Annotated in this window: 61 protein-coding genes and 8 pseudogenes; 39 read left to right on the top strand and 30 right to left on the bottom strand. The window is 40.3% G+C overall.

The features are described 5' to 3' along the window. Positions 1-281 precede the first annotated feature (281 nt). From NLX67_RS18880 to NLX67_RS18845, 8 genes and pseudogenes are all read left to right on the top strand, one after another. On the top strand, positions 282-845 hold the full coding sequence (locus tag NLX67_RS18880) for a site-specific integrase (RefSeq protein WP_254312985.1): 564 nt from the start codon (positions 282-284) through the stop codon (positions 843-845). 465 nt (positions 846-1,310) lie between these two features. Beyond that, positions 1,311-2,294 carry an S-layer homology domain-containing protein gene (locus NLX67_RS18875; protein ID WP_254312983.1) on the top strand — a complete coding sequence of 328 codons (984 nt, stop codon included), beginning with the start codon at positions 1,311-1,313 and terminating at the stop codon, positions 2,292-2,294. Between the two features lie 812 nt (positions 2,295-3,106). Then, on the top strand, positions 3,107-3,913 hold the full coding sequence (locus tag NLX67_RS18870; protein ID WP_254312981.1) for an Lrp/AsnC family transcriptional regulator: 807 nt from the start codon (positions 3,107-3,109) through the stop codon (positions 3,911-3,913). A 92-nt stretch (positions 3,914-4,005) separates the two neighbouring features. Then, a complete protein-coding gene (locus tag NLX67_RS18865) occupies positions 4,006-4,458 on the top strand; it encodes a hypothetical protein (RefSeq protein WP_254312980.1) in 453 nt (150 codons plus the stop codon). Positions 4,459-4,785: 327 nt separating this feature from the next. Next, on the top strand, positions 4,786-5,142 hold the full coding sequence (locus NLX67_RS18860) for a hypothetical protein (RefSeq protein ID WP_254312979.1): 357 nt from the start codon (positions 4,786-4,788) through the stop codon (positions 5,140-5,142). Positions 5,143-5,302: 160 nt separating this feature from the next. After that, positions 5,303-5,488: a transposase gene (locus tag NLX67_RS18855; protein WP_254312977.1), complete on the top strand. Its 186-nt coding sequence runs from the start codon at positions 5,303-5,305 to the stop codon at positions 5,486-5,488. Between the two features lie 135 nt (positions 5,489-5,623). Next, positions 5,624-5,857, top strand: coding sequence for a hypothetical protein (locus tag NLX67_RS18850; RefSeq protein WP_254312975.1), 234 nt, complete (start codon positions 5,624-5,626; stop codon positions 5,855-5,857). 247 nt (positions 5,858-6,104) lie between these two features. Further along, positions 6,105-6,326: pseudogene (locus tag NLX67_RS18845) on the top strand (hypothetical protein); the annotation flags it as partial. A gap of 216 nt (positions 6,327-6,542) precedes the next feature. Here the strand turns inward: NLX67_RS18845 and NLX67_RS18840 are convergent. From NLX67_RS18840 to NLX67_RS18830, 5 genes and pseudogenes are all read right to left on the bottom strand, one after another. Continuing rightward, the gene (locus tag NLX67_RS18840) at positions 6,543-7,154 is read right to left on the bottom strand and encodes a DMT family transporter (protein ID WP_256519997.1); all 612 of its coding nucleotides are present in this window, start codon (positions 7,152-7,154) and stop codon (positions 6,543-6,545) included. Between the two features lie 9 nt (positions 7,155-7,163). Next, positions 7,164-7,370 (bottom strand): annotated as a pseudogene (locus NLX67_RS22915) (EamA family transporter); the annotation flags it as partial. Further along, on the bottom strand, positions 7,324-7,542 hold the full coding sequence (locus NLX67_RS23320; protein ID WP_375143420.1) for an EamA family transporter: 219 nt from the start codon (positions 7,540-7,542) through the stop codon (positions 7,324-7,326). The pseudogene NLX67_RS22915 and the gene NLX67_RS23320, both read right to left, overlap by 47 nt. Before the next feature lie 437 nt (positions 7,543-7,979). Further along, on the bottom strand, positions 7,980-8,870 hold the full coding sequence (locus NLX67_RS18835) for a PhzF family phenazine biosynthesis isomerase (RefSeq protein WP_254312971.1): 891 nt from the start codon (positions 8,868-8,870) through the stop codon (positions 7,980-7,982). Positions 8,871-9,117: 247 nt separating this feature from the next. Further along, positions 9,118-9,300, bottom strand: a complete 183-nt coding sequence (locus tag NLX67_RS18830) for a LexA family protein (RefSeq protein ID WP_254312970.1) — start codon at positions 9,298-9,300, stop codon at positions 9,118-9,120. 165 nt (positions 9,301-9,465) lie between these two features. Here NLX67_RS18830 and NLX67_RS18825 point away from each other — a divergent pair, with 165 nt between their 5' ends. Next, positions 9,466-10,554 (top strand): 5-methyltetrahydropteroyltriglutamate--homocysteine S-methyltransferase, encoded by a 1,089-nt coding sequence (locus NLX67_RS18825; RefSeq protein WP_254312968.1) that lies wholly within the window; start codon positions 9,466-9,468, stop codon positions 10,552-10,554. A 306-nt stretch (positions 10,555-10,860) separates the two neighbouring features. Here NLX67_RS18825 and NLX67_RS18820 read toward each other — a convergent pair. Both NLX67_RS18820 and NLX67_RS18815 read right to left on the bottom strand, forming a co-directional pair. Further along, positions 10,861-11,454 (bottom strand): annotated as a pseudogene (locus NLX67_RS18820) (RNA-guided endonuclease TnpB family protein); the annotation flags it as partial. Next, positions 11,418-11,555, bottom strand: a complete 138-nt coding sequence (locus tag NLX67_RS18815; protein WP_254312967.1) for a hypothetical protein — start codon at positions 11,553-11,555, stop codon at positions 11,418-11,420. The pseudogene NLX67_RS18820 and the gene NLX67_RS18815, both read right to left, overlap by 37 nt. 316 nt (positions 11,556-11,871) lie before the next feature. On the opposite strand from NLX67_RS18815, the gene NLX67_RS18810 reads away from it, so the two are divergent. Further along, positions 11,872-12,702 carry a methyl-accepting chemotaxis protein gene (locus NLX67_RS18810; protein WP_254312966.1) on the top strand — a complete coding sequence of 277 codons (831 nt, stop codon included), beginning with the start codon at positions 11,872-11,874 and terminating at the stop codon, positions 12,700-12,702. Positions 12,703-12,931: 229 nt separating this feature from the next. After that, positions 12,932-14,392, top strand: coding sequence for an aldehyde dehydrogenase family protein (locus NLX67_RS18805; RefSeq protein WP_254312964.1), 1,461 nt, complete (start codon positions 12,932-12,934; stop codon positions 14,390-14,392). A 332-nt stretch (positions 14,393-14,724) separates the two neighbouring features. Here the strand turns inward: NLX67_RS18805 and NLX67_RS18800 are convergent, their stop codons facing one another. Further along, positions 14,725-15,285, bottom strand: a complete 561-nt coding sequence (locus NLX67_RS18800; RefSeq protein ID WP_254312963.1) for a GNAT family N-acetyltransferase — start codon at positions 15,283-15,285, stop codon at positions 14,725-14,727. A gap of 118 nt (positions 15,286-15,403) precedes the next feature. Here NLX67_RS18800 and NLX67_RS18795 point away from each other — a divergent pair, with 118 nt between their 5' ends. Continuing rightward, the gene (locus tag NLX67_RS18795; RefSeq protein WP_254312961.1) at positions 15,404-15,952 is read left to right on the top strand and encodes a tyrosine-type recombinase/integrase; all 549 of its coding nucleotides are present in this window, start codon (positions 15,404-15,406) and stop codon (positions 15,950-15,952) included. On the opposite strand, the pseudogene NLX67_RS18790 reads toward NLX67_RS18795, so the two are convergent. Further along, positions 15,844-16,071: pseudogene (locus NLX67_RS18790) on the bottom strand (transposase); the annotation flags it as partial. The gene NLX67_RS18795 and the pseudogene NLX67_RS18790 overlap by 109 nt on opposite strands. 372 nt (positions 16,072-16,443) lie before the next feature. Here NLX67_RS18790 and NLX67_RS18785 point away from each other — a divergent pair. From NLX67_RS18785 to NLX67_RS18755, 7 genes are all read left to right on the top strand, one after another. After that, positions 16,444-18,432 carry a TRAP transporter permease gene (locus NLX67_RS18785; RefSeq protein ID WP_254312960.1) on the top strand — a complete coding sequence of 663 codons (1,989 nt, stop codon included), beginning with the start codon at positions 16,444-16,446 and terminating at the stop codon, positions 18,430-18,432. A gap of 213 nt (positions 18,433-18,645) precedes the next feature. Continuing rightward, a complete protein-coding gene (locus tag NLX67_RS18780; RefSeq protein ID WP_254312959.1) occupies positions 18,646-19,647 on the top strand; it encodes a TAXI family TRAP transporter solute-binding subunit in 1,002 nt (333 codons plus the stop codon). A gap of 91 nt (positions 19,648-19,738) precedes the next feature. Continuing rightward, positions 19,739-20,254, top strand: a complete 516-nt coding sequence (locus tag NLX67_RS18775; protein WP_254312957.1) for a DUF1850 domain-containing protein — start codon at positions 19,739-19,741, stop codon at positions 20,252-20,254. A gap of 105 nt (positions 20,255-20,359) precedes the next feature. Further along, entirely contained in the window at positions 20,360-21,121 is a 762-nt protein-coding gene (locus NLX67_RS18770) for an SDR family NAD(P)-dependent oxidoreductase (protein WP_254312955.1), read from the top strand. A gap of 163 nt (positions 21,122-21,284) precedes the next feature. After that, positions 21,285-21,815, top strand: coding sequence for a DUF6444 domain-containing protein (locus tag NLX67_RS18765; RefSeq protein WP_254312953.1), 531 nt, complete (start codon positions 21,285-21,287; stop codon positions 21,813-21,815). Next, entirely contained in the window at positions 21,709-22,233 is a 525-nt protein-coding gene (locus NLX67_RS18760) for an IS66 family transposase (protein ID WP_309143154.1), read from the top strand. Before NLX67_RS18765 ends, NLX67_RS18760 begins: the two co-directional genes overlap by 107 nt. A gap of 22 nt (positions 22,234-22,255) precedes the next feature. Then, on the top strand, positions 22,256-22,696 hold the full coding sequence (locus tag NLX67_RS18755; RefSeq protein ID WP_254312952.1) for an IS66 family transposase: 441 nt from the start codon (positions 22,256-22,258) through the stop codon (positions 22,694-22,696). A gap of 45 nt (positions 22,697-22,741) precedes the next feature. Here the strand turns inward: NLX67_RS18755 and NLX67_RS18750 are convergent, their stop codons facing one another. Continuing rightward, positions 22,742-23,056: a MerR family transcriptional regulator gene (locus NLX67_RS18750; RefSeq protein ID WP_254312950.1), complete on the bottom strand. Its 315-nt coding sequence runs from the start codon at positions 23,054-23,056 to the stop codon at positions 22,742-22,744. 457 nt (positions 23,057-23,513) lie between these two features. Between NLX67_RS18750 and NLX67_RS18745 the strand changes: the two genes are divergently transcribed. From NLX67_RS18745 to NLX67_RS18700, 10 genes are all read left to right on the top strand, one after another. After that, positions 23,514-24,329 (top strand): nicotianamine synthase family protein, encoded by an 816-nt coding sequence (locus tag NLX67_RS18745; RefSeq protein ID WP_254312948.1) that lies wholly within the window; start codon positions 23,514-23,516, stop codon positions 24,327-24,329. A gap of 2 nt (positions 24,330-24,331) precedes the next feature. Beyond that, complete coding sequence (locus NLX67_RS18740) at positions 24,332-25,645, top strand: opine metallophore biosynthesis dehydrogenase (RefSeq protein WP_254312947.1); 1,314 nt, start codon at positions 24,332-24,334, stop codon at positions 25,643-25,645. After that, positions 25,642-26,523 carry a DMT family transporter gene (locus NLX67_RS18735; protein ID WP_254312945.1) on the top strand — a complete coding sequence of 294 codons (882 nt, stop codon included), beginning with the start codon at positions 25,642-25,644 and terminating at the stop codon, positions 26,521-26,523. Before NLX67_RS18740 ends, NLX67_RS18735 begins: the two co-directional genes overlap by 4 nt. 135 nt (positions 26,524-26,658) lie before the next feature. Beyond that, entirely contained in the window at positions 26,659-28,230 is a 1,572-nt protein-coding gene (gene nikA, locus NLX67_RS18730) for a nickel ABC transporter substrate-binding protein (RefSeq protein WP_254312943.1), read from the top strand. Between the two features lie 3 nt (positions 28,231-28,233). Beyond that, positions 28,234-29,175: a nickel ABC transporter permease gene (gene nikB, locus NLX67_RS18725; protein WP_254312990.1), complete on the top strand. Its 942-nt coding sequence runs from the start codon at positions 28,234-28,236 to the stop codon at positions 29,173-29,175. Positions 29,176-29,240: 65 nt separating this feature from the next. After that, positions 29,241-30,032, top strand: a complete 792-nt coding sequence (gene nikC, locus NLX67_RS18720; protein ID WP_254312989.1) for a nickel transporter permease — start codon at positions 29,241-29,243, stop codon at positions 30,030-30,032. A gap of 21 nt (positions 30,033-30,053) precedes the next feature. Then, positions 30,054-31,109, top strand: a complete 1,056-nt coding sequence (locus NLX67_RS18715) for an ABC transporter ATP-binding protein (RefSeq protein WP_254312942.1) — start codon at positions 30,054-30,056, stop codon at positions 31,107-31,109. Beyond that, complete coding sequence (locus tag NLX67_RS18710; protein ID WP_254312941.1) at positions 31,102-31,863, top strand: ABC transporter ATP-binding protein; 762 nt, start codon at positions 31,102-31,104, stop codon at positions 31,861-31,863. Before NLX67_RS18715 ends, NLX67_RS18710 begins: the two co-directional genes overlap by 8 nt. Before the next feature lie 125 nt (positions 31,864-31,988). Continuing rightward, a complete protein-coding gene (locus tag NLX67_RS18705) occupies positions 31,989-33,326 on the top strand; it encodes an MATE family efflux transporter (RefSeq protein WP_254312940.1) in 1,338 nt (445 codons plus the stop codon). Positions 33,327-33,954: 628 nt separating this feature from the next. Further along, positions 33,955-34,455: a substrate-binding domain-containing protein gene (locus NLX67_RS18700; protein ID WP_254312939.1), complete on the top strand. Its 501-nt coding sequence runs from the start codon at positions 33,955-33,957 to the stop codon at positions 34,453-34,455. Between the two features lie 412 nt (positions 34,456-34,867). On the opposite strand, the gene NLX67_RS18695 is transcribed toward NLX67_RS18700, so the two are convergent. From NLX67_RS18695 to NLX67_RS18675, 6 genes are all read right to left on the bottom strand, one after another. Then, positions 34,868-35,098: a transposase gene (locus NLX67_RS18695; RefSeq protein WP_254312937.1), complete on the bottom strand. Its 231-nt coding sequence runs from the start codon at positions 35,096-35,098 to the stop codon at positions 34,868-34,870. 351 nt (positions 35,099-35,449) lie between these two features. Continuing rightward, on the bottom strand, positions 35,450-35,530 hold the full coding sequence (locus NLX67_RS23310; RefSeq protein WP_375143419.1) for a putative holin-like toxin: 81 nt from the start codon (positions 35,528-35,530) through the stop codon (positions 35,450-35,452). Positions 35,531-36,192: 662 nt separating this feature from the next. Then, complete coding sequence (locus NLX67_RS18690) at positions 36,193-36,828, bottom strand: pyroglutamyl-peptidase I (RefSeq protein WP_254312936.1); 636 nt, start codon at positions 36,826-36,828, stop codon at positions 36,193-36,195. A gap of 10 nt (positions 36,829-36,838) precedes the next feature. Continuing rightward, positions 36,839-37,033, bottom strand: coding sequence for a hypothetical protein (locus NLX67_RS18685; RefSeq protein ID WP_254312934.1), 195 nt, complete (start codon positions 37,031-37,033; stop codon positions 36,839-36,841). After that, a complete protein-coding gene (locus NLX67_RS18680; RefSeq protein WP_254312933.1) occupies positions 37,026-38,441 on the bottom strand; it encodes a sodium:solute symporter family protein in 1,416 nt (471 codons plus the stop codon). The genes NLX67_RS18685 and NLX67_RS18680 overlap by 8 nt, the downstream gene beginning before the upstream one ends. After that, positions 38,438-39,229 carry an IclR family transcriptional regulator gene (locus NLX67_RS18675; RefSeq protein ID WP_254312932.1) on the bottom strand — a complete coding sequence of 264 codons (792 nt, stop codon included), beginning with the start codon at positions 39,227-39,229 and terminating at the stop codon, positions 38,438-38,440. Before NLX67_RS18675 ends, NLX67_RS18680 begins: the two co-directional genes overlap by 4 nt. A 990-nt stretch (positions 39,230-40,219) precedes the next feature. Between NLX67_RS18675 and NLX67_RS18670 the strand changes: the two genes are divergently transcribed. The 3 genes from NLX67_RS18670 to NLX67_RS18660 all read left to right on the top strand — a co-directional run bounded on the left by NLX67_RS18670 (position 40,220) and on the right by NLX67_RS18660 (position 41,329). After that, the gene (locus NLX67_RS18670) at positions 40,220-40,456 is read left to right on the top strand and encodes a hypothetical protein (protein WP_254312930.1); all 237 of its coding nucleotides are present in this window, start codon (positions 40,220-40,222) and stop codon (positions 40,454-40,456) included. A 203-nt stretch (positions 40,457-40,659) separates the two neighbouring features. After that, on the top strand, positions 40,660-40,956 hold the full coding sequence (locus tag NLX67_RS18665) for a transposase (RefSeq protein WP_375143416.1): 297 nt from the start codon (positions 40,660-40,662) through the stop codon (positions 40,954-40,956). A 22-nt stretch (positions 40,957-40,978) separates the two neighbouring features. Further along, a complete protein-coding gene (locus NLX67_RS18660) occupies positions 40,979-41,329 on the top strand; it encodes a transposase (RefSeq protein ID WP_254312926.1) in 351 nt (116 codons plus the stop codon). Between the two features lie 89 nt (positions 41,330-41,418). Here the strand turns inward: NLX67_RS18660 and NLX67_RS18655 are convergent, their stop codons facing one another. From NLX67_RS18655 to garR, 5 genes and pseudogenes are all read right to left on the bottom strand, one after another. Beyond that, positions 41,419-42,762: a GntP family permease gene (locus NLX67_RS18655; RefSeq protein ID WP_254312925.1), complete on the bottom strand. Its 1,344-nt coding sequence runs from the start codon at positions 42,760-42,762 to the stop codon at positions 41,419-41,421. A 20-nt stretch (positions 42,763-42,782) separates the two neighbouring features. Beyond that, on the bottom strand, positions 42,783-43,079 hold the full coding sequence (locus NLX67_RS18650; protein ID WP_309143153.1) for a GntT/GntP/DsdX family permease: 297 nt from the start codon (positions 43,077-43,079) through the stop codon (positions 42,783-42,785). A gap of 280 nt (positions 43,080-43,359) precedes the next feature. Next, positions 43,360-43,901 (bottom strand): annotated as a pseudogene (locus NLX67_RS18645) (class II fructose-bisphosphate aldolase). Between the two features lie 62 nt (positions 43,902-43,963). Then, on the bottom strand, positions 43,964-45,403 hold the full coding sequence (locus NLX67_RS18640; protein ID WP_254312987.1) for a four-carbon acid sugar kinase family protein: 1,440 nt from the start codon (positions 45,401-45,403) through the stop codon (positions 43,964-43,966). A gap of 7 nt (positions 45,404-45,410) precedes the next feature. Next, positions 45,411-46,301 carry a 2-hydroxy-3-oxopropionate reductase gene (garR, locus tag NLX67_RS18635; protein ID WP_254312922.1) on the bottom strand — a complete coding sequence of 297 codons (891 nt, stop codon included), beginning with the start codon at positions 46,299-46,301 and terminating at the stop codon, positions 45,411-45,413. A 197-nt stretch (positions 46,302-46,498) separates the two neighbouring features. On the opposite strand from garR, the gene NLX67_RS18630 reads away from it, so the two are divergent. Then, entirely contained in the window at positions 46,499-47,116 is a 618-nt protein-coding gene (locus NLX67_RS18630) for a GntR family transcriptional regulator (protein WP_254312921.1), read from the top strand. 213 nt (positions 47,117-47,329) lie between these two features. Here the strand turns inward: NLX67_RS18630 and NLX67_RS18625 are convergent. The 7 genes and pseudogenes from NLX67_RS18625 to NLX67_RS18595 form a co-directional block, all read right to left on the bottom strand. Continuing rightward, a pseudogene (locus NLX67_RS18625) lies at positions 47,330-47,887 on the bottom strand (RsfA family transcriptional regulator). Positions 47,888-48,169: 282 nt separating this feature from the next. Beyond that, positions 48,170-48,304 carry a YjcZ family sporulation protein gene (locus NLX67_RS18620; RefSeq protein WP_254312919.1) on the bottom strand — a complete coding sequence of 45 codons (135 nt, stop codon included), beginning with the start codon at positions 48,302-48,304 and terminating at the stop codon, positions 48,170-48,172. 512 nt (positions 48,305-48,816) lie between these two features. Next, positions 48,817-48,954: pseudogene (locus NLX67_RS18615) on the bottom strand (nucleotidyltransferase family protein); the annotation flags it as partial. Positions 48,955-49,133: 179 nt separating this feature from the next. Next, the gene (locus NLX67_RS18610; RefSeq protein ID WP_254312918.1) at positions 49,134-49,694 is read right to left on the bottom strand and encodes a WapI family immunity protein; all 561 of its coding nucleotides are present in this window, start codon (positions 49,692-49,694) and stop codon (positions 49,134-49,136) included. A 124-nt stretch (positions 49,695-49,818) separates the two neighbouring features. Beyond that, positions 49,819-50,160, bottom strand: coding sequence for a hypothetical protein (locus NLX67_RS18605; RefSeq protein ID WP_254312916.1), 342 nt, complete (start codon positions 50,158-50,160; stop codon positions 49,819-49,821). Positions 50,161-50,382: 222 nt separating this feature from the next. After that, on the bottom strand, positions 50,383-50,754 hold the full coding sequence (locus NLX67_RS18600; RefSeq protein WP_254312915.1) for a GNAT family N-acetyltransferase: 372 nt from the start codon (positions 50,752-50,754) through the stop codon (positions 50,383-50,385). Positions 50,755-51,005: 251 nt separating this feature from the next. Beyond that, positions 51,006-51,287, bottom strand: coding sequence for a hypothetical protein (locus tag NLX67_RS18595; protein ID WP_254312913.1), 282 nt, complete (start codon positions 51,285-51,287; stop codon positions 51,006-51,008). 569 nt (positions 51,288-51,856) lie between these two features. On the opposite strand from NLX67_RS18595, the gene NLX67_RS18590 reads away from it, so the two are divergent. Genes NLX67_RS18590 through NLX67_RS23105 form a run of 4 tightly spaced genes read left to right on the top strand, consistent with a single transcriptional unit; the run spans position 51,857 to position 53,958 of the window. Beyond that, on the top strand, positions 51,857-52,285 hold the full coding sequence (locus tag NLX67_RS18590) for an MFS transporter (protein ID WP_254312912.1): 429 nt from the start codon (positions 51,857-51,859) through the stop codon (positions 52,283-52,285). Then, on the top strand, positions 52,282-53,508 hold the full coding sequence (locus NLX67_RS18585; RefSeq protein WP_254312911.1) for a sugar efflux transporter: 1,227 nt from the start codon (positions 52,282-52,284) through the stop codon (positions 53,506-53,508). Before NLX67_RS18590 ends, NLX67_RS18585 begins: the two co-directional genes overlap by 4 nt. Before the next feature lie 2 nt (positions 53,509-53,510). Then, positions 53,511-53,723: a hypothetical protein gene (locus NLX67_RS23110; RefSeq protein ID WP_309143151.1), complete on the top strand. Its 213-nt coding sequence runs from the start codon at positions 53,511-53,513 to the stop codon at positions 53,721-53,723. Positions 53,724-53,730: 7 nt separating this feature from the next. Beyond that, entirely contained in the window at positions 53,731-53,958 is a 228-nt protein-coding gene (locus NLX67_RS23105; protein WP_309143150.1) for a GNAT family N-acetyltransferase, read from the top strand. Positions 53,959-54,064: 106 nt separating this feature from the next. On the opposite strand, the gene NLX67_RS18575 is transcribed toward NLX67_RS23105, so the two are convergent. Further along, positions 54,065-54,499 (bottom strand): SMI1/KNR4 family protein, encoded by a 435-nt coding sequence (locus NLX67_RS18575; protein WP_254312910.1) that lies wholly within the window; start codon positions 54,497-54,499, stop codon positions 54,065-54,067. A gap of 285 nt (positions 54,500-54,784) precedes the next feature. On the opposite strand from NLX67_RS18575, the pseudogene NLX67_RS18570 reads away from it, so the two are divergent. Together NLX67_RS18570 and NLX67_RS18565 are read left to right on the top strand one after the other, a co-directional pair. Further along, positions 54,785-55,370: pseudogene (locus tag NLX67_RS18570) on the top strand (IS1595 family transposase); the annotation flags it as partial. After that, positions 55,363-55,902 carry a GNAT family N-acetyltransferase gene (locus NLX67_RS18565; protein WP_254312909.1) on the top strand — a complete coding sequence of 180 codons (540 nt, stop codon included), beginning with the start codon at positions 55,363-55,365 and terminating at the stop codon, positions 55,900-55,902. The pseudogene NLX67_RS18570 and the gene NLX67_RS18565, both read left to right, overlap by 8 nt. Before the next feature lie 161 nt (positions 55,903-56,063). Here NLX67_RS18565 and NLX67_RS18560 read toward each other — a convergent pair whose 3' ends face one another. After that, on the bottom strand, positions 56,064-56,594 hold the full coding sequence (locus tag NLX67_RS18560) for a GrpB family protein (protein WP_254312908.1): 531 nt from the start codon (positions 56,592-56,594) through the stop codon (positions 56,064-56,066). Between the last annotated feature and the right edge of the window lie 277 nt (positions 56,595-56,871).

The following is a 56,871-nucleotide window of genomic DNA, read 5'->3' as shown; positions in this document are numbered from 1 at the left end:
TCTTTCAAGTTTTTCTATATCAATAGCAGTTGGCTTTGTAATTACGAATTTTTTCTACTCAAAAAGATACCGACAAAACTAACTGAAAAGAAAGCAGCACAGTTGAATGCAACATAATAGTTATTATGTTGCATTCGAAAAAACCTGAGAAAACAGGCGCCACCCCTTCATTATCAAGGGATGGCACCTGTTTTTTTTTGGCTGCCGATCTACAAATGCAACAAATTGAATATATATGTTATATTTAATATAACAAAATGAATAAAAAATGAGGGGTTTTCATGGCTGAAAAACAAGGTCAAAACACGGTCGATCCGATCCGTGATCCGGAACAGATCCGGGCAATGAAAGAGTATCTGCTTCACCAGTCGTACCGGGATTATTTTTTGTTTACCTTCGGTATCAACTCCGGGTTACGTATCAGCGATATCGTCGGGCTTCGTGTGATGGACGTTCGAAATACCGATCATTTGCGCGTGAAGGAGAAAAAAACGGGCAAAATCAGGAAAATTCGCATGACCGGCGCTTTAAAACAGGAAATTGAGAAATACACGCGCCATATGGCCGACTCTGACCTGTTGTTTCCTTCCCGGAAGGGCAAAGGTCCAATCGGGCGCGAAAACGCCTGGAGGATCGTTAACAGGGCTGCACGGGCATGTGGAATTACAGGGGCCATCGGGACGCATACCATGCGGAAAACGTTTGGATACCACTTTTACCAGCAGACGAAGGATGTCGCGATGCTGCAGCAGATATTTGGCCACTCTGCACCCTCTGTAACCCTTCGCTATATTGGGATTAATGATGAAATGGTGGATCGGGTGCTAGAAGATTTCTCTTTATAAATAAATTGTAAAATAGAGTTTGGAGAACCAGAGTACCACACAGGCTAAAACAACATTTTACCGGTTAATTCAAACCAAAGATTTTCTAGTAATGCGATAAATAAAAAAGCTAACAAAAAAGATGATATAGATAACAAAACGTTTTTTCTTATTGAAAAATGATGCTTTTTATACAATTTTATGATCAAATCCAGAACGAGAAAGTGAATTGGTAGAGACAGAAGAGCCGCTATTACATCAACATAATTAAAGGGCGTGCTTATGTATTCATTGGCAAAAATATTGACTATAAATGAAATGCTAAATAATAAAATCTGATAACTAATAAACGTAAGGTAGATCATGGTGAATGGCTCCTTTTAGATGAATAGGGGATTTAGTTTAAAGTATACTATTATACTATTTACGGGTATTTTGGGAGATGATAGAATCTCTTTAACACATCTAAGAATAGGAGATAACCCTTTGAACAAATTCTCTTTATTTACTGCTGCCACAGCCACTACAGTAGCCATTTCTAGTTTAGCAGTTCCAGCGAGCGCAGAGTCCAGCCATCCTTTTACAGACGTAGGAAGCCGGTACGATGAAGCAGTCAGCTTTTTATATGAAATTGAGGTAGTCAATGGTATTTCAGCTACAAAATTCGGTACGAGCCAAACGTTAACACGGGGCGACGCGGCCGTTATTTTAGCTAATATGCTCACGCTTGATACAGAAAATGCACCAGATGCTGGTTTTAAGGATTTAAATAACCGTGTAAGAGGATCTGTTAACGCACTTGCGGAAATTGGTGTGATTTCTGGTGTGACAAAAACAGAATTCAAGCCGGGATTGACTCTTAGTCGCGGTGCAATGGCCAAATTCCTTGTGACAGCATTTGAATTGGAAGAATACAAGGAGCAAACGCCATTTTCGGACGTTGGAGGCGTATTTAAGCCTTATATAGAAGCTCTTTATGGAACAGGTATTACATCCGGCAAGACGAGCACATCATACGGTACGAACTTAAATATCACACGCGGTGAATTTGCCAATTTGTTATATGGAACGTATCTCTTTGTCGTTGAAAACTCCTATTTCCCGTTAGTGGCAAATGTGCAGGTGACTTCTGCCACTCAAACGAAAATCACTTTGACGGAAGCAGTTCCAGCAGAATATACAGCAGATGATGTAGCAGCTTCTCTGTATTTTAGCGTTCAATACAGCGGTGGAAGCACAGTGGAATTCGAACCAGCTTCTTATTCCCTCTCAGCTGACCGTAAAACTTTCGTGATCAACCATACGAATCTATCATTAGCCGGCAAAAAAGGCACGATGATCATTGAAGACTTTGAAGCTGAAGTAAAAGCAGCGTTTGATTTCACGGCTGTGAAAGCGACTTCGAGTGCAAATGTCGATTCTACATTTGAACAGACAGCTGGCCTTCCTGCAACACAGGCAGCAGAATAAGTAAACAACAAAAAAGCCCGCAGAGTGCGGGCTTTTTTGTTGTAATGAAATATTCTTTAAAAAGGAGCGGAATAACTTGAGAGAAGACATACTGCCTATCATATTCATAATTCTTTTTTTGCTGTTTATTCTTTATTTCTCTCTCTTCTGGTTCACAAAGCATCGAGTTTTACACACAGAAGAATTTCACGTATTTAGAGATTTCACACCTTTACCCCGTGTTATTAACTATTGGTTAGTGAAAATTTTTCTTATTCTTTCTTCTTTGTTTATTCTAGCGTTTGTTATCTTAGGACTCTTCTTTTAAGCATCATTGAACGATAAAAACAGGATTCCTACTTCCATGTCTTGTATAATTTCTGAAAGTTTGCTATAAATAGAATCAATTAAATCGAGCGGAAAAAGCAAAAAGGCAAAAGCGTGTTATAGTGTGGCGCCAACCACCTATAACCGTCCACCGTGTCCTAACCACGGTAAACACTTGCTTTCACCTTTTCTACATTTATGCCTGTATTTTACGGCATTTAAACGTAAGTTTCAAGGGGAAAGTCTCTCTTTTACAGTCATGCAAAAGACGTGTTTACCGTTTTTATACGGTAAATGCGTCTTTTTGTTTTCCCGAAGGGAGACAGGAAAATGACGGTAAGCAGAATTGTGAACACAGATGAATTTAAACAAATGATGAGCTACAAAATACACGCAGAGAATCATAACCAGCAGCAATCCCTAAAACCACAGCTTTTAAAAGGCGTAGAAGCAGCGTACGGCGAACGCTACTGGAGCTTGAAGGAAGGCCCCGCAAAGCGATTGATATGCTGTGCTGGTTTGCCTCAGAGCGTGGGTTTGTCTTTGCGAAAGATGAATACCTGGCCAACCGGTACGACGTTTCAGCAAAAACGATCCGGAATATCCTAAAAAAATTGCGGGAAGACGGTGTGATCTTTACGGTGTATCGCCGGCCGAGTAATCAAAACTGCCGGACGGCTCCCGTCCATTTATTTACGGCGCATCCGTATTTTAAGTATTGGGAAAACATGCTGGATTTACGTGATTTCCAGAATGATTTCCAAAATGAAACTGCTGAAAAGCCTTGTGAGAGTAAGGAGGAACAGCCAAAAAACGTTCCTACCACGTATTTATCTTTTAATAAAAATCTTTTAAAGATCTTACGTAAGAAGGATCGTCTGAATTCGTCTTTTACACCGAAAGTGGTTCCAGATGAATTTGTGAAAACAGCGAAGCCTTTCTTTGATGATGCAGAAGACATTTATGACCTTTGGAAAAAAGCTGCCCTTGTCTATCGCCAGTTTGATTTGCTGCACGAATTGGACCAGTACACGGAATTAGTCATTGATGCCCTGAAACAGTCTGTTTATGCCCTGAAACACCGGAAGATCCGGAAGGATTTTAAAGGCTATTTCTACGGAACGCTGCTCAAAATGTTTACCTGCCAGAAGCGCCAGGAGTCTTTTTCTAGCCACCCGTCTATCTTTAACTGGCTGGAAGATCCGGAAGAAGAATCAGCAGGCAGCATGAAAAATTGGCGCACAGAAATTCAAGAATTAATCGCAAAGGAAGAACGGAAGCTGGATTATTTGTTGGAGGAACTTCCCTACTGAACAAGCAAAAATCGTTGCTAGAAAAAAGAGAAACTAGCCTGCAATATTGATTTTATGAGGCTGTTTTTGAAAGGTGGTTTGACATTACTGTTATGAAGAAAAAGTGGAAAATTATACTTTCAGCATTTGTTGTAGCTATTCTTTTCTTGATTGGTACTTTTATCTTTTATCCAGAATGGTTTTTCCCAGGTACATCTTCAACATATGCAGAAACGATTGAAACAAACTGGGGATTAGTAATACCTGATCCAGCTGAAGAAACGCTGATCAAGAATGAGAGAGAATTTCATGGGGATGGAGAAACAATTACAGAATTACATTATGAGAAATCAAATGATATTCAATCTATAAGAAACCTTTCTAATTCTTGGATTAGTGGTGGAAAATTTGAAGTAACAAAAAAAGAACTTCCAAATTGGATTAATGATTTGATAAAAAAAGTAGAAAAAGAGGCAAATTATTTTTACCTGAAAAAAGACCGTAATGATTATATAATTTTTGAACTAAAAGGCAATAAAGTAACGGTTTATGAGTCGTACATATAGCCATTTAATTAGGGTGTAACTAATTTTTAAAATTAGATAATCCTATGATCTATACACAAAAGAATGCTGTTCTTTGTCGTTCTTTTTTGAACTGTAAGGCATTATTTTAGGTGTCAAAAAATTTGCCATTTGGCTGAATTTGCTGTCAAAAAATTTTGACAGTAACCCCATTTTAAGTGTCAAATTATTTGCCAAAACGGAAATTGCGTGTACCCACGATAACACTAGGCTCTGCCTAGTACCACACAGGAAGTGGGGTCACGTTTTCCTTATGCTCTTCTGACTTTTTACAGCAAATTCAATAAAAACTTAGTGAGGGGAAACTAAATGGACAAGTACAACGAAATGCAACTTGAAACCAACATTCAAGAGGATGGACAATATAACGTCCAGGTTAAAATTAAAAGTAAAGAAACCGAAGAAATAGATATTTTGTTATCTGGAATAAAGGCGTTGATTGATTATATTGGCGTTGAAAGTTTATGTGAAGGTGATGAAAAAAAATATCACGAGACTTTAAAAAAAGTTATATATACCGTAGCTGATAATATTGGGTTTACTACGGGAGCATACATTGAGAAGTTGGAAGCAACGATCCAGTACGATAAAAGAACTGGTGAGCCATCAGTAGATGAAGCAAGCAGAAAGGCCATTATTATAGATTATTTGAACGGAGATATTTGACTGACTAAAGGCAGCTCAAATATTAGCGCCTGAATGATTTCAGGTGTTTTTTATTTGATGAATTTGATAAATCACAGCAGCCGTTTTTCTGAAATATGAAGAGCAGGCTTAAAGATTTTGATGTTCCTATGTAGAATGGCAGTAAGAGGTGAGTGAACGCATGGAAAACGCAACAGAATACGGCACATTAGCAAAGGAGGTCGCGCAGCACTTAGGTGTAAACCCCAATACACTAAGGCGCTGGTCGCTCGAACTTGAAAAACAACATTACCTTTTCGAACGGAATGCTAAGGGGCAGCGCATTTATTATGAACGCATATTCAAGCGTTATCCGAATGTAAAATGATTTTAAATAACGGTGGCTCAATGGAAAATGCGGTCACGACTGTAGCATCAAAGTTTATCGAGCAAAAAAAACGCTCAAAAAACGCTAGGCGATATTCTCGATGAACGCGAAAAAGGTGAGAATGTAACGTTATCCATGCGTGATTTAGAAGCAATGATTGATTCGGCCGTTCAAAAGGCAGTAGAACAAGAACGTGAAGCAATGTTCCAGGCATTAGAGCTGAAAATGAATGAAGCAATTGAGCAGCGCGATCGGATGCTGATGCAGAGTCTTAATCAAAAGATTGAAGATAAAAAGGCAGAACGGGCTGCATTGCCCGAAAAAGAAGAAAAAAGATCCTTCCTTAACTGGTTTAGAATAAAAAAATAACATGAAACACTTTTTAAATTTTTTATTAATGAAATCAGAACTGTAATCAAGGTTAGTTATTAAAGACTATAAAGGAGGAATTAAAATGCTCCCTTTAAACAGATATGTCAGTTGGGATTTTAAATATGTTGTGATGTAAAGATACTATAACAATTTTTTAGGCAGCCGTGCATCCTTTAAAAAGCTTTTAATATCTTTTTCTAATTTGGATGGTATTCCAAGAGATTATGAGTGATGTCATTTCTCTCAAAAAAACCCTGAAGGGAACAGCGAGTATTTTGGAGAAGGCGTCCGTTTTTCTATGGGTATGGATGATTGGGCAGCAGAAGTGATCGTTGATTTTGAAACATTTTTGCAAAAGTTGAGAGAAGTAGTGGATGTGTATTTGGAAGTGTACCAAATAGAAAAAGAAGAAAAAGAGGAAATAGAAGACCTGTATCAATTCATCCAAAAACGAGTGCTTGCTTAAATATAAGCAGCCTATAAATAAAGGGTCTCAAGATAAAAAAAGTGAGGAAGAGCATAAGGAAAACGTGCTATCACTTCCCGTGTTAGACTAGGCTCTGCCTAGTGTTTTCGTGATATCACGAAATTTTGATTTTGTCACATCGTGTGCCACTTAAAAAAGGCTGTTTGGCATACGGTGTGACATCTGAAAAAGCTGGTTTGTCACATGGAATGACAGTTAAATGCTTGCTGCATTTAACAAAAAGTAAAGCAACATAAATGCAATTACGTTGTGTTGGAAAAGCCCCGGCTGCCTAAGGCAGCCGGGGCTTTTAATATATAGTATGGACGAACTGTTGACTACCTTTAGCAGTTTTTTACTTTTTATCTGAATGGATGTAAAGAGGATGCCCAGGCAGATAAAGACAGCGCCGATTAATATATTACTAGTTATTTGTTCACCTAATTGAAGCCAGCCGAAAAACAATCCAAGTAAAGGTACCGACATTAAAGAAATAGAAGCAATAGTTGCCTGTATTTTGCCTAGAACCCAATTCCAGACGACAAATGCTACAGCTGATCCCAGGATACCATTATAGAGCAAAGCTAATACAGATGGTGTTGATAATGATATTCTCGCTATAGCCTCATGCTCACTTCCTAAGGATACAATGAGTATGAATAAGCCCCCCATCAACAGCTGCCACATTGTCATTTTAACTTTATCGTGTGCATGACCAATTTTTTTCGTATATACACTAGAACATGCCCAAAAAAAGGCGGAAAGTAAAATAATTAGCTGCCCTACTAAAGAGAGATTCCAAGATAAATGGAGTAAGTGTGGCCCCATTATGAATAAAAGACCAATTACTCCGGCAACGAGGCCAATGACTTTATTCAACGTTAAATGTTCGTCCAAAAAGAAATGCGCGAATAAGGTAATCATGATAGGCATTGTATAAACAAGAACAGATGCTAGACCTGAATCTACGAATTTCATACCAAAGATCGATATGGCATTAAAACCGATGCACATTAATAAACTTAAATAGAAAAATGGAGCCCACTCGTTTTTTTTGGGGTAATATTTTCTGTCTTTTTACTAATAAAAAAATAAATAATACAAAACCGCCTATTAGAAGTCTTAGCGATGCGAAGAAAAAAGGCGGCATAGCTTCTAAACCAATTTTCACGGTAACCCATAAGTAACCCCAAATTAAACTAATCAACGCTATCATACTAACAACTTTTAACTGATTCATTATAATGATGCTCTTATACAAGTTAATTTCAAGATAAGTGATTGCGTAAACTTACAAAATGTTAATTTGGCGCAAAGCTTATTTTATTAATATTAAACATACTAGGTTGAAACTAAAAAAGTGTCTGGCGCAGCGGCACCTGCGCCGCTACCAGTCCCTGGCTTATGGAGGAAAGCCGCCCGCATACGAAAAAGAAAGGGGCATATTCACCGGCGAATCTCGCGCGAAAAACGTGTTTAGAGATAATAAAGTCGTTTAATTTTATCGGAAATGTTAGAGCCTTCCTACAATTTGTGTGTGGTAAGGCTCTTTAAAATTGTTTACATTTCAATAAATCAAATCATGACTATTTCAAAAATGAATAATAAAGTTGTTTCATTCATTAATCAAACGTTCAGCTGCTATATGTACACTTATTCAATTTCAACCACAATATTCTTAACGTAAACAGCCGTACCTGAGATAGAGATATCTAATGGCTCTTGTTCTCCTTTTACATGCACATATACCCGTCCATCTTTATTGATTTCATGTCCTTGTTCCACGATGAGTGTCTTTGGTAATCGGGTGTCTTTGTTTACAAAGGTTTTATAATACGCTCCCATCACACCTGAAGCCGTTCCGGTAACGGCATCTTCAATTGTACCCGAATAAGGGGATGAAAAGTGACGGGCATGTATATCATTTTCATCATCCCGAACTTCAAAACAGACCGGATGCAAAGAAGCTTTTGGCATTTCTTTTAAAACACTCGGAAAGTTTTCTGCCACTGGATTCATTTTATCGAAGCTGGCTAACTCTTTAATTGGTATAATTAACGTCCAAATTCCTGTGCTTCCATAAACAATTGGGTATTTTGAATGTAAATCTTCTTCCCGTAATCCGATTGATGCTGCTAAATCGGATCTTGAACCACTAAATGATTGAAACTCAGGTTTGGCATGTTGCATCGTGATAAGCAATTGATTATTTTCTTCACGAATATGCATAGGCAGTACACCTGCATTTGTTTCAATTGTAAAATCTGATTGTTCTAGTAAGCTATTCATTCTTAAAGCATAAACCGTCCCCATTGTCGCATGACCACATAAATTTATTTCATGTCCAGGTGTAAAATAACGGATGCGAAAATCAGCAACCTCCGAAGAAACAACAAAAGCTGTTTCATTGAAGCCTACTGCCGTTGCAATGGTTAACATCTGTTCTTCTGTATAATCCTCGCCATTTAATACAACACCAGCTGGATTCCCTTTATTAGGAATGGAACTAAACGCATCAATATGCTTTACATTCACTTCTGTCAAGATAAGTTCCCCCTTTAGTCATATAACCTGCCTGTTTGACAAGTGAAACCACTAACAATTATTGTACCGTAAATGGTTAAAATTTACACTAATTATGAGGTATTGGCACTTTTGGAATCTAGAAAGTTTAAAAAAGAAGGGGCAATAACAGTTTTCATGCTGTTATCGCTCCTTTTGTATATTAAGCATTTAATTTCATTGAGATTATGGCGCTTCGTTTCACCACATTCAATGTCCGCAGTTTTCCCTATTCCCAGGTCACATATCCAGACGCCTTTAAATGATCAAGAGGGCCTCTTACTGTGGAAGAAGACTTTAACTCAACCGCGTCACCTATTTCACGAATAGACGGGGGATAGTTTTTTGCACTTACATAATCATCTATAAACTGGAGCATTTTTTCCTGGCGTGCAGACAGTTGTTTAAGCATAAGCCTTTCTCCTTTGCTACGCTTTACCTGCTGCTAAAATGTTGGACCGCTTAAATTTCCGCATTTGTTGCCTCTTCAAGCAGTAAGCGTGGATTTGAATGTCATCTATCATTTCTTTTTTTCTTTCTAAATGATAATCTATGGAATGAAAGGAGTTTGATAAAAATGAAAGCACCATTTTACGCCGATCACGTCGGCAGTTTCCTGCGCCCCGAGCGTATAAAGGAAGCGCGTTTACAGAAGGACAATGGAGAGATCTCAGCGGCACAGCTGCGTTCTATTGAGGACGAAGAAATTATTCGTCTCGTTGAAAAACAAAAAGAAGCAGGCTTGCAAGCCGTAACAGACGGTGAAATGCGCCGTGCATGGTGGCACTTTGATTTTCTGGCAGGCCTCGACGGCGTGGAACTGTACGAAACAGAAGCGGGCATTCAGTTTGCCGGTGTGCAGACGAAAGCACATGGCATCAAAGTAACCGGTAAAGTCGATTTCACGAATCATCCAATGATCGAAGACTATAAATTCTTGCATAGCATCAAGGGAGATCATGCCGCAAAATTCACGATTCCAAGCCCGAATATGCTTTTTTTCCGTGGGACGATTGATGAAAAAGTATACCCGGATCATGAAGCGCTTTTACAGGATCTTGTTGCAGCATATCAAAAGGCGATTCAAGCGTTTTATGATGCAGGCTGTCGTTATTTGCAGCTTGATGATACAGCGTGGGCTGTCTTTTTCTCGGAAAAAGGAAAAGAGCAAATTGCCGCGCGCGGCCAAAATCCGGATGAGCTTCTGCACACATTCCAGCGTGCGGTTAACGAATCGATTGCGAAAAAACCGGAAGACATGGTTATTACGATGCACATTTGCCGAGGCAACTTTAAATCAACTTATACAGCAAGCGGCGGTTATGATGCAGCAGCAGAAGTTATTTTTGGCGGTCTGGATGTGGATGGTTTATTCCTCGAATTTGACGATGAGCGTTCAGGTGGATTCGAACCATTGAAATTCGTCAATCGTCCAAGCTTAAAAATCGTGCTCGGATTGATTACGTCAAAACATGGTGATCTTGAAGATCCTGAAGCCGTAAAAGCACGCATTAAAGAAGCAGCGAAGTGGGCGCCGCTTGAGCAGTTATGCTTAAGCCCGCAATGCGGATTTGCATCTACGGAAGAAGGCAATTTGCTTACTGAAGAAGCGCAATGGGCAAAAGTGCGCCACGTTGTAAGCATTGCGAATGATGTTTGGAAATAAGAAGTGGGCTGCCTCAAAAGTCGGTGAAAACTGATTTTTGAGCAGCCCTGTTTTTATGAGCAGCACAAAGGCTGTTTTGATTGATGATAACTCGGAATATTGGCATCACGATGTATTCTATATCAAGAAGCTAAAGTTTGAATTACCCCCAGTTACTCACTACGTTCGTTGAACATGGGGGATTCCTAAGTAAAGAAACCTATCGGTCCCTAATTCATTAGGTCATTAGGCTACGCCCGTCATTCCGACGGTTGGCAGTACAAATGACTTTGTAGCAAGTCTCCTGCGAAAAAACAAATTGTGTTACTAAACAATGGCTAAATCATGGATATTCCGGGAAGCATTGATGTCCGCGTTTTCGAAATGACCGCAGGAAACACAAATAAATGCCGCTTGTGTTTGACGATTTTCTTTTGCTGTGTGACCACACGAATGGCACTTTTGGGAAGTATAACGAGGATCGACAGCGACCACCTGCTTGCCGTACCATTTTGCTTTGTATTCCAGCATCGTGCGGAATTCCGACCAGGAAACTTCGCTGATTGCTTTGGATAATGTACGGTTCTTCAGCATATTTGACACTTTCAGGTCCTCAATTCCGATGACATCGTGGTTTTTGATGATCTCGGTCGTGATTTTCTGCAAGTAATCAGTCCGTGCATTCGCAATCTGGTCATGAATACGCGCCACTTTCATACGCTGTTTTTGTACATTTTTCGCTTCTGATAAAGGTCTTTTTTGCTGAATGGCCAGGCGTTGGCGGCGGGAAAGAATGCGTTGTGCTTTGGCCAGCTTCTCTTCTAATGTTCTAAAAAATTTTGGTTTTTTGTACACTTTCCCATTTGAGAGAACGGCAAAGTCTTTTAAGCCAACATCAATACCAACAGTTTTATTGCTTTTTCTTTCCAGTATACCGGAATAAAAGGGTGCGTGTCCCTTTTTATTTGAGCGAGGAATATGGCTGATTCCTGCATCTTTGCCATGGTATTGATTGCTTTCATCTCATTCCCTCCCTAAATATGATTGCTTTTTTCTTCTCCCATTCATTTCTTTTATATCCGCTTAAAAAACCCTATTAAATAGTAGCGATTTCCATTATGATAATATTATTGCCAGTGTAATTATATCCGCATTGTGCAGGATAAAAGCCTGATTAACTTATTTAATATATATCTTAATACGACAAATCATTTTATTTTTGGCATGGCAATTATAATAAAATAGATAAAGGTATACATAATAAAAGATTAAAAAAATAAAAAAAGAAACCGATAGATAAGTATGATAGGGCTATAACATGTCGAAGGAGACTACTAAATGAATCATCATATCCATCCTATACTGGAGAAAATTTTATTTACAATCCCTATTATAAAAAACACTTTACCGATCGATTCGAATATCACAGTGATTGACCAAGAAAGTGTATGTTTGGGAGCGTTCCCTGGAGAAAATTTTGATCTAGGAATTAAAGCAGGGGAAACCGTTAATCCTCAAACCCCTTTGTCAGCGGCGGTGAGAGAAAATAAAAAGCTTGTGGTTAAAATTCCGGAGCATTTATATAATCTATCATTGACTGCCGGAGTTATGCCCATCCGTGATGAAAATAACAAGGTAATTGGAGGGCTCGGCATTGCGCTGGAGACAAAATATGAAAAAATACTAAAAGAATTTCAAGAAAATGTCGAGAAGTCATTTTCTTCAGTTTCTTCAAATATGGATCAAATCAGTGCAGGAGCGAGTTCTTTGGTAGCCATAAGCAATACTCTGGCAGAGGAACAAAAACAATCAGAAGTGAAGCTGGGGAAAATTTTTGAAGTGATTGAGACGATTAATTATGTCGCAAAACAAGTACAATTACTTGGAATTAATGCAAGAATAGAAGCAGCGAGAGCAGGGGAAGCCGGAAAGGGCTTTGATGTCGTAGCCAGTGAAATTCAGAAATTATCAACAAATATTTTTGAATTTACATCCGTCATTGATACGTCATTGAATGAAATTCAACAAGTGGTTGAATCAATCTCCAATTCCGTTCATGAAGTCGTCCAGGTCGGGGACAATCAAAGAAACGGTGTAGAAGAGATCAATCAATCTCTACAGGACGCGATTGATATGTCCAAAAAATATTTGATTGAAGAACAAAAATAGATGCGCACATAAGGCAAAGTTTTTTATATTCTTAATAAACACCGATTTACCCCACTTTTATGGATCAGGGTATTCGAAAAAAAGAAATCTAAATTTTCCATATTAGTTGCCTAAGTATAAAAGAGGTTATTGACAACCAGGAGTTTCTTCCTATAATATCTAACCAGTTCATTCAGTTATCTATTTGGATTATTATAGTGAATAGGCTTACATAAAGGGAGGATCTAGAATGCAACAATTTGAGACATGGACAAAAAGTTATATAAATGGAGAATGGGTCGAAGGAGAAAGTACACGTATTTACAAAGATCTTAATCCGTATGACAATTCTGTCATTGCAGAGGTAAAGCTTGCTACAAAGGCACAAATGGAAGAAGCGTTTCAAACAGCCGCACAAGCCCAGAAAGCATGGGCACAGTCTTCCGTGGAGAAGCGGAAAAACGTCATTGAAAAAGCAGCCCAATATTTAAAGGAAAACCGTGAAGAAATTGTTCAGCTTGTGAGCCGTGAAACAGGCGGCACCATTTTAAAAGGGAATGTGGAGCTTCACCTTACCCTTGAAATACTTGAAGAAGCGCTTAACTATACAGGTGAAGTGGGCAGCGTAAGAGAAGTACCTGCAAGTGTGGACGGTAAAGTAAACCGAATTTACCGCTTACCGCTCGGCGTCATTGCATCGATTTCGCCCTTTAATTTCCCAATGAATCTATCTATGCGGACGATTGCGCCGGCTATTGCTCTCGGCAATGCGGTGGTTCATAAGCCCGATATCCAGGTTGGACTTGTTGGCGGTGTGATACTGGCAAAGGCATTTGAATATGCTGGCCTTCCTGCCGGCGTTTTCAATATGCTTTTAACCGACATTGAAGAAATTGGAGAAAGCATGCTGGAGCACCCTGTTCCACGCTTGATTAGTTTCACAGGCTCAACGGGCGTTGGCCGCCGCATTGGTGAAATTGCCGGACGCCATTTAAAACGTGTCGCACTGGAGCTTGGCGGGAACAGCCCGTTTATTGTTCTGTCGGATGCCGATGTTGAACAAGCTGTCAATGCCGCTATTTTCGGCAAGTTTATTCACCAGGGGCAAATCTGCATGATTATTAACCGAATCATTGTGCACCAGGACAAGTATGATGCTTTCGTAGAAGCATTCGTCGAACGGGCCAAGGGGCTTCCTGCCGGCAATCCGCAGGACCCGAATACCGTTATTGGCCCGCTTGTGAATGAGCGGCAAGTGGAAAAAGCGCTTGGCTTTGTGGAAGCTGCCAAACAAGAAGGCGCGACAGTGGCTCTCGAAGGAAAACGTGACGGAAACGTTCTGACTCCGTATGTGTTTACAGATGTAAAAAACAACGGACCGCTCGCCCAGTCAGAATTATTTGGTCCAATTGCGGTGATTATTAAGGCAGAAAGCGATGACGAAGCCATTGCCATGGCAAATGATACTGACCACGGCCTAAGTTCCGCCATCTTCACGAGCGATCTTGAAAAAGGGGAGCAGTTTGCCCTGCAGCTTGATACAGGCATGACGCACATTAATGACCAGACCGTGAACGACGCTCCGAATATTCCGTTTGGCGGCAATAAAGCAAGCGGTCTTGGCCGGTTTGGAAACCCATGGGTGGTCGATGAATTCACCGTAATGAAGTGGGTATCTGTTCAAACGAAAACAAGACAGTTTCCTTTTTAAAAACAGAGATATTCAGCTTTATCCTAATGAGAGTAATAACAAAACCCGCAGAGTGATGCAAATTCTCTGCGGGGTTTTTGTTTAAGGTTTTTAAATCTCAACCATCTGCTTGCTGTGAGGCTACCGACTTTGACCCTTGGAAGGGGCATAAATGTTGAGTAAGAATAAAGCATCTAAAAATAGGATAACAGTTTAAAGCAATTAAGCTGCAGTTGTTGGAAAGATGGACTTTTTCAATAGTATTCCTAATTTCTTAATGAAGCAGCCTACACCGGTTGCTCTTTTTATGTTCAATTAGTTAAAACGATTTAGCCAGCCAGGAGAAGAAACCCCTAACCTTCCTCCTGCCCGCCTCCACGAAACGACAGCCGGTGAAAGGTATTCATAAACCCAAACAATTCTTCTCCCGTCACCTTCCTAGAATCAGCAATGAGGGGAAGGTACATAGCCTGGTAGGTTTCCGGCACCCAGATGTAGTGATGGACATACTCTGTGAGAAGAAAGCCGCATGATTGCCAAAAGTGGATACGCCTTCTATTATCTGGTGTTTCCTCTGACTCAGCCTCAATAATTAATTTTTGATATCCCTCATCACCTGCTTTCTGTCGCAGGTAATCAACAAAGTGTTTGCCAAGTCCATGGCCTCGCTCTTTTTCAGATACAGCCAAATAGTCGATAATCATCACCCGGTCAGATACGAGCTTCCCTGTGAGAGCCATAACAACCGCTGCCGACTCGTTGTACGCCACATGAAGCTCGGCCATTCCTTGTGCAAACATATTTTTGATGATCTTAACCGGCTTGGCTCCCTTATCTCCAAATGCCTCCATATAAAGGGGGCTCACGTCCTGCCAAATTTCATCGTCCCAAGTGCCAACGGTTTTAATTTTCATAAAGATTTCTCCCGCCTAATTTGTTATTCCTATTTTACCATCAAATCCAAGTTCTACACTTTTCAAGATCGCAATCCGATACTATTCAGGCCTCATTCATGTAGTGGTGGGAACCGAAATGCAGAATGACAAACTGTGCCGTCTGAAAGTATCAAGCGTTCGTTATGATCCCATCCTTGGCGGCTATTACCTGTATGTGATCGGGAAGGGAAATAAGCAGCGGGATATACCGCTTCGTGATAAAGTGATGGATAGCATTGTGCTATGCCGGAAAATGCGGCTTCTTGCGGCAGACTTTCCAAGGGACAGCGATGAACCACTGTTGCCAAACAGCTGGTGGACAGCATTTCGCCCGTCTTACTTTGCGACGATGCTGGGAGACGAGAACGCACAGGTGCCAATTTTGTCTATCCAGGCACGCAAAAAACGAATTACGCCACATTATTTTTGGTATAGTGTTGCAATTATCAGCTATATGAATAACAGTGATGTGTATACCATCATGCGTGCACTTGGTCATGAAAAAATTGAGACAACGATGATCTATTTGCAGAAGATTATGGAGCGGATGCCAAACACATACTGGATAAAGGTCATCTTAAACAGGACAACCGGGTCTATACTTGGACGCCCAAGCTTCGAATACAAATCTTCCACCAATGGATAAATGAAGGAGAAATCAATTGCCGTCTTAAGCTTCCGTACAAGGTGGTCCTGCGGCACCAGCTGGTCCAGTGCAATTACTTCTAGTTGGTCTCGTTCTGTCTGGTTGTTTCTCGTCATCATTTTCCATCACCTCAGCCAAAATATCTTATTACTATTGTAAAAAACAAAAAGACTACAGGCAATCTCGAATTCATTCGAGTTTATCTACAGTCTGAAATGCCTAGAGGAAATTTTTCTTCTAGGCATTTTTATTTTTAACTTCATTAAAATAAAATTATCTTTTCTGGAAAACAGCGGTCAAACAAACATATACTAGTGAAAAACTATGTAAGAAAATCTCACAAAACAGTGTTCTGAATAGTTCTGTTAACCTATAGTTAAAACTGTAAAAAATGTTCAATCCTTCAAAGTAATAAAAATGAAGGGATGTAAAAAGAACAAAGGAAATTGAAGGCGTTTCATGGTGAAACGGTTGAAAGGAGTGAGAATGAGTTGACTGCTGATAAAGAAGCAAAGTATTTAACAGAGGAAGAACAACAGAAGCTATTAGAAAAATACGATCCCGAAGCGGGAACAAGAAAATTAACAGGTATATTAGGTTATATTGTCTTTTTTGGTCTTTTAGCTTTTTCATTATTTCAGCTCTATACAGCTGTTTTTGGTGTTTTTACCGCTCAAATTCAGCGGACAGTACATTTAGGGTTTGCTCTTTCCTTAATTTTTTTGCTCTTTCCTGCAAAGCGAAAAAAGCGTCGAAAAGAAAGGCTTCAAGTTGCGTGGTATGACATAATTTTAGCGATTCTTAGTATTGGTATAGGCGCCTATTGGCCATTATTTTTTGAGGACCTGGTCATGAGTATCGGCCGTTTAAACACGCTGGATTTTGCAGTTGGTTTGACAGCTATTCTGCTCGTGCTGGAGGCGACTAGACGTACTGTAGGAATGCCAATTATGGTTATTGCTTTGCTTTTCATTCTCTACGGGCTTTTTGGATCGTATATGCCAGGATTCTTGTCCCATCGCGGTCTAACATTAGAACGCATGGTTCAAACAATGTTTTTTACAACAGAGGGAATTTTAGGAACTCCATTAGCTGTTTCATCTACATTTATCTTCCTATTCTTGTTATTTGGTTCCTTCCTTATTCGAACAGGCGTGGGTCAATACTTTAACGACCTTTCGATAGCCATTGCCGGCAGGAGCATCGGGGGTCCGGCAAAGGTTGCGATTTTTTCAAGTGCCCTTCAAGGAACGATCAGCGGAAGCTCTGTTGCGAATGTTGTCACATCAGGAGCATTTACCATTCCAATGATGAAAAATCTTGGATATAAGAAGGAATTTGCTGGAGCCGTAGAAGCATCAGCTTCAACAGGCGGCCAATTAATGCCGCCAATAATGGGGGCGGCGGCCTTTTTAATGGTTGAGTTTATTGGAAACGGAATTACCTATTGGGATATAGCGAAAGCAGCCATTATCCCAGCTATTCTTTACTTTTCCGGCATTTGGATCATGACCCATTTTGAAGCAAAGAGACTTGGCTTGCGCGGATTAACAAAAGAAGAAATGCCAAGCAGAAAAGAAGTGTTTGGCAAGATTTATTTGCTTATTCCAATTATTGCAATCGTTGTTTTGCTTATGTCAAATATAACGGTTACACATGCAGCTTTATATTCCATTCTTATCTCGATCATTGTGGGTTTTATTAATAAGGATGCAGGCATGAAAGTAATGGATATCGTTTATGCATTAGTAGACGGAGCTCGCACAGCACTTGCGGTTGCTGCTGCCACTGCAGCAGCCGGCATCATTGTGGGAATTGTCACGAAAACAGGGTTGGGCCTCAAGCTGGCAAATGGATTAATTGATTTGGCTGGCGGCTACTTGATTCCTACACTTATGCTGACAATGGTTGCGGCGCTTGTTCTTGGTATGGGCTCACCAACAACCGCAAACTATGTCATAACGTCTACAATAGCAGCGCCAGCAATGATTTTGCTTGGTGTACCTGATCTATCAGCACATTTATTTGTTTTCTATTTTGGTATTATTGCAGATATTACGCCACCGGTTGCGCTGGCTGCATTTGCAGCAGCGGGTGTTTCAGGCGGAGAACCGATAAAAACAGGAGTGGAATCTGCAAAACTGGCCATAGCTGCATTTATTATCCCTTACATTTTTGTTCTCTCCCCGGAAATGTTGATGATTAACACAACCGGGATAGAAACAGTGTGGGTTGTTTTTACAGCTATGACAGGGATGATCGCCATCGGGGCAGGGGTTATTGGGTACTGGGTCAGAAGTATGCACTGGGTGGAAAGAATTCTTGCCGCCATTGTAGGGCTGCTCTTAATCTATCCTGAAACGATCTCAGATATTGTAGGGCTCGTTACGTTTGCTGTGCTGCTTGTTTTGCAATATGTACAAAAAAAAGACAAGGGTGGCAAAGATACAAGTAACCGAAACCTAGAAAGAACTAATTAGCTCAATGTGAAATTGTAATACACGCGTATATGAAATTCGTCTCTTTTATTTTGGAATTATATGGAAAATGCACCCGTTTTTGAATTACACATGGAATTGGCAGGGGTGAATTAAGGTTCTGCTCTTTTCCGTTGTAACTATATATGACAAGTTTTATTGGTTCTTAGGCAGGAGTATTTCTGCCTACATTATGGGAAAAAGGAGGATTTATTCATGAAGAAATTTCGTCTTAACTTTTTATTTGTCATGATTTTGCTGCTTACGATGATCGTTGCTGCCTGCAACGGCGGTAATGAAGAGGGATCAGGTGATACTGGTGATGAAGGCGGGGGAGAAAGTCCAAGCCAAGATTTAAGTTTACTGACTGGCGGCACTGGGGGTACATATTATCCGCTGGGCGGGCAAATAGGGAACATTATTTCAGATAACACAGAAGCGAATATCACGCCACAAACGTCAGGTGCTTCTGCTGAAAATATGGAAACATTAAGAGCTGGAGAAGCGGAGCTCGCTTTTTCACAAACAGATATTGCCGCCTATGCGCTTGAAGGAAAAGAAATGTTTGAAGGAGATTCAATTGACAATATCCAGGCAATTGCTTCTTTATATCCTGAAACGGTCCAGCTAGTCACGACAGCGGAAAGCGGCATTCAATCCGTTGATGACTTAAAAGGAAAAACAGTATCTGTGGGTGCACCTGGATCAGGCGCTTACATTAATGCTATGCAAATTCTTGAAATCTATGGAATGTCAGACAAAGACATTAAAGCACAAAACCTTTCTTTTGATGAATCTACTGATGGAATTCAGGCTGGGAATATTGATGCAGCATTTATAACAGCTGGTACGCCAACAGGTGCTGTTGAAGCGCTGTCCGCCCAAAATGATGTGGTGATTGTTCCCATTGCGGATGACAAAATTCAAGAGCTGGTTGAAAAATACCCGTACTATGCAGAAGACACGGTTCCAAGCGGCACTTACAAAATCGAATCTGATGTCAAAACGGTTGCTGTTAAAGCCATGCTTGTGGCGACAAAAGAGTTAGATGAAAATTTAGTGTATGAGATGACAAAGGCGTTATATGAAAACACAGACCAAATCACGCATGCCAAGGGAGAATTTATGACACCTGAAACGGCACTGGAAGGACTCGGAGATATGGAGCTTCACCCTGGTGCAGCTAAATATTTTGAAGAAATAGGTGTTGCAAACTAAATATCTTTTAAAGTCGGTAGGTCGCACAGGCGGCCTATCGATTTCGTTTTTAGAATAATATGGATTTTTAAGTTTGAAGGAGTGGCTATTTATGAGTCTGAACGTATTTAAACGTTTTGTTGTGCTCTGTATACTCCTGCTGCTCATCGCTTTTCTGTTTTACTTTCCTTATAAACAAGTAATTGCTGTCACTTACCAGAATCAAGAACAATTACTTGCATACGTACTGTTGAAAAAGAACGAAACCTTTCAAATAAAGTACACACACTCCATCCACCTATCGGATGTAGTGGACTCGTATCGTTTATCTAAGGAACAAATTATTCAAACCGAGCTCGCCTATAAAGATTTTGCAGTTGGCATGCCTTCGAATGCAGAAGGTAATGAAGTATTTGAAGAACAAGATGGTACATACTATATAAAAAATATGAATCGGCAGTTTCCATTTATTGATTTAAGGATTGGGCAAGTAAAAGCAAATCATCGGCTGATTTACCAGGACCACGTGTACACATTAGCAGAATCTATAAAACCTGGATCGTGGGTTAGAATTTCAGCGAAAAAAATTACACTGTGGCAGCAATGGAGTGGAATGGAGCTGAAATAAGAAGTAAGAGCCTATGATTCAATGTGAGTCTTTGGACAGAAAGAAGGGAAAGCGTGTAATATAAAAAAACAATGAAAGATAACTCGAATGAACGGAGCTGGTTTGGTGGATTTGCAATTACAAGGAAAAAATGTGCTTATTACTGGCGGTTCTATGGGCATTGGCAAAGCGATTGCTAAAGTGTTTGTCTCAGAGGGAGCGAACGTCTCGATCGTTGCCCGCAGAATGGAAGCGTTAGAAACGGCGAGAGAAGAGATTGGCGGTAGCCTGTCCATTTTTCAAGCGGATATTTCACAGGTTGATGAGCGGGAAAAACTGATCCAATCTTTTGTGAAAGAGAGAGGAACGATCGACGTTCTGGTCAATAATGCAGGCGGCAGCAATGGCGGAAAAGCGACAGAAACGGAAATGGATTTGTTTTATTCAGCAATGGAGCTGAATTATTTTTCAGCTGTGCATTTAAGCAAATTAGCGGTGGAGCATATGAAAAAAAATCATGCAGGATCGATTATTAACATTACTTCTATATTTGGAAGAGAAAGTGGCGGCAAAGTTACATATAACAATGCAAAATCTGCACTAATCAGCTTTACCAAATCATTGGCGGATGAAGTGATTTCTGATGGGGTTCGTGTGAACAGTGTTGCCCCAGGAAGCATTTTGCATGAAAGCGGAAATTGGAAAAAACGCCTTGAAGAGAATCCGGAGGGCATTAAACAGTTTATTAAAAATGAAATTCCAGCGGGGCGTTTCGGTACGCCTGAAGAAATCGCGAATGTTGTTGCTTTCTTAGCCTCTGATAAAGCCTCTTGGATGGCAGGAACTAGTATCAATGTAGATGGCGGGCAATCCCGGATGAATTTTTAAAATAAAGTATTGCTGGAAAGGAATAAGAGTAAAGAAGAGGGCCGGGCATTATGCTGACGGCTCTTTTTTGTGCGTAAATTGGTAACTACTCAGACCCTGTTTAACATTCTGTATTTTATGGGTAATTCTTTAAAAATACCTGAACGAAAGGAGGGTCTGGATCATGTCACTAGAGAAACTATCGAAAGCAGAGCTGCTTGCCATTATCGAACGGCAAGCTATTCTCATTGAACAGCTGACAGCACGCGTGGCAGAACTGGAAAAGCCGCTTGGCAAAAACAGCCGCAACAGTCATAAGCCACCATCTTCGGATGGTTTTAAAAAAGTCCGCCGCACAAAAAGTGAACGAAAGCCCAGCGGTAAATCCTCTGGTGGACAGTCGGGCCACTCCGGGCATCACCTGCCTTTTTCAAGTCAGCCGGACTATGAAATTGGCTATCCTGTCTCATCGTGTTCCAAGTGCGGCACCGACTTATCAAGTCAGCCGGTACGGGCGCTTGAAAAGCGCCAAGTCTGGGACCTGCCTCCCTTGTCATTAGAAGTAACAGAACACCAGGCGGAGCAGGCAGTGCCCGTGCTGCCGTTCGATAGAGAAAGGGACATTCCCTGGGCACGTCCGCAATTGTATCCAATATGGAAGCGGGGTTCAGTCGCTTCTTGTTTATTTACATCACGGACAGCTACTTCCTTATGAACGCACAGTGGAAGTCATGCGGGATTTGTTTGGGCAAACGATCAGCCAGGGAACGCTCTCGAATATCCTCCAGCGGACAGCGTTGTCCCTTGAGCCGGAAGTGGAAGAAATCCGGTCAGTGATTCTTTCTTCCCCAGTCGTCCATATGGACGAAACCGGCATGGATGTCCTGCCAAAACGCCAGTGGGTTCATGTGTATTCGACACCAGATGAAACGTTTTATGCGCTGCATTCGAAACGAAGATGCGAAGCAATGAATGAAATTGGTTTTCTGCCTGATTATCAGGGCATCGCTATCCATGATGAATGGCAGTCTTATTTTACGTATACAGGCTGCTGGCATGGTCTGTGCAATGCACACATCCTGCGTGAACTGACGTATCTGCACGAACAGGAAAATCAGCCCTGGGCCGTATGACCTGCATGAGCTTCTGATCGAGATGAAAAAGGCGGCGGACCTGTACCGCGAAGCGAAGCTCGCTGTCCCAGAAAAGAAAGCAAGTGCTTTCTTGAAGCGATACAGGGATATCGTCTGCCGGGCAAGTGATACACTGAAGGTCTCCATGACCGAGCATCAGCGCACCCAGCGTAAAAGTTTGAAACGCACGCCGGCGCGCAAAATGCTGGACCGTCTCATCGCCCATGAAGAAAAAATTCTTCGTTTTCTTCACAATCAAAGGGTGCCGTTCGATAACAACCAGGCGGAACGGGATCTCCGCATGATCCGCGTCAAAGAAAAGATTTCCGGTCTCTTCCGAAGTGAAAAGGGCGCCTGGGATTTCATGACGATCCGTTCTTTTTTATCAACCGTGCGCAAGCAGGGGCTGCCATTGCTTGACACGCTAAAGGAAACGATCGAAGCGCCTGCTGTTTTCAACTGACAGGCTGCGCCAAAGAGCGCGGTCTATTAGGCATGGACTGAGTAGTTACCGTTCTTCTATTGGCTCGGGTTCAATTTTCAGTTCACCCGTGGCAAAGTAATAGTCGACCTGCTTGATGGAATAGTTCTGATCTCTGCTTAATTGGCGGATCAGCATGAGCCTTTCCAATGCTGGCTTATCAAAGTAGTGGTACCCATTTTCTCCTTGAACAGTAGGGATGTATGGCTTCAATTCCCTCAACCAATTGCGGACAACACCAGGACTTTCATTTACATACTTAGCCGCTTCTTTCACCGTTAAGCGCATCTCCTCAAGGTTTTCACTTAGGTTTTCAGTACATTGATCTTGCGTTTGAGTCATGATTTTCATCATCCTTTCAAGATAAGTTTCAACGTATGTTCCTTACAAAAAGCTTAATATGACGCTATTCTAAAGGTGTGTGGCAGGTTTCGATAAGGTTTCCAAGTATGTTGTTCACGTATGTTTTAAGTTCGGTGAATAGCAACAAATGTCCTTTGACTAAATTTGTCGTCTATTTATGAGTTTTAACTATCACAAGAGTTAATGTAGAAGAACAGCCACTGTATTAAGTGCCTTTCTTCTACCAACATTGTGTATTGGTACACTTTTACGCGAAATTCATTATAAGAACCAAACATCTTATTGGCAGATTAAAAAGCGAAAACTGGCAACCAGAAATATTTTGTTTTTAGGGTATATTTAACTAATTTGCAACAACTTGATTGACTTGAAAAGGGAGGGAATGTTACTCTACAAATCGTAATTATTACGATTTATAGAGTGGGAGGATTAAAAAATGTCTGACAAGTATGAATTTTTAGTTTCCATTAAAATGCTGCGCCATGAATTAAACGAGCTTTCAGCTTACATAAAAGAAAGCAAATATTGTTATGACCTGCTTACAAACAAGCTTGATGATCTTTCAAAGTTTGTTGTCAGTGAAGAGAATGGGGAACAGTGGAAACGATGGGGGGAGGATGCGGAAATCAGAAAATATTCAGCAGAGCTTCGGGAAGCCTCCTCAAAAGCAATATGCATGATTGAAAAATACCAATCATCTTGTACAGTCAATGCTCGGGCAGATATCTCTAGATACATGTCTGCCTTATGTGAATCGGTAAAAAACGAACTGGAATCGTTTGGGATTAACAGGAATTCAAAAATCGTTTTTATAGGTTCAGGCGCATTCCCCATTTCAGCTTTAACCATTGCGAAGCAGACAGGCGCTGAAATTATATGCCTCGACATTGATCTGGAGGCGGTTGAGATGGGCAAAAATATAGCGGAGCTAACGGGCCTCGAATCCAAGGTTTCCTTTACGAATGAAGCTGTTAGTGAATTATCCTTTATCAAGGGAGCGACGCATGTCATGATCGCTTCGCTTGTCAAAAACAAGCTTGAAGTTCTTGAAGACTTAAAGTCTGTGCTTTCTGAAGAAGCAAAAGTGATTATCCGATATGGAAACGGCCTTAAATCCATGTTTAATTATCCTCTCGATCAAGATTTATCAGATGAATGGAACTATTCAAGCATTGAGCAAAAGGATCACTTCTATGACACTGTTGTCCTGAAAAAGGGAAAGACCCACTGTGCAAGAAAGGAGCTGGGATAAACATGATTTTTCGTACATATGACGGAACGCCTTTTGGCAGCACACTAATAGTAGGCGCGGGGCCTGCAGCAGTAAATATCGCTGTGAATCTATCAAGGGGATGGAGCGATAAGCTTGGGCTTGTCAACCGGGCAGGAGCTCACACAAGCCGGTTGAAAGAAAGTTTTAAAAAGCATGGCCAAGTGCTTAAAGCAACGTATCAAAGCCAAAACCGCCAACTCAGTGGAGAGGCAAAGCTTGATTGTTTTTACGGTGGTTTTCAAGAAATAGAAGACCGCTGGGAGACACTTATTATTTGTACGCCCAGTGACAGCTATCTTGAAGTCATAAAAAGCCTGTCACTCAAAAAATTAAAAAAAGCAAAAACATTGATCCTCCTCTCTCCCGGCATAGGATCAAATCTCCTGATTGAGCGTCATTTTAAAAAAGAAATAGAACAAATCGATGTGATTAGTTTCTCATCTTATTATGCGGCAACTAAATATGAAAGAAGTGAAGAAGAAAGTTCTGCCGTACTGACAAAAGCATTGAAAAAGCGAATTTACCTAGCTTCATCCAAGAAGGATAGCTTGGGCTTAAAGCCCGTCGTCAAATTTATTGAAAGCTTAGGCATTCAATGTCAAGTTGTTGCGTCTCCTGTCGAAGCGGAAAGCAAAAGCATCACAACGTATGTCCATCCACCTTTATTTATGAATTCTTTTTCCATGAATCAAATTTTGAGAAAAGAGCAGTCGTTAAAATGTATGTATAAAATTTATCCTGAAGGCCCCATTACTCAGCACGTGATACGAGCAATGGTCCGTCTCTGGAAAGAAATTTCTGCTGTGGTTGAATATTTTGGTGCACAGCCTATTAATTTGCTGCAATTTTTAAATGATGATAATTACCCGGTTCATGAAGAGACCCTTTCGCGTAAAGACATTGACATGTTTCATTCCTTCAGTGAAGAAAAACAAGAGTACCTTTTATACATAAGATATTCAGCTATTCTTATTGATCCATTTGCTATTCCAGACGAGAAAGGAAAATACTTTGATTTTTCTGCTGTCCCATTTAAACATGCTGAGATAGACAGCAGTGGAAAGTGGATCATTCCAAGAATTCCTCTAGAGGACTATCAAAAGTTGAAGCTCATTTACGAACTTGCCCAGTCAGCAGGCATTCAAATGCCTCAAGCATTATCACTCTTGCAGACATTTGAGAAAGAAGTGATGAAGTTTAGTACGGAAAACCGGGTGGATTTCTCCAATTTTCATCCAGCAATTGATACTTTAAAGAAGATAGATCTTACTCAACAAAGGGGAGGGACCCAATGAAAAACGGTGTAATTCTGGCCATTATTTCTTCCCTGGTGTTCAGCGTGATGAATGCACTGGTCAAAGCAGTGAGCATGACTATTCCTGTAGCCGAGGTCGCCTTTTTTAGAAGCCTTATTGGAACAATTTTTATTTATTTGATGATGCGCCATAGCAAAGTGGGTTTTTCCACAAAAGGTGTTCCGATGCTTTTGATAAGGGGGATGCTTGGTGCTTTGTATCTGTTAGCCTATTTTTATACAATTTCTAAAATTCCGCTTGCAGATGCCAGTATTTTAGCTCATTTATCAACGGTTTTCGTCCTGATTTTATCTGCTCTCTTTTTAAAAGAAAAGATATCAAAACAGACGTTTTACGTACTGCCCCTTGTTTTTTTAGGCGCCGTTCTTCTAGTCAAGCCGTTCCACTATTCGTCTTATTCTATTTATGCGCTAGCTGGAGTTTTAAGTGCATTGTTTGCTGCGGGAGCAGCTACTTCTATTCGGTATTTGAGCAAACTGCACCATTCTTATGAAATTGTTTTTTATTTTTTAGCTACGGGAGTGGTCGTTTCTATTCCATTAATGTGGGGGAATTTTGTCATTCCATCTCCACTCGAGCTTTTTTATTTGTTATGCATAGGCATTGTTTCGCTTTTTGGACAGATTTTTCTTACAAAAGCGTTTACGCATGAAAGCGTTGTGGTTGTTGAGATTACCCGCTATATAGGAATTGTATTTAATGTTATGTGGGGATTTTTATTTTGGACGGAAGTTCCTGATGTTTATACCGTTATAGGAGGCCTGCTTATTATTGCCTCATGCTGTTTTCTATCAATGAAGAAGAAAAAACCCGCTGCAGTGCCTGCCAAACAATTGAAAAGCTCACAAGCTAAATAAGTTATGTAATTTTTCATTGACTAATTGTAGTACAGTACGTAATAATATCCAATATACAAAACGGAATAATTTCGATTTAAAACACATAGTTTAAATCGTAATCATTACTTATAAAAAGTGAAGGATGATAAAAAAATGGATAAGACCTTTTTTAGCACAAAAAACCTGCTTGTTTGGTTAACTAGTTTGTTTGTTCTTTTCGCAGCAGGCTGTTCATCTCAAGACAGCAGTTCAGGAAAAGAAGGGGCAAAAACAAACGAAGAAGAAAAAAACATAGCGATGATTTTTAGTTTTAAATCTTCCGACATGGATCCTCATACAGGTTTTACACCCATTCGTGCAGGTGTTACAGAGACCCTGCTAAAGCTCAGTAAGGATTCACATCTTGAAGGCTGGCTGGCTGAAAATTGGTCGACAAATGATAATATAACGTGGGAATTTGCTATTCGTGACGATATTATGTTTCATGATGGAACAAAACTGGATGCCGAAGGGGTTAAAGCATCCTTAGAAAGAAGCATGGATGTAAATGAATCCCTTAGCGGTTCCTTGAAAATTAAGTCGATGGAAGCAGAGGGCCAAACGCTTACTATCACGACAACAGAATCATATCCTGCTCTTCCATCTGAGCTGGTCAATCCGTACACATCCATTGTAAACACGAAAGCGGAAAAAGAAGTGGGTCCTGAAGCGTTTCAAAATGCCCCGGTAGGCACGGGCCCATTTAAAGTAAAAAACTTTATCCCTAACCAAGAAGTTCAGGTGAGCAAAAATGACAGCTACTGGGCAGGAGAGCCTAAAATAGACGGAGCGACCATTCGATTTAATGAAGATGCCAATGTGCGGGCGCTTGCTTTACAGTCTAAAGAAGCCGATATCGTTTATAACCTTCCGGCTGAAGGCATGGAAGTGATTGAGCAGGATAAGGAACTTACGGTGGAATCAGTGCCAGGCCTTAGAGCGCATTTTATTTTGTTTAATCAGCAAAGTGCCAATGTATCAGATGTGAAAGTCAGACAAGCACTTAATTTGTTAATTGACCGGAAAAGCATTGCGGATGATATTATGCTTGGGCATGCAGAACCGGCAAACGGCCCGTTTAACAGCGCTCTTCCTTTTGGCCTTGAGGATAAAGTTCAGGAGCTGAATGTTGAAAAAGCAAAAGAATTGCTTGGCGAGGCAGGGTATACAGAAAATGCAGAGGGCTTGATGGAAAAAGCCGGGAAGCCGCTTACGCTTGAACTGATCACCTACAAAGCGCGGCCGGAGTTGCCGCTCATTGCCCAGCTGTTTCAATCCGATGCTGCGAAAGCAGGCGTAACCATTGAAATCAAAAACGTTGAAAATGCGGATACACACCTTGCAGAAAACACCGACTGGGATCTGGCCACTTATAGCAACAATACGTCTCCACGTGGAGATGGAAGCTATTTCTTGAATACAGCCTTCACCGATGCGGGAGCACTGAATGTAGGGAAAATCAATATCCCGGCATTAAATAATGTTATTCAAGAATTAAATACAACTACTGATGCTGAGAAAAGAACCGAGTTAACAAAGAACGCCGCCCATATTATCAATGAACATGTTGCTCATAGCTATGCTGTTTATCCCAACATTATTGTCGGCATGAACAATCGGGTCACAAATTGGGAGCCAACAGCAGAAGAGTACTATATTCTGACCCATACCCTGGATGTGAAATAAGTGCTGTCCTTGATTCGAAAAAGGCTTTTGCAATTGGTGCTGGTCGTTCTTTTCTTGTCCATTTTTACTTTTGGGCTAATGAAAATGGCGCCCGGTGACCCGGTGCTCGCTATTTTAAATGCGGATGAGATGATCGTTACAGATGCTGACCAGGCTAAGCTGCGCAGCAGCCTTGGGTTTGACCAGCCCATCTATGTCCAGTATGTTCAGTGGATGACAGGAGTCGTGCAGCTGGATCTCGGCACGTCCTATATGAGCGGAAAGCCTGTATGGAATGAAATAGCAGCACGCTTGCCGATTACCATTCAGCTTACATTCGGAGCACTCCTGGTCATGGTGTGCCTATCCGTTCCTCTAGGCATTCTCTCTGCCCGTTATCCAGGGAAATGGCCGGACCAAATCGGACGGATTTTTGCCCTTGTAGGAGCATCAATTCCAAGTTTTTGGCTTGGATTGATGCTCATTTACGTTTTTGCTTTTAAGCTCCAGCTCCTTCCTTCAACAGGAATGGGTTCTTTTTCTCAAATGGTTCTTCCTTCTATTACACTGGGGTTTTCACTGGCAGCTGTCTATGCCAGGCTTCTTCGTGCAGGACTTATTGAAAGCCTTTCTCAGGATTATATTCAGGCGGGAAGGGCAAGAGGTGTAAAGGAATGGAGGCTTCTTTGGCTGCATGCATTCAGGGCGGCCCTCCTTCCTGTGATTACGGTTTTTGGTTTAAGCCTGGGAAGCCTGCTGGGGGGAGCAGTGGTGATTGAAATTTTGTTTTCATGGCCGGGACTGGGAAGCATGGCGGTTGAAGCCATTTTCAGCCGTGATTATCCTGTTATTCAAGGCTATGTCTTGCTAACAGGTGTACTCGTCGTAGTGATGAACCTGCTCGTGGATTTATCCTACTATTTCATTGATCCGCGTATTAAACAAGGAAAGGAGAAAAGCGTTTGAAAATCTCTCCTGCTTTACAAAAAAATCCTTTTTCTTTGCGCTGGCACTTAAAAAGCAGCAAACCGATGACTCTTTTGGGCATATTTCTTCTTGCCGTTATTTTAATAATGACCATTATTGGACCGTTTCTTGTACCGAACGATCCTTTATCAGCAAATATGGCGGAGCGGCTTGCTCCCCCGAGCTTAACATATCCTTTCGGGACAGATCATATGGGAAGATGCATTTTTTCAAGGGTTGTTGTTGGTTCTAGGGTAACACTCGGCATTACGGCATTGGTTATCGCAACTGTGATTTTAATCGGCATCCCCATTGGCTTGCTTTCAGGCTATATTGGCGGTCGTTTTGATTCATTTGTGATGAGGATAGCAGACGGCCTAATGGCATTGCCTGAGTTTATTTTAGCGATTGCGATTGCGGGCTTTCTAGGCCCCAGCTTAATCAATTTAATGATTTCCGTTATGCTGGTAAAATGGGTCAGCTACACCCGTGTTGTCAGGGGCATCGTTTTGTCAGAACGAGAAAAAGAATACGTATTGGCTGCCAAAGTCGGAGGGTGTCCGGCATGGAAGGTGATTACGAGGCATTTGCTTCCGCAAATCATTTCCCCGGTTCTTGTCCTTGCCACGCTGGATGTCGGCAAAGTCATTTTAATCATTTCTTCTTTATCTTATCTAGGCTTGGGCGCCCAGCCTCCTGCACCGGAGTGGGGAGCGATGCTAAATGATGGAAGAGCTTATTTTCAAACCGTTCCTGAATTGATGATTTACCCCGGAATGGCGATCTTTATTGTTGTATTATCCTGCAATTTAATTGGAGAGGGACTGCGGGACAAGCTTGATGTAAAAAACAGCTAGCAAAGAAACAGGAGGGATAAGATGGAAGCCGTTATGACGCCTGCTAAAGAAATAGCAACAGAAAAAGACAGCGAGAAAGATGCTTTTTTTCGCGTTTCTCCTGTACTGGAAATAAAAGATCTCTCTGTTTCCTCTTATGGAGGCAAAGGGAGCGAAGAAAAGAGACTGGTTAAAAAGGTGAACTTTAGCATTCGGCCAGGCGAAATGGTGGGTCTTGCCGGTGAGAGCGGGAGCGGAAAAAGCCTGACAGCGTCTGCTATCTTGGGCCTGCTTCCTAAAGCTTTAAGGGTGTCAAAAGGGCAAATATTGCTTCAGGGCCAAGACCTTGTTAATTTGCCTGAAAAAGAAATGGGCCGTCTCCGAGGGAAAAAGATTGCTTATATTTTTCAGAATTACCAGGGCAGTTTTACCCCTTTTCTCAAGATTGGCAGGCAGCTGGTCGAGGCGCTTCGCAGCCATGACAAAATCAGCAAGCCGGAAGCGAAGAAACAAGCCCTTATATGGCTTGAACGTGTAAAGCTGCCAGCGGAACGGATTTTCTCAAGCTATCCTCACCAGCTTAGCGGAGGTCAGCTTCAAAGAGCCTCGCTTGCAGCTGCTTTAATGTTTAAGCCAGCCTTGATTATTGCAGATGAACCAACCACTGCTCTTGATGTTTTGACGGGTGAAAAGGTGCTGGACCTTCTCGCCGAGCTCCAGAAAGATCTTCATTGTGCTGTTCTCCTGATTTCTCATGATTTAAAGCATGTATTAAAAAGAACGGATTCGATGGCTGTTATGTATGGAGGGCAGATCGTCGAAAAGGGGCTGACAAGGAGCGTCAAGGAAAACCCAAGGCACCCCTATACAAAGCTACTGTTGCAGGCTCGGCCTGTTTTGCGCCATACAGCCCCAGAGAAATTTGCTGCGATACCAGGAGAACCGGGCCTTATTGCCAAAGAAGGATGTTCATTTGCCCCTAGATGCCCGCAGTCATTTGAACAATGCGGCACCGTGCCTGGGATGCTGACTGCAGGGAGTTTCCACTGGACGGCTTGCCATGCTGCAGAAAGGGAGATGGAGGAGACAGATGCTTGAAGTGAAAAACGTTTCTAAGTCCTATCAGTCAAACACTGTTTTGGCCGATATCTCTTTTCATATAGAGCAAGGGGAATGCCTTGGCTTGATTGGAGAAAGCGGGAGTGGAAAAAGCACAATGGCGAAGCTGATTTTAGCACTGGATCGATTTGATTCCGGACAAATCATGCTGCATAACGTTGATTTTACCCAGCTAAAGGGCCGTAATCTTAGGAAAGCAAGGCGTCATGTACAGGTAGTGTTTCAGGACCCGTCTGCGTCGTTAAACCCCAAGCTGCCTGTTTGGAAGTCTGTTATAGAGCCTCTTGAAAATTATCCAGAAGTAACGCCATCTTTTTTAAAAGGAGCAAGAAAAGAAAAGCGCAAGATGGCCGAAATCCTCTTTGAAAAGACGGGTCTTCATTCAGGTTTGCTTGACCGGCATCCTCACCAGCTCAGTGGAGGTCAGCGGCAGAGAGTCGCTATTGCAAGGGGAATAAGCCTTCAGCCGAGCTTGCTTATTTTGGACGAGCCAACCTCCAGCCTGGATGTATCCATCCAGGCACAAATTTTAAATTTGCTGAAGGACTTGAAAAATGAAATCAATATATCCTATTTGTTTATTTCACATGATATAGCCACCGTACAATATATGAGTGAACGAATAGCGGTTTTAAAAGAAGGAAGGCTGGTTGACTTATTTTCAACAAAAGACCTCTTTTCAGAAGAACGCCATTCATACACGAAGGAGCTTATAGAAGCTGCTTTAGAATAACAAAGGAATTTCCTGTAATCAACGCCACTTTATATGGAATCGATCGTTCATGGTTAATAAGAACTTTTATTAAAAAATTCCTTTAATAGTGGGAACAGGTTTTTAGGAGAAGGAGAGAAACTGTATTGAATCATCGATCCTATCTTGCTTTAGCTATCCCGCTCACGATCTCAACTCTGACAACTCCATTGCTGGGGGCTGTCGATACAGCCGTTGCCGGGCACTTGCCTAATCCTGCTTATATTGGGGGAGTAGCGATAGGGACCATTATTTTCAATACGATGTACTGGCTATTTGGATTTTTGCGCGTCAGCACATCAGGCTTTGCTGCCCAGGCGCGGGGGGCAAACAGTGATATTCAAGGGGTTCTGGCTCTTGCACGGCCATTTTTCATCGCTATTCTTATCGGAACAAGCTTTATTTTTCTTCAAGGACCCATTGAGCATCTGTCTTTGCAATTAATAAACCCAGACGATGATGTTCGCACCGTTGCATCTGAATATTTCAGCATTCGAATATGGGGGGCCCCATTTACGTTGCTGAGTTATGTGATCCTTGGCTGGCTAATCGGCATGTCAATGATTAAAGCTTCTTTGCTGCTGCAACTGTTCATGAACCTTACAAATATCATTCTTACATTGTTGTTTGTTAACGTATTCGATTGGGGAACAGCTGGAATAGCTGTAGCAACCCTGCTCTCGGAAGTAATAGCCTGTGCAGCTGGGTTTATCATTGCCTGGAAAGTGTCTCCTTTTAAGTGGAAGATGCCTCCTTTAAAAAGAATCGCTGATCCTGCTTCATTAAAGAAAATGATGAGGATCAACCGGGATTTGTTTATCAGAACGCTTTGCCTCTTAACAGTGTTTAATTTATTTACAGCAAAAGGAACTTCCTTTGGAACAGAAGTTTTAGCCGCAAATGCGGTCCTTCTTCAGATCCATTTTATTATGGCTTACTTTTTCGATGGATTTTCGAATTCTTCCAGTATTTTGGTCGGAAAAGCGATCGGTTCAAGAGATGAATCATTGTATAAGAAAACTGTTATGCTATCGTGTCAGTGGGCGGCTTTCTCGGCTCTGTTTATAGCAGGGTGCTACTATCTATGGAGTGATTATATATTGCTGTTATTCACTCCAATGCCAAGTGTCATTGAATTAGCTCATACTTATCAAATGTGGCTTATTCTATTTCCATTATCAGCTGGTCTCGGCCTTATTCTCTATGGTGTGTTTACAGGTGCAACGGAAACAGCTTCTATTCGAAACTCAATGATTTTGGCTTTAGTGCTTTACCTGATTGCCCAGTTTATTTTTGTACCTTCCTATCATAATCATGGATTATGGCTCGCTTTCATTTTATTTAGCCTGGGACGTTCTGTGTTTTTAGCTCTTTATCTTCCGAAATTAAACCGGACGCTTTTTCCAAAGAAAAGTATAGAACATGAAAATCTTAAATCCATCTAAAACTCAAGATAGAATCACTGTTTTCCTTCAATCCTGAATATTAATTTAAGTCCTTTATAAAAGTACATTTTAAAGCAAAATTTATTTTAAATTAAGAGCTAAACATTTTTATAACAGATTAGAAAAGAGAAAAATAACGAAAATTTTTAGGGAAAGTAATCCGTTCTGTTTTCAATTCCGTTAGCTATTACAAGTATTCGTCGCAAAGTGATTAGATTGGAAATATAAATAACACGAAGAAGGGATTAGTCCGCTCTTCTTTTTTCTCGAAAAAAATCTTTTATTGCATAGAACGGCATTCTTCTTTTCTTGACTCATAATTAACATTTGAAAATACTTATAAATGAATTTTCGAGAAAATGTCTAAAAACATTGCCAGTTTATCAACTATTTTAAATCCGTACAGCACAGTTCGATTGGATGTATAAAATGACTGACAGAAAACAATTAAATTAAGAAACTTCCCGAATGAAAGTAGAAAACTATACTACGTATTACAATCACAAACGAATCAAGATAAAATTAATAAGTGTAAGTTCGTTTAATACGGAATTCATGTCCGAAAAACTCCTTAATATTCGTATCTAACTTTTTGAGCTAACCGCTTTGCTAGTTATTGGAGGTTCACATGTTAGGACTGCCACTTGTTAAATTTATTGTATGCTTTATATTAAATCACGAAGTAGCGATTATATATGAAAAGCAGCGCCAGTCCGGCCGTTCCCGTCTTGTTGGCTTTCAGCAGGCATTGTCAGAAGCAGATATCCTGTTGGAGCATGATACACGCTGCATGGTTTCTGAAGCAAAGGAAGCGGCTAAAAAGCTGTTCAGTCTTCCGAAAAAGCCAACAGCCATATTTGCGGTAACCGATTTGATTGCCATTGTTTTAATCAATGAAGCAAGAAGTGCTGACATAAAAGTTCCAGGCGACTTATCGGTTATCGGATTTGACAACACCATTTATGCCAAAATAGCGGATTCCAGATTAACGACGATTGAGCAGCCGATCATAGAGATGGTGAATTATTCATTTGACCAGCTTTTACACCCCCTTGAACTGCTAACTCGGATACTGCTCGAGCCAACATTAATTGAAAGAGGATCTGTTCAAAAAAACATAAACAAATGAGCCTAATCTAAGTAAAAGCATGAATTTTTCAATAAAAAAAGGAGTACTTCAAGTTGTTGAGACTTTTTTAACAACCTGCTTTTTTTTATTTTTGTTTAAAAGGGAAATAGGAACGGAGTGGCAGGCCATTTAAAAAATGAATACACTCTTTTGAACTTTGCGCCAAATATCAATTTCGGAAAAATTTTTTCATTGAATCGATGCCAATTTGTTGGGGAATTTAATGTGTAAGAATTGCGATATAAAAAGTGATTTCTCTATATTTTTTCTTCTCTTTAAATACGCTGGTAATCCATCTAATCAAAGTGATTTAAACTGTTGAGTGAAAGGGAGGGGAAATATGTATTCGGGCTCATTCAGCCAGCTTCATATATTAGGTTTGCCATCTGATTTTTTTGCCTTGAAAGTATTTTCAGACTTCGTTTTCAGAAACCCAAATTTCTTTTTCCTCAATATATACCATAACGTCTGCAAGAATTTGCTCTACAGACAGTTTGCCCGGAGGATTTTGAATTTGTTTTAGAAAAGAAACAAATTGTTCTCTTAGCAAACCTGAAATCCATTCTTTTTGAGATACTTTGAGATGTGACCATTTTTTCCTCGTTTGCAGCAGCTTGCCGTTTACTCGTTTGTGGTTTTTCATTTCAATCCTCCCAAACCAGCTAGTGCTTGTATTTTTACACAATAATACAAGTTGGATCAGGCCGTAAGATTAAAATGTAATGCTGCTAAAAGGATAGAGAAAGAGGGAGTAAATAAGACTATCTTAACTATGCGTAAAATATCAATTTTAAGAATAGTTAATGCAGAAAAAAACACGGAGTGCGTATTAGTTTGCAACGAGTGAATTTTTCTTTTATAATGGACATATACTAAAAAACAGGGATGCTGCTAACATCCCCGCTTACAACCGCAATTAGAATGTCGACGGCAAATGAATAGGTCGAAAAAATAACCCAAGCAAAAGAGCCGTGAACTCTATGCACAGGATGGGTTATTTTTTCTTTTCTTGCATGATAATAACGATCAAGGCTCCAAAGGAAAGCATTAATTGAAGCGTTTCAAACGTTGTCATCATAGGCAAACACCCCCTTTCTTAGGGAGTGCCGCCGCCCATCCTGTATGCAGTTGATGCTATTATTATACCATATTAGTATATTCCTTGCGCACTAGAATAAACAGGGAACGGGTAAGTTACAACAGGGTCTTTTGCAAACAAATAGCATGGTCGGCCCCGAAAATTATCAGTCCAGATTTGATACTTAGGATTACTTTAATCATAAAGTATTATGACCACATCTTTTATTTTAAACATACCCCTACCCGTACTTTGCGTAACAATCGTCTTTTACGCAAAGTTTGACTATATTTGATCAATTAAAAGGATTGATTTTTATGGCTGAACTGCGTGAAGAACGTCTTGCAGAGAATTAGGTTATAACCTTGCTGCTGTTATTTATTCTCTACGTTCATTAGTACGTACACAGAAAATAACGCCCTATCCTGCTACATTATTTACGTCCCTATCTTTTTAGAATTGCTCGCAAATGAAGGATTAGCTAATTCGGAAGCTACCTCTTCTGCTTTCTATATTATTCTTGCTGTACTTCTCAAATAAAGATGTGCAAGGGAGCGTTAATTTGTTATGTAAAAAGTTACACTATTACAATAAAACAAGACAACAGAAATTGCGGCCCCCTAGATTTAACATGAAAGGCCGCAATTTTTCAATAATATCTATTTGGGTGAAGAAAATTCCTCAATACACGTTTCAACAGTGATTCTCAGCGATTTAATCATTACATCTATTGGCATGGATGGCATTGCCGGCTTGCCAATAGCCATTTCAGACGAGGCTGGAAAGTGAATAAAGCCTACTTTGATATTCAAATTATTTTTTTGAACATAATTTAGTACTCCATAAAGAGTATTGTTGCAAATATACGTCCCTGCTGTATTTGAAATGAAGGAAGGAATATTTTCTTTCAGCAAATTATTCATGATTTTTCTATTGGGCAGTGTTGAAAAAAGGCCATCGGGTCCCTCTGAATCAATCTGTTCATCAAGCGGCTTGTTTCCCTGGTTGTCGGGGATTGGATCTTCTGCCATAATATCTTTCATATTAATCCCTATTCTTTCGGGAGTAATAGCCGTTCTCCCAGCATAAAGACCGCAAGAAATAACAACATCTGGTTTTTCTTCAATTATATATTTTATGATTTTCTCGGCACATTCATCATAATTAACAGGGAGCAGCACGGATTTTATTTGAGCTCCATTAAACGGAATTTCTGATATTTTCTCCACTATCTCCTGTGTAGGGTTTATACTCATTTCACCAAAAGGTTCAAAACCAGAAACCAAAATTTTCAATGCATACACCTCATTTTTTATTTTTTAGAATTACTAAAGGTAAAACAAAAACCATCCCAAAACAACCAACTATCCCATAAATAAATAAGAGGTAAATGATACTCCCTGGTATTTCCCATACAATATTTGGGTTTAAACTCGCTAAAAAATAAATGGCACAATAAATGAAAACAGCAAAAATCGTTCCTTTTACAACTTTAGGCACTATGATCCCCCTCCAATTCACTTTCGACATTTTTTCCTTTTGACGCATAAGATACGGTAATAATAACGACGATCGAAATAACCAGTGAAGTCAAGTTTGCTATAGGTCCTAAATTCAGAATTAACAACGCCCCGCCCAATCCAATACTTAAAATCATGGACCAGAAAGCACCGTTGGAATTTGCACCCTTCCAGACAAGACCGAGATATAATGGTAAAATTAAGGCGATGTTAACTGCACTGTTAATAACGAGCAGACCCAGTATACTTGTAAAGCCTAAAGCACCCCAAATGCTGATGATGCCGAGAATAATTTGCAATGCAAAGCTGACATATAAGTTTTGTTTTTTTGTTAAAGGTGTTTTGATGACTTTTTTAATAATGTCAAACTGCACAATGGACGCGATGTTGTTAACTGTCGCATCTCCCGAAGAAAAAACAAGGGCCAAACCCCCTAACAAAAATAAAATTGCTGCCCAGTCAGGAAATAATTCCATTACAAACAGGGTGGCCGACTGGCTTGGATCGATATCCGGCATCAATATAGAGGCCGCCATGCCAATAATCCCCGCGCCTACAGCAAATGGAGCCCATACAGGCCCAAACCACCAGATTGCTTTAGATGCTGAACGGCTGTCTTTCGCAGAGAATATCCGTTGCCAAATAACTGGTGATGCAATGGTCATTGCTGTTAATACAAGGAAAAAGTCTACCATTGATACAGGTCCCCAAGCAAAAACATTTAATTTTTCTGACGGAATCCTCTCTACAAATTGGGTGAGACCGACATTGTCAATAGTTAAGAAGAGAGCGACAATGATCGATAGCCCTGCCAGTACTAATTGATACACATGTGTCCAGATAACCGCTTCGAATCCACCTAAGGCGGTATAAACGACAAGAACAGCTCCGCCTATGATCGTAGCAGTAGCTAAATCGATGTTTAATAATGATGACAACACAATTCCAACAGCCATGACAACAGAAATTAGATATAAAACATTTGAAATTAAAACAATAATTAAAGAAGCAATTCTTGATTTTTCATCATAACGCTTTCCGACATATTCAACGATCGTTACGCCGTTTGGCATTGCTTCACGAATTTTTTTTACAATATCTACCGGCCAAACAAAGAAAATAATTGGCAGCGCTACACCTAAGGAGTACCAAATTGGCCCCGATATTCCATTGAGAAATCCGCTTTCCGCAGCCGCTAGCAATGTATAGTTGCTCGCCCATGAAGCAACTAAAGTAGCCAGCAGAGGGCCTGTTCCATATGAACGATCCCCAATGTACTGACTTTCCAATGAAACTTCCTGTCTGTTACTTTTCACAAAATTATACAGACCCCAGCATATTAATACTAAAAAATAAATTCCAACAACAATTGCTACGTCAGTTCTCACTTCGTTTCCCTCCTAAAATCAGTTTCTTTTATGTTAAAGCCCATTTGAGCTGAAATCTCTTTTGCTTTTTGTTTAGCTTCTTGTACAAAAAAATCAATATTTTTTGAATGAAACCTATTGAGGGGACCCGCAATACTCAATCCACCTATTACTTGACCTGTGTAATCTCTTATCGGGACACCAACCGCTGCCGATTCTGTTTCCAGTTCACCGTAACTGACGGTATAGCCCAAACATCTGGATCTTTCTATTTCTTTAGCCAGCTTCTTTTTGTCTACAATCGTACCCTTTCCGATTTTTGTTAAATCAATATTCGACAGGTATTCATTGATTTCATTTTCCTCCATAAAAGACAGTAACACTCTCGGGCATGCTCCGGCATAAAGCGGAGCTCTTCGCCCTACTTGTGTATATACTCTGACCGGCTGTGAAGTATCGACTTTTTCAATGTAGACAGCTTCATTTTTTTCTCTTATAACGAGATTTACTGCTTCATTTACTCTATCTCTCAGTTTTTCCATAATCGGAAGTGCTATCTTTCTTATTTTTAAATTGCTGGATACTAAATTTCCCAGTTCTAATAACTCAAGTCCTAATTCAAATGTAGATTTAGAGTCTTCTCCTCTTTTTAAAAATCGCTGACTTTCCAATGTTAATAGAATTCTATGTAATGTACTTTTAGGTAAATTTGAAAGCTCTTCCAACTCTTTAAATGTAAGTTGTGGTTTCAACTTAAAATATTGAAGTATTTCCAAACTTTTCAATACTGTCTTATTTAAATGATCCATTTTCAAGCACCTCACCATTTTTATCCCGATATTTGGGATAAAATCCTATTATATGGGATTGTGAAATTTATTATATTACTAAATTTCAGAAGTTTCAAACTAATATTTAAAAAATAGTGTCAGAAAATCTGACAATCTATGATCCGTTTCTTTAGCAAATCTCATTTTTCATCGCAACTAATAAATATCGGTCAATAGGTGTTTTGTGCTTATCTGGATAGTTTGAAAAGACAATTAGGATAAGTACATTTGACCTAAAACAGATAGATATTTGGAGTTATTATAGTTCTGTGTCCAAATTATTGACTTAAATCCAGACCTCAAATGCAAAAGAAATTTTGTTCACCTGTCTTTCTTCCGTTCATCTGTTATTTTTATTTAAACCTAGTTTAAAATATAAACGGCTTATTTAAGGTAGACAAAAAGTACACTTTTTGAGGTGCTCCAATTGAGCAAAAAAAAGAGATGAGGTACTTAATTCTATATAATTTGAAATAAATTTTTTACATTTGCTGTTTATTATCGTAGAAGAATTCCCTTTAAAAAGCAGCGTTATGGGCTGACGGCTGCGCTTTCCTGCGGGTCTCCGCCGCCATCCCTCCGCCCTTTGCCTTTCAGGAAAGAAGCGGCAATGACTCTCTATTCCTTTTGATAAGAGAAGAAACACAAGCCTGTTTGGCATTGGTTGTTTTTCCTCCCCATAAAGGCGGCAGGCGCGGGGCGGAGACTCTTATGGGACGAGCGGGCAGATAAGATATCGATGGAGCCGCAGAGCGGTGAAGGTGAGCGTAGCGTCTGTCCCATGGAACGCGCAGCCCCGCAAATGCCGCTATTCCATTGCTTGGGCTAAGCTAAGCGCTATTCTCATCTCATACGCTTTTTCTGAAATATTATGTAAAATATTGGTGCAACTTATATATTTTTACACGCGTGGTGATTATCCAGTAATATCCTGAAAAAGCATACAAAAAGAGCACCATACTCTCGATATTGATTCAAAAGCTGCTTTTTGATGACAGCCAGCTGAACCGCCTGAAAGCGCTGCTTGGTTATGGCGACACCGCGCGGAAATGTACGGCTGAAGTGACGGCGCTATACCTGATTTCAGCGGCACTTCACGAGTGGAAAAGCTTCCGCCACTGTGCGGATGCCGGTGTCCAGCTGGGCTTCCAAAGGTCGAACGTCCCACGCTTTCTAGAAAAGCCAGCCATCTTGATTTCCATGTGATGAAGGAGCTGTTTTATCAAACCGTGAAGCAGTGCAGCCGGGTGGCACGGCGCTCGATGAAGATTCCGAATCAGCTTCTGCTGGTCGATTCAACGACCTTGACCGTTGGAAAGACACGGCCTCCATGGGCGCTTTATCACGGCTAGCGCTCCGGCCTCAAACTGCACGTCAGCTTCACACCTGAAACGGGGCTGCTGCTGAATGTGGTGGTGACGGCCGGCCTCAAGCATCATCGGCCGGTTGGTGAACAGCTGACAGACAAGCGTTTTGTCCTGGTCAGTGACCGGTCCTACTGTAAAATCAGCCGGATCGACCAATTTGTTTCGGATAAGCAGGACTTCGTGATCCGCATCAAAGACAATATCGAGCTGTCAACGGTACGTTCCCTGCAGCGCCAGACGCTGAATGGATCATGTGTGACACGCGACATCACCTGCCGGCTGGGCACACCGCAGTCCCGTTCGGAGAAACGGCACCGGGTTTGTGTTCTTCCAGGATGACCACGGGCGGGAAATCAGCGTCGTGGCCAGCCTGATGTCGGTTTCGGCTGAAGAAGTGGCGGAGATGCTTAAAGTGCGCTGGGTGATTGAATCATTTTTCCGCTGGACCAGGCAAAATTTGAATTTGCCAGTACTATTTGGCACGACGCCGAATGCGCTTTTCAACCAGCTCTATGCTGCATTGGTCGCTTATGTCCTGCTGAAATGGCTGTTTGACCAGACGAGAAAGCGGCGTGTTTTTCGCCCGATGTCCTTCGTTTCCTTCCAGCATCAGTTGCTTCAAGGCAGCCTGCCGGTCGATTGGCAGTCGGAGCTAGCCGATTTTTTGTATGACTACCAGCATAATAGGATAATTCTGTATAATTATGGATAATCACTGGTCGTGTAAAATTATTCCCTTAATCTATTAAAAAAACCGCAGAGAAAAATTCTTTTCTGCGGTTTTTCATATTATTTTACGACCTACAATCCTGGCAATACTCCAGTAAACAAACTCAAGATAAATACAGTAGTTAAAGCCGTCAATCCTGCAAGGAAGCCTCCGACGGTCCAGGCAAGAAGCGTTTGCGGAATGGTAAGTTTGCCGAATCGGTTGACGACCCAGAAACCAGAGTCGTTTGGCAAGGAGAGTCCGATTCCGCCGGCACAGATGGCAAGGCCAAGGAGAATTGGTGAAATGCCTAGTTCACCAGCCATTGGTCCAAGGATGCTAGAAGTTGTGACAAGGGCAACTGTCGCAGATCCGAGTGAAGCACGCAGAATCTGTGAAAAGATAAAAGCCAGCAAGAGAACCGGAATGCTCCAACTCTGCATCGTTGCAATCAAGTGATCCCCAATACCACTATTATTAATAACAGCACCAAATGCACCGCCGGCTCCTGTGATCAGAATGATGATCCCGGCCGAGTTGATGGCCTCCGAATACAGACGGCTGTTTGGAATCGAAATATAAGGGCGCAACAGGACAATCGCTGTGAACACACTGATTAATAGCGCTACGTTTTTCTCTCCAACAAAGCCGAAGAAGCTTGAAACGGATGTGTTGGGTGCCAGCAACTGAGAAACCGTATTCGCCAGAATCAGTACAATTGGTAAAGCCAACATAAAAAAGCTTAAGCCGGTGCTGATTTCTTTCTTTGGAAGATCTGCCTCATCTATCATAACCTCTTCCACTTCACCTGAATGCTTTACGCGCTTTCCGATAAACATTCCATATAAATAACCACCGACCAAAGTAGCCGGAATCGATACGATAATGCCATATAAAATAAAGAGACCAAGCTCTGCTCCTGTGTTTTCTGCCACAACAAGTGGTCCTGGTGTCGGAGCAATCATGTTATGCGACACAATCAACCCGACACCAAGCGCCGTTACAAAGCTAACGACAGAGATTCCTGTTTTTGTGGAAAGAGAGCGGATCAATCCGCTCAAAATAACAAACGCAGCATCAAAAAATACCGGAATAGAAACGGCGGTCCCTGTCAGCGCAAGACCTGCAGGAGATCGTTTGACCCCAAATACTTTCAGTACGGCCTGTGCAATCTTTTCAACCGCACCGGACGCCCCTAGAAACTGACCGAAAATGACCCCAAGACCAATTAAAATCCCGACACCGGCGAGCGTATTTCCGAAGCCGGTCGTAACGGTCGAAGCCACTTCTTTCAGTGGCATGCCAATAGCGATTGCCGTTAGGATGGCAATGGTGATTAACGCAAGAAACGGTTCAACTTTCAGTTTAAGGATAGCGAAAAATAAGACAACAAGTGAAAGAAAAAATATCAAAATTAATAAATTCCCAGTAACCATTCAAACATCTCCCTTATCAATTAATTCTGTTTATTTTCTTCAAGCATGGTGACAACGTCTTTAAGAATGGTAACTGACCCGCTAGACTCGGCCATCATCTTCCCAAGCATTGTTCTAAGCCCCAGAACAATCGCGATAAATCCTAGTACACCGGCAACCTCTTCCTGGAAAGCGGTTAAAATATTAGGCAATTTCATGCCTAAAATCAAGCCCCTAAATAATACAGCAATAATAAGTGCAAGAAACGGGTTCATGTTGAATTTTGTGATTAATACAATCAATCTAGCAACGGCAATAACCGCAAATAATAGTAAAATAACATTATGGCTTAAGCCAAAAAATTTAATCTATATTTCACCATTCTCAATGTTCTATTTCTGATCTTTCAGCAAGCAGATAATTTTGTCATGACTGGCCCCATTGCTTTTTGCATGCCAGCCATTATGCATTATGTCTGAAAGATGAACCTGCTTTCCTTCTTGTATAGCCTGCTTTAGATAAGAAGTAGCCGCTAGTTATACTTCTGTATTGACATTGACCTTTCAAATCCCTTTTGCAACCGCCTGCTTCATGATATTGTCTGGTGTACCAGATCCCCTATGAAAGAACCAGCGGTATGCCCACAGACTGTTGAATTTCGTCTAACAGCTCAAAGTCAATATTCGGTTTTCCTGTATACATTCCGTGTACGGTTCCAATAGATGCCGTCAAAAAATCAACGCCTGTTTCTTCGACAAACGTTTTAGCGAACTGCGGATCCGTCAGAGTGCAATCTCTGCAATCTCTTTTGTATAGCGTATATTTTGTGCAAGATCATATTTGGAACCATCATATATGACAGATGTAAAGCCGCACCTAATCGCCCGGATAATCGACTCTTTTTGATACGCCGCATGGTCAAGGTGGAGCGCAACCGGCAAAGAAGATTTCTCTGCCTGCTCCTTAACCAATGCAGCAAAGCTTTCTACATCCACGGTATCAAAATACCTCTCTCCCAAAGCAATAATAACTGGATGATTTTCTGCTTCCGCCGCGTGACTGGCTGCCTGCACGGTTTCAAGGTTGTAGACATTAAACGCAGGAACCCCGTACTTCTCTTTGTGTGCTGCAGAGAGAATTTCTTTCGTATTGACTAGCATTCATACACCTCCGTTTTTTTGTATCCGCTTACAGTAAGTGTAAGCGGCGGGAGCCGCTCACCTTATTGATGCAGCAACTCTGCTACTTCTTTTAAGGTTGTTTTTGTTCCCACGTTCCCTGGAAAAATAACGTAGGCCATCCCCGGAAATTTGCTTTCGCTTCCTGTCAGCCAAACCGGAATGCCTGGCTTGATTTGTCCAGCTACCGTTGCTCGCTTCACACCAAGGCCATTTGTCCCTATGTCACTGGAAGTAATTCCCCCCTTAGCGATAATAAAGCTTGGCCGCACTTCAAGGTGCTTGACAATGCTTGTTACAGCATCGGAAATCTTTACTGACAATTTCAGCTCTTCTTCTTTTTTATTCTCACCGAGGTCAAGGCGCTCCCGTTTCGTATACACGGCGACCGTTTGTCCTTTTCGAATAAGCTGTTCGCTTGTTTCGATGACCCGCTGAATTTCTGCTTTAAACTTATCTGGGTGCAGCACGAGGTGGACATCGAACTCGATAAATTCAATGAAGCTGCATTCTTGAAGCGTCTCAAACTGCTCCGTTGTTTTCTTTACATGTGAGCCAATCATGATCAGCCCGCCATTTCCAGAATGATCTTTTATCAGCTCTTCTTTCGTCAAAAGCCCTTTGTCACTAATACCGCCTATGATTTTTGTTAAAGCGGCCGCACTCCGGAACAGAAAATGCTTCCCTGCCTTCATCGCCCGGATGAGTGCGATCACCATGACTTTCGTATCAACGTAGTCAGCCGCATTGACAATCACTTTATTAAAGTCTTTTACTGCCATCAGCTGATTCATAAGACCATCGATATTAAGACTGCGAATGTCTTTTAATGAAAGATATACTGCATCGGATGCTTTAAAAGCACCATGTGATTTTTCTTCTGCCCATTCACCAAGATGCGAAGATATGTAGCCAAATGTCCGGTCCTTCGCAAATTCTGTTTCACCGGCTGGCACCAATTCATGTTCATCCTGTACATAATGAACATTTTGAATGGTAAAGCGGCCGCCTTCTTTGAAAAATGGCATAATCACTTCTCCATCAAAGGAAACATCAGACTGCGCCTCTACCGTATTTTTTAATGTCTCGGTTTCAAGAGGATAGTGGCCGCGCAGTGTTGAATCCCCACGACTGATGATAATGAACTCTTTCTTTTGTTTTTCAGCCGTTTCCTGGATAACCGTTGCGACTTCTTGATGCGCCTGCTTGGTTTCGGCAGCTGTAAAGCCTCTTGAATTGGTTAAGATGAAAAACATAGAGTTCTCTTCAGCAAAGCCTGCTTCGATGCTTTCAGCGGTCCAGTCTGTATAAACAGAAACGCCGTGAACCGTCTGCACGCCAGTCGGATCATCATCCAAGACAATGATTTTTTTATTGAAATTCTGCAGTTCACTCACGAGCAGATCGTTTACCACTGTTTCATCTGGAACGGCTGGAAGCTTAGCAAATGTTTCGGTTGCTTTTAAGTTTTTTGAATAGGCCATCATTTGGTCACGCCTTTCTTACTTCAACATTCGCCAGTTTTTCATAATACTGGACAATGCCGCCGTGGTCATCACCTGCTTTGCCATCTACTTTTAGTGCATGGAAAATTTCAAGCAGCTGGCTTGAAAGTGGAAGTGGCACGCCAATCTCGTGGGCTGTTTCCATTACGTTTGTAATATCTTTTAAATTAATATCAATCCGCCCTCCGGCTACGAAATTCCGGTCGAGGATCAGGGGTACTTTCGCATCAAGTACAGCACTTCCAGCAAGACCGCCCCGGATTGCCTGATACATTTTTTCTACATCAATGCCTGCTTTAGCGGCAAGAACAAGTGCTTCGGACATCGCCGCGATGTTTAAATTAACGATAATTTGATTCGCTAATTTTGCAGTGACACCGCTGCCATTTTGACCTACGAGTGTAACATCCGAACCTACAGCATGCAGAACATCTTTAACGGATTCGAATACACTTTCTTTTCCACCAACCATAATAGCCAGCGTCCCATCAATGGCTTTTGGCTCGCCGCCACTTACCGGGGCATCCAGCATTTCCACCCCTTGCTTTGCGGCCTCATCGGCAATCTCAACCGAAGCAACTGGAGAAATGGAGCTCATATCAATAATAACTGTTCCCTTTGTAGCCGTTTTCAAAATTCCATTTTCACCAAGCACAACTTGCTTTACATGCTGGGAAGTTGGCAGCATCGTAATAATCACATCACATAACTTGCCCATTTCAACAAGAGTTCCTGCCTGTGCCCCTGCTTCTACAAGTGCTTCTACGCTTTGCGTATTGATATCGTTAACCGTTACGTTGTAGCCTGCTTTAAGTAAATTTAATGACATTGGCTTTCCCATAATGCCCAAACCAATAAATCCAATTTGCTTTGTCATTTTCAGTTTCTCCCTTCTGCAATAAGTCTGCTCTATAATAGAGCGCTTTCATTAATCTCTAAGCATATTGTACACACTAATTTTTACTTTGTATACATTTTTTAAATAAATGTATACAAAAATTTCTGCTTTTAAATTTGTATTCTTCAACTTATACTTTAAAATAAGAAGAAAACTTGATTCGGGAGACGATTGTATTGGCAAAAAAAGAAACAGGGCTTGCCTATGTCCAGGCTTATGAATACATAAGGGATCGGATATTGAGCGGCGAGCTCGAGCGTGGAACGAAGCTGGTTGAGGAACGACTTGCTGAAGAAATGGGCATCAGCCGGACGCCTGTGCGGGATTCCATACGCAAGCTCGAGCAGGAAGGGCTTATTAAGCAAAAACGCGTTGTAAATCCCAGTGATATGGATCTTCGCCATATTTTTCAGGTCCGCATATTGCTGGAAGGATTCGCTGCACGCCATTGTGCCAGCTATATGACGGAAGACTCACTGGCAAAGCTTAAACATTGTGTGGATATTGGCCGCACAGGCAATGTAGAAGAAGTCATGGCAGCAAACAAGGAATTTCATGAGATTATCGTAGGTGCCACGAACAATCCTGTGATGGTCGATATCATTGATCGCATGCAGTCGATTATTTACTTGTTTCGAAAAACCGTTGTCTACCACAAACGGCCGTTGTTGATCGAAGAACATCATGACATTTATGAGGCGATACTCCATCATAACGGAGATGAAGCGGAACGATTAATGAAAGAGCATCTGCAGCTCGATCTAGAGTTTTGTTTAAACCGAATGAAGGGATAGCAATTAAATATATCTTTGTTTTATAAATGACTTTTCTCAGTGAATACAAATCTTGCTTCATTACTGTTGACTTTATTGATTATTCCTTAAGATATCTAGCTCTCAAACCAAAGAGGCTGTCTCAAAAGGTCATATTCAATAGACCTTTTAGAGGCGGCCGCTCTTTTATTTGTAGACATTTCCTTTTTGTGAATGTTTTTCATTTTAAGTTGATCATCTTTCTCTGTTTTCCTCTATCAACATCACCATTTTTCTGGTCCGTTCCATGATCTTCACTAGTGCCTCATAATCTTCCTGTATGATGAGCGTTCTTTTTTCAAGTTCCTCATATTTTGTTTCCAAAGCAGCTTTTGCTTATTTTACAGCTTCCAGTTCTTTTCGAAGACTGTCATAATCCTGCTCGGACGAATTGAAATTTTTTAAAAAGTCAATCACACTACTCATAGTGAGAGCAGGGCTAGCACTATCACTTGGGTTCTGTGATGTTTGGGTATTTTCTAATACAAGATGCAGCTCTTTTGACTTTTCGTCCTTATGAAGAAGACGATAAGATTGCTTCCTTTGTTTTCGAGCGAGACCAAGTGCTTTCTCATATTGTTTTCGTACGACTGCATTTCAACGGAAGCCACATGTTGCAGACGTTCTATTAAGCGTATCATCCACTTCTTCAAATGCTTTTAACTGTGTACTTCCCTCTCGAACATGCCGCAGTACCGTTTCCGCCAACAATAAGTCGTTTTCCTCTGACCAGGCATCTTGTCTTGCTTTCATACATTTATCGCTCCTTTTATTCATAGTCACCTTTTTAATAAGATGGACGCTCGCTCTCTTCTCTATACAAAAATGTTAAAATTTACGTGTTCCATTTATATCATGAACAATGGAACGATATGAACAACCCACTTGTATGAATAAAGCTTTTAATAAATAGCTACATTGATCACTCTTAAAGGGGCCTATCTGAAATACAGAAAAGAAAGCTGCACATGAACGTATAAAGAAGAGATTTAATAAAAGTAGGGAGCAATGAGAAATAGAATCAGAAAGACATGATTAATATGGGCAACCATAATAACCGCCGTAACCGCCACGAATAAACGAAGCTCCAATAATAATTAAAAGAATGAATAAGACGACCACTAGTGCAAAGCCGCGTCCGTATCCATAGGCAGGTGCTACTGCACTCATAACCTTTTTCACCCTCTATTAGGGGTCCCGTCAGAAAAATGCTTTTAGGGATTGTTGCTGGTTATGGTTCTCTACACACACCTTGTAGCTCATCATTTGGTTAAATTCATCAACATTTAAAATTCTGCTTACAATCATGTTTTTGTCTCCTTTTCGGAAAACAAAAAGACGCATTTTACCGTAGAAAACCGGTAAACACGTCTTTTGCATGACTGTAAAAGAGAGACTTTCCCCTTGAAAATTACGTTTAAATGCCGTAAAATACAGGCATCAATGTAACAGAAGGGCTTACCGTGGCTGAATCACGGTGGACGGTTATAGGTGGCGCCAACCACACTATAACGCGCTTTTGCCTTTTTGCTTTTTCCGCTCGATTTAATTGATTCTATTTATAGCAAACTTTCTGTTTTTATACAAGTCTTGGCAAATTACTAATCAATCAGCTCTTGGACCTCTTCGATTTATTTATTCTTGAAAAAACTTAAAGTTAATATTAAAGACGTATGGAGCAAGATGACATCAATATCAGGGATTGGGGTTCTTACGTTAAAATTATGTGATATATCCCATATCTTTGAACGGACAAACCCAGCACATATCCACCAGTCAGGTAAATTCAATGTTTTTGCTGATTTTAATATTCCCATCATCCATTCATCTTCTCTAATAATAGAAATTATTTTTTCCTCATTTATCACGATAAAGTAACTCCTTCAAATACGAATTACATAAATAATTCTTTAACTAAATTGCTTTTCCTTCTTGCACTAATCTACTCGTTACTTGAATAAGAAAAAGGCTTCACTCCATATTGAAGTAAAGCTACCCTTTAGCTGGAGAAGAAACTTGCACCTTTTAAACCACCATAATGGTCAACAATCTTTTTTAACTCCTGTAATGTAGATTCCAAATAACTTTGGTCACTTTCAAATTCAAATTGTAGAATGTTTTCTTCAGAGGCTAATTCCTGAAAATATCCTTGTATGACAATTTGACCTAACTTATTAAAATCAAGTTCAAGTTTAAGAGTTGTCTCTGAGTTAGAAAACGTCGCCTTTCCTTTTAATTCACGATAACATTTTTGTAGTTGCGTGTAGAACTCAAATACCTGACCAGTAGAAAACCATAATTCGCCATTAACATAATAGTTTCCACTCTTTATGTCGATTTTTCCTTTAACATCATAACCGCCCAAATAACTTGTTTCATTAGGAAAACCATACACTTCGTTTAATTCAATATGTATAAATCCCTGTTTACCATCAATTTTAAATTCATGCACTTTATCACTCATTTCATCCAGAAACATTAATTTAAGGATACCAAAATCGCCCAAAACATAACAGTTCCTTCTTCCACTAACCTGCCTTGTTAGTTCAATAAGACGCATTACAAAAATCCCCTTGTGATTGTACTCAAATCGCAAAAACGCCCCAGATTCTAAAAATCCGGGGCGTTCTCAATACAACATAATACCCTTTATGTTGCATTTAACCGTGCTGCTTTCTTTTCAGTTAGATTTGTCGGTATCTTTTTGAGTAGAAAAAATTCGTAATTACAAAGCCAACTGCTATTGATATAGAAAAACTTGAAAGAATCCTTACCAGACTGCCTCCCAAGCCATAATTAATATATACTCCATCGTTAAAAAGTAAAAGCCTTGTAGCAATAGCAAAACAAATTGCACAAGACAAAAAGTATATTACCAATCCTAAATTCAAAGATGATTTAGACAACATTTTATACTTTCGCTTAAGCAAAAAGGCAATTGAAACAGTCAAAGACAAAAGTAAAATCGAAATGATTGTAGTAGGTAGCATATTCCCTGATTGACTTATAAAATCTAAAAAGTTCATGCTCTTCCTCCTAACTATTTTGATATTTTACACCTTACCGCTTTGATAATACATCGTGAAAGGAAAAATTATCTAATTAAAAATAAAAAAAACGGCTACAGGAAACCCCAAAAGGGTCTGACAGCCGATCTGTTTTTTTCTAGTATCATTTTATTTTATTTGGTATCAAAACCGATTTACAAAGCAACATAATAACATTTATGTTGCATTTGGATTCCCAATCTATGTATGTAAAATCATCTGATCAGTTCCTTTAAAACCTACTGATTCATATAGTTTTTTTGCATTGTCAGTGGCTAATAAACGAATTGTTTTAATTTCTTTTTCAAAGAACCAACCTAAAACCTCATTTGTTAGCTTTCGTGCATGTCCTTGCTTTCTAAACGGCTGCTCCACATATACATCTCCAATAAATCCATATTGATTTTCTTTATAAAAACAGTATGGAATGTCTTCTTTAATAAATGCTCCTGCACATGCAATAATCTCATTATTGTGTTCAATAACAAAATGTCGCGCCTTTTCTTTTTGATATAGATTTTTATACGTTCTTTCTACCTCTTGAACAAAATCTGCTCTAAGGATCTCTTCCATTCCAACTTCTTGAAACATTTTAGTTTAAGTGATGTTATCGCAGAAATATCTGATTGTGTCGCAACTCGTATCAATTTTAAGTCCTCCCAGTAAAAAACAGATTTTTATATTTTTTATATAATAAGCTTTTTTACTAGAAATAAAAACCAAAAGAATTAACGTCTTCTTTTGGTTTTTCACCCCCCAACGCAACAAAATAGCATTTTTGTTGCATTGTATTTTAGTGATCAACAGTGGACCTAAACTATTGATTAAAATATGAGTTCGCCAGTAAGCAAACCTATAGAAAGAGCAGCAAAAATAAAGGCTAGAATCGAAAGCAAAATCTTATTGATTAAATGAATAGGGATTAAACGTGCATAAAGCCTGTTCATTACATTAAAAATTAATATTATAAGGAAAGCGAATATACTTGTGGCTAATAAATCATCGCGGTCAAATGGTTTACTAATATATTCGTCAAAATAATAATTGCCCGCTAAAAATGCACTGGTTAAGACGAATTGATACACAAAAAACTTAAAATGATTCATTTATGAATTGCTCCTATTCTTTCAATCTCTAGTCTCTAAACTACAAGCTTTTTCAAAAAACAACAAGGTTTTTACTACTCAAAAGTACGTCCCTATTGGGAGGCATCACTAATTTCAGTTTAACCGATAGTTGAACGCTACTGTTGATTAACCTTTTTTATTTCTACAACTGAATATAAGGAGATACCTAACCACCTCAAAATTCCAGTATAGATGGGAAGACAATAATTTTGTTGTAGTTACTGCAAGTTGCTACGGATATTGAACGCAATGATATTCCAATGTTGGACGTCGCAGTTATGGCTATCGCTATGGACCATGGACCAATGCCGAAGAAGAAGGAAAAAACAAAATGATATTGTGACTTTATCCAATGAAGAAAATAGCGTTGCCTATGCGACTAAAAAATACATTTTAATAGATTGGAATAATGTGGTACGATACTTTTTAAAGAGGCACTGCAGGACCATTTATTGATAAATCATATTTTTCCTTCCTTGATCAACATGAACCAAGAGAAAGAGTGTGGTTCATTAACGAAATTTGCATGTTCTAAGGAGGGCTAACCATTGTGTAAACGCTTAAAAAAACTCTTTGCCATTAAAGGATATCCTTTGTTCATCTTTTGTATGCTGCTGGTCGGTATCGGATTATCAACTACAGTACCCTATTTATCCCTGTATTTAACGGAAGATATGGGTATGAGTAAGGAAGCCTTTGGTGTTTTTATGGCAGTGAGCGCATTAAGTGGCGTTCTGGTCAACTCGCTCATTGCGAAACACTCAGATAATGGGATGGACAGAAAATGGATTATTATTGTCGCGATGCTTTCACATGCCTTGGCGTACGCATCGTATTTAGTTATTCATAACTTTTTTCTTCTGCTGGCTGTTGTCAGGGCGTTTAATGAATTCGGGGCAGCTGCAATGCCACAAATCTGCGCCTATGCACAGGAATCTTTCACAGAAAATGAATGTGTTGAAGGAGGTATTTTTTGAATAACCCAAATCCTTTTTTTATCGTGTGGTCGAATCGGAACTACCGTAATCTGTTAGTGATTATGTTGTTGGCAGGATTGGCTGTTTCTTCAGCTGGCCCGCTCGTCACGCTTTTTTTGACGAAAGAATTAGGCGCTGATCCTTCTGTGGTGGGATTGTTTTACTTAACATCTATTGCCGGCCTATTCATTAATTTGTATACAGGCAAGTTATCTGATCGTCGTTCCACGCGGCTTCCATTTATTAAGTATAGTGCTATTTGGCTGTCAATCGGCTGGATCATCATTAGTTTGTCTCAGCAATCGTGGATGGTTTTTGCTGTTGGAGCTGTATTTCTCAGCTTTCTCGGAACGTTAAATGCCCAGACATTTGGTGTAGTACGGGATGTGATAGCGGCAGAAAAAGAAACCCGCGATGCGACTATTACGAGCATTATTCGAACGGCTTACTCATTCGGGTGGATGCTCGGTCCGGCGATTGGCCCGCTTATTGCCAGCCTTGTCGGCTACCGTCTTGCTTTTTGGGCAGCTGTTTTTTTCTTTATGGCCATTTTAATTCCGCTTAGCCGTTTGCGTTTAACGGAAAAACCTCAGCTGGAAAAGGTGAGAATAGAAAATAATAAGAAAGAAAAAAGAAAAGTAAACGGCCCACTGCTTTTATTCGGCTTTATTTGTGCGCTTGTGCTAACTGGAGAAGCAGCACGCATTGCGTATTTACCTCTGTTAGCGGTTGATCATTTAGGAATGAGTGTTTTTCAATTTGGTCTGCTGATGTCGGTTGCGCCGCTTACTGAACTATTTATAATGCCTTTATCAGGGATGCTTGCCGACAAATTCGGCCTGAATAAACTACTTTTTGCTGGGATTTTAATTGGCTCATTCGGCTTTTTTCTTTTTGCATCCAGTGAGGCCATTTGGCAGGTTGTGCTTGGACAAATGATGAACGCCTGCTTTATTTCCGTCATATTCGGTCTGTCTGTCACGTATGCGCAGCAACTGATTCCTGGTCAGGCAGGACTGGCCAGCTCCATCTTTTTCAGCGCCCAATCGGCTTCCTTCATTATAGGCAGTTTATTAGGAAGCTATGGTGTACATGCCATTGGGTTGCCGTTTATGTTTTATATTCCATCTGTCATTTGTCTGTTCTCGTGTGTATTATTTGTGATCAATGACCGCTTAAAACAACAAGTTCAATCTTATGCTACAGAAAAGGGGACAGGATGATAGTGATGCAAATTAAATATGCAACGCCTTCTGATGCGCCGACGATTCACTATTTAATGATAAAAGCATTTGAAGAATATAATGATGAAGTGCCTCCTTCAAGTGCTTTGGAAGAAACGACTGAATCTATAACAGCTGCCTTAGAGGATGGTGAACAGGCTTTAATTAGTTACATCCACGATGAACCAGTAGGAATGATACGGTTCCGTTTATAGACTATCTGTGATTCCAGAGAACCAAGGTAATGGTATTGCGAAAAAACTGCTGAAATCATTAGAAGAACATGCAAAGCAGACTAAAAAGACTAAGGTACTGTGCAAGGTTCGTATAACTGTGCCTAAAAATATTAAATTGTATAATTCACTAGGATACCGTATTTACGATGAAGAAGTTGTGTATAAACCAAACAGTATAAATATAAAAGTTGTATCAATGATGAAGCAGCTTTAATAGAGGATTGTTTCTCAACAGTTCGTGTATACCGTATATTAAAAGCCCTGGCTGCTTTTGACAGCCAGGGCTTTTTCAACACAACATAATTGTATTTATGTTACGTTCATTCTTCATCAAAATCTTCTAGTTCTTCTTGAGTTGTTAGGATAATAAAATCTTTCAACGTAGGGGCTAGTTCTTCCGTTTCGTCTGATTCATGAAGCCATAGAAAAATTGGATCCTCTGCTTTTCCGTCTTCTACTTTCAGGCACAAGTAATCCCCAGTTCCATCTTCAGCAATCGCAATCAAGTTCTCAGAAATCTCATCATCCAAAACTTCCTCGTTTTGTCTAACCACGTCGTCCCACGTTTTTTTCATATTTTTAGGGTCTTTGATGGGAAACAAAGTCCATTCGCCAACTTCAGAACCATTGGCCAATTTAAACAATTGGACGTACTGATCTGGGAAACGAATATTCAACTTTTGTTCTGTTTCTCTTATCGCAGATTCCTCTACGCCCTTTTTATTTGTATCCAATAATTTTATAATTTCATGCATGATCTAACCTCCAAATTTTAATTTAACAGTCAACCTGAATGTAACTTAATAACCTTTATGTTGCATTCGGAAGCGAGTTTTATAGTTCACTTGTTCAACTAACGCACCCCATTAGCCATCCATGCAGCGCAAGCATTGCACTACAGATTATGTAAGGCAACTCGTTCTTACATGGGAGTTTAAGTACATTCCTTTACAATGCTACCCTTTAGTTGAATAAAAACCTGTTCCATAACTCTTTAGTTATGACCTCTAGATAATAATAAAAAAAGCAATTACCCTCCCGAAAAAGGTAAATGTAAGGTGAAAGGTCGAAAGGCTCGAAAACGTGGAGGTTCGTCTTCTCAACGGGGAATCAGCAAGGAGCAAGTCTGTATTCTTGTGGCAAGAGACCGTCAAAAGGTAACATCCTCGAAAGTGGTTGGTCAGGGACGAATTGTAAAAGCTCGATTGGATGAAGATATCGGCTCCAAATTATCTCCTTCCAATATTTTATGTACTGATGCTTGGCGGGCGTTTATGACGTATGCAAAAGAAAAAAGGACTTGAGCATTACAGATTTAAGTCAGATGGTAAAGAGCGTGTTCGAGGAGTTTATTATATCCAAAATGTAAATAGTTATCATAGTCGATTGAAAGGCTGGATAAATCGGTTTAATGGTGTGGCAACAAAGTACCTCGACCATTATTTGAGTTGGTTTGAATTTCTTGACCAAATTAAACATCGTAACGACGACATAACAGTGAACAAAATGATTGTTGTAAGTTGTTTATGTTCAACAGCAGTAACGTATGATACACTTAGATTATCAAAATTTTCCAAATATAATTATTACCAGCTTTTAAGTAAGGGGGGGGGGAGAAATGTATAAAGCGGCGATAGACGAAGATAATTATCTAGCAATTTTAGAACCAAGACACGCAAAAGAATTATATCAATTAATTGATAGTAGTCGTGAAAATATAAGCAAATGGCTTACTTTTCCTAAGAAAACTAATAAAGTTGAGGATTCCTTAGCCTTTATAGAAAAATCTTTGAAAAGATTATCCGATAATAATGGGTATTGGGCTGGCATTTGGCATAAAGGAAGAATTGCAGGGTCCATCGGTTTCTTATATATTGACTGGAATGCAAGAAAAACAGAGATAGGATATTGGCTAGGAGATGAATACTTAGGTAAGGGTTTGACTACAAAAGCTGCCAAGTTATTTATTAACCATTCGTTTGAAGAATTAGACCTAAGAAAAGTAGAAATCAACGTTGCAAGCGAAAACTTAAAAAGTAAAGCGATACCAGAGCGATTGGGATTTACAGCAGAGGGAACTATTCGAAATTACGAATTTTTGAATGGTCAATATCACGATAGGATTATTTATGGCTTGCTCAAGGAAGAATGGAAGTAAAAAAGATTAGTCAAATTCCGATATTGTGAGAAAGGAAACTCTATTTAAGGAGTTCCCTTTCTTATTAATAAAAAAACAACAACATCCATTAACATAGCTAATTCAATAAAAAAAGAGGTGCCGCAGCTACCTCTGTTGTTAAGCTAAAGCACCCCGTTACTTTAATAAGTAAATTTACTTCGGGAAGCCCATTCTTTCGCCCTTTTAGCTAAATTGTTAACAAATTGCTGCTTTCCCTCTTGATACTTATGATGTTCGTCGGGAAACTGTTTTGCCAAATTTATTTTTAATTCTCCGTACTTTTTAGCTTCTATAGGATTCTTTACCAAGAATTCTTTAAAATCCAAATGAACTTTTATATATTCGCTTCCAACTTGGAAAATATGTACGTGATGTGTTCTATTATCCTTACCTTTTGTAAAATATCTTCTTCCAGCAATCCCATTCTCGCCTTTCGGTTCATACGCCAATTTCAACATTTCACTATTGTATAAATCAACGTTCTCAATACTCCTTACTACAATTAAAATATCTATTATCGGCTTTGCGAAACCTATTGCTGGTACAGAGGTACTTCCAATGTGGAAAATATCAACTAATTCATCTTTAAAAACTTCTTTCAATTTTCCTTCTTCTTGGCTGTAGGATTTTTCCCATTCAGCTGTCCAAGAATCAATTTTGGTTTTCCTCAATAGAAACCCTCCCTTTTAACGTTTTTAATGTTTCATTATTAAAAATTAGCATTTCTTCTTTCACTATCCTGATTCGTTAGCACAATAAGAAAAGGTTGCAGGAATAGACAGCCGAGGTATTAACCAAAAGCACCCCGTTAGCCATCCATGTAGCGCAAAATCAGCGCTACACCACAGATAATGAAAATGAATGTAGAACGGGGTATAGAATACTACGGCTGGAAGAGGAAGGTCGATCAACTATGGTGCCGTAGAGCCCATCCGTTAGTCTGACTCC

It is taken from the genome of Domibacillus sp. A3M-37, assembly GCF_024213455.1.
Lineage (GTDB): Bacteria > Bacillota > Bacilli > Bacillales > Domibacillaceae > Domibacillus > Domibacillus tundrae.
This window is presented reverse-complemented; position numbering and strand designations above follow the sequence as displayed.

What these genes read in the sequence shown, in the direction of transcription:
- NLX67_RS18710 (WP_254312941.1), top strand. Translation starts at nt 31,102, where the DNA reads ATGCTTGAAGTGAAAAACGTTTCTAAGTCCTATCAGTCAAACACTGTT.
- NLX67_RS18610 (WP_254312918.1), bottom strand. Translation starts at nt 49,694, where the DNA reads ATGCGTCTTATTGAACTAACAAGGCAGGTTAGTGGAAGAAGGAACTGT.
- NLX67_RS18865 (WP_254312980.1), top strand. Translation starts at nt 4,006, where the DNA reads ATGAAGAAAAAGTGGAAAATTATACTTTCAGCATTTGTTGTAGCTATT.
- NLX67_RS18740 (WP_254312947.1), top strand. Translation starts at nt 24,332, where the DNA reads ATGATTTTTCGTACATATGACGGAACGCCTTTTGGCAGCACACTAATA.
- NLX67_RS18815 (WP_254312967.1), bottom strand. Translation starts at nt 11,555, where the DNA reads ATGAAAGCAATCAATACCATGGCAAAGATGCAGGAATCAGCCATATTC.
- NLX67_RS18640 (WP_254312987.1), bottom strand. Translation starts at nt 45,403, where the DNA reads ATGGCCTATTCAAAAAACTTAAAAGCAACCGAAACATTTGCTAAGCTT.
- NLX67_RS18860 (WP_254312979.1), top strand. Translation starts at nt 4,786, where the DNA reads ATGGACAAGTACAACGAAATGCAACTTGAAACCAACATTCAAGAGGAT.
- NLX67_RS18800 (WP_254312963.1), bottom strand. Translation starts at nt 15,285, where the DNA reads ATGAAAATTAAAACCGTTGGCACTTGGGACGATGAAATTTGGCAGGAC.
- NLX67_RS18575 (WP_254312910.1), bottom strand. Translation starts at nt 54,499, where the DNA reads ATGCATGAAATTATAAAATTATTGGATACAAATAAAAAGGGCGTAGAG.
- NLX67_RS18870 (WP_254312981.1), top strand. Translation starts at nt 3,107, where the DNA reads ATGCTGTGCTGGTTTGCCTCAGAGCGTGGGTTTGTCTTTGCGAAAGAT.
- NLX67_RS18755 (WP_254312952.1), top strand. Translation starts at nt 22,256, where the DNA reads ATGAAAAAGGCGGCGGACCTGTACCGCGAAGCGAAGCTCGCTGTCCCA.
- NLX67_RS18775 (WP_254312957.1), top strand. Translation starts at nt 19,739, where the DNA reads ATGAGTCTGAACGTATTTAAACGTTTTGTTGTGCTCTGTATACTCCTG.
- NLX67_RS18810 (WP_254312966.1), top strand. Translation starts at nt 11,872, where the DNA reads ATGAATCATCATATCCATCCTATACTGGAGAAAATTTTATTTACAATC.
- NLX67_RS18830 (WP_254312970.1), bottom strand. Translation starts at nt 9,300, where the DNA reads ATGCTTAAACAACTGTCTGCACGCCAGGAAAAAATGCTCCAGTTTATA.
- NLX67_RS18595 (WP_254312913.1), bottom strand. Translation starts at nt 51,287, where the DNA reads ATGAATCATTTTAAGTTTTTTGTGTATCAATTCGTCTTAACCAGTGCA.
- NLX67_RS18695 (WP_254312937.1), bottom strand. Translation starts at nt 35,098, where the DNA reads ATGAAAAACCACAAACGAGTAAACGGCAAGCTGCTGCAAACGAGGAAA.
- NLX67_RS23310 (WP_375143419.1), bottom strand. Translation starts at nt 35,530, where the DNA reads ATGACAACGTTTGAAACGCTTCAATTAATGCTTTCCTTTGGAGCCTTG.
- NLX67_RS18855 (WP_254312977.1), top strand. Translation starts at nt 5,303, where the DNA reads ATGGAAAACGCAACAGAATACGGCACATTAGCAAAGGAGGTCGCGCAG.
- NLX67_RS18735 (WP_254312945.1), top strand. Translation starts at nt 25,642, where the DNA reads ATGAAAAACGGTGTAATTCTGGCCATTATTTCTTCCCTGGTGTTCAGC.
- NLX67_RS18675 (WP_254312932.1), bottom strand. Translation starts at nt 39,229, where the DNA reads ATGGATCATTTAAATAAGACAGTATTGAAAAGTTTGGAAATACTTCAA.
- NLX67_RS18880 (WP_254312985.1), top strand. Translation starts at nt 282, where the DNA reads ATGGCTGAAAAACAAGGTCAAAACACGGTCGATCCGATCCGTGATCCG.
- NLX67_RS18850 (WP_254312975.1), top strand. Translation starts at nt 5,624, where the DNA reads ATGCGTGATTTAGAAGCAATGATTGATTCGGCCGTTCAAAAGGCAGTA.
- nikA (WP_254312943.1), top strand. Translation starts at nt 26,659, where the DNA reads ATGGATAAGACCTTTTTTAGCACAAAAAACCTGCTTGTTTGGTTAACT.
- NLX67_RS18750 (WP_254312950.1), bottom strand. Translation starts at nt 23,056, where the DNA reads ATGACTCAAACGCAAGATCAATGTACTGAAAACCTAAGTGAAAACCTT.
- NLX67_RS18840 (WP_256519997.1), bottom strand. Translation starts at nt 7,154, where the DNA reads ATGGGGCCACACTTACTCCATTTATCTTGGAATCTCTCTTTAGTAGGG.
- NLX67_RS18655 (WP_254312925.1), bottom strand. Translation starts at nt 42,762, where the DNA reads ATGGTTACTGGGAATTTATTAATTTTGATATTTTTTCTTTCACTTGTT.
- NLX67_RS18565 (WP_254312909.1), top strand. Translation starts at nt 55,363, where the DNA reads ATGTATAAAGCGGCGATAGACGAAGATAATTATCTAGCAATTTTAGAA.
- nikC (WP_254312989.1), top strand. Translation starts at nt 29,241, where the DNA reads ATGACTCTTTTGGGCATATTTCTTCTTGCCGTTATTTTAATAATGACC.
- NLX67_RS18825 (WP_254312968.1), top strand. Translation starts at nt 9,466, where the DNA reads ATGAAAGCACCATTTTACGCCGATCACGTCGGCAGTTTCCTGCGCCCC.
- NLX67_RS18780 (WP_254312959.1), top strand. Translation starts at nt 18,646, where the DNA reads ATGAAGAAATTTCGTCTTAACTTTTTATTTGTCATGATTTTGCTGCTT.
- NLX67_RS18600 (WP_254312915.1), bottom strand. Translation starts at nt 50,754, where the DNA reads ATGGAAGAGATCCTTAGAGCAGATTTTGTTCAAGAGGTAGAAAGAACG.
- NLX67_RS18715 (WP_254312942.1), top strand. Translation starts at nt 30,054, where the DNA reads ATGGAAGCCGTTATGACGCCTGCTAAAGAAATAGCAACAGAAAAAGAC.
- garR (WP_254312922.1), bottom strand. Translation starts at nt 46,301, where the DNA reads ATGACAAAGCAAATTGGATTTATTGGTTTGGGCATTATGGGAAAGCCA.
- NLX67_RS18620 (WP_254312919.1), bottom strand. Translation starts at nt 48,304, where the DNA reads ATGAGTGCAGTAGCACCTGCCTATGGATACGGACGCGGCTTTGCACTA.
- NLX67_RS18745 (WP_254312948.1), top strand. Translation starts at nt 23,514, where the DNA reads ATGTCTGACAAGTATGAATTTTTAGTTTCCATTAAAATGCTGCGCCAT.
- NLX67_RS18700 (WP_254312939.1), top strand. Translation starts at nt 33,955, where the DNA reads ATGTTAGGACTGCCACTTGTTAAATTTATTGTATGCTTTATATTAAAT.
- NLX67_RS23320 (WP_375143420.1), bottom strand. Translation starts at nt 7,542, where the DNA reads ATGATAGCGTTGATTAGTTTAATTTGGGGTTACTTATGGGTTACCGTG.
- NLX67_RS18605 (WP_254312916.1), bottom strand. Translation starts at nt 50,160, where the DNA reads ATGAACTTTTTAGATTTTATAAGTCAATCAGGGAATATGCTACCTACT.
- NLX67_RS18805 (WP_254312964.1), top strand. Translation starts at nt 12,932, where the DNA reads ATGCAACAATTTGAGACATGGACAAAAAGTTATATAAATGGAGAATGG.
- NLX67_RS18765 (WP_254312953.1), top strand. Translation starts at nt 21,285, where the DNA reads ATGTCACTAGAGAAACTATCGAAAGCAGAGCTGCTTGCCATTATCGAA.
- NLX67_RS18795 (WP_254312961.1), top strand. Translation starts at nt 15,404, where the DNA reads ATGCAGAATGACAAACTGTGCCGTCTGAAAGTATCAAGCGTTCGTTAT.